Source organism: Paraburkholderia sp. UCT31, assembly GCF_014397655.1.
GTDB classification, from domain to species: Bacteria; Pseudomonadota; Gammaproteobacteria; order Burkholderiales; family Burkholderiaceae; genus Paraburkholderia; species Paraburkholderia tuberum.
In genome coordinates this window covers 113,714-171,384 of record NZ_VZQP01000006.1, presented here as the reverse complement: position 1 = coordinate 171,384, position 57,671 = coordinate 113,714, and the positions used below count along the sequence as shown (strand labels likewise).

The window sequence follows — 57,671 nt, the reverse complement described above, 5'->3', positions numbered from 1 at the left end:
TTCTGCATCGGTCTGCGTGGATAGCTCTCTTGCCCTTTGCACGGCTTCGGCCACCACTGGCGCCGCCAGCGACGAGAAGGTACTAGCGATGGAACTCGTTTTTGAAAGTGATGAACCGGCCGTCCGGCGGTTGACTTTGAAGAGAGTGTTTGGCCGTGGCAAGGACCAGTCACCATCCATATTCATTGCAGCCTCGAGTCGAATAGAAAATTCATTTGCCGAGACCTTACCATAGCGACCCTCGAGCGCTGAGATTGTGACGCGGTGATGACATGCTTTAAGCTGCCGCGCGTCCGCTGTCCTCGCTTCGAAACATTACCGGCTTCTGCTGTTCTGTATTAGGATGCTCAACTATGTCTGGCAACGCCCGATACGCCGCCGTGTGGTGCGCGTCTTGAGAGCATCTGGGGCATAAGTGGGAGTTCGGTTTGAAAAAACGCGCCACCGTGATCTGTCGCAGAGGTAAGCGAATCCTTCTGGTCGCACGTAGTCAAGCAAAGTGGGCTTTACCGGGCGGGATCCTCAAACGAGGAGAACATCGCACGGACGCCGCACTTCGGGAACTCAAGGAAGAAACTCAACTATCCGGCAAGTCGGCCAAGCATCTCTTCGACTTCCGTGGCAAGCAGAAGCACCATCACGTGTTTTCCTGCGAGATCCCGAATCGGGCCAAAGCTCGCCCGAGTAACGAAATAGCCAGGTGTCGCTGGGTTCACATGGACGAGATCCGTCGCCTCATGACCAGCGGGCCGACGACCGATATCGTGAAGCTCATGTATCAGCGGCGCAGGAAGTAGCCCAGACCTTCAACTGATACCCCGGCGTCCGATTGCACTGCCAGGAACTAGACAAGCGAGGCCGGCGCACCAGCCTCGCTCAGAATTTCGAAAGCCCGAAAAACTACACCGCGAACTTGAGCGCCTGTGCGAAATCCGCAATCAGGTCGTCGATATCCTCGATGCCCGCGGACAGCCGCAGCATGCCGTCGGAAATGCCCATCGCCTTGCGCGTTTCCGGCCCGGCTTCGAAAAAGATCGTCGGTGCGACGGGAATGATCAGCGTGCGCGTGTCGCCGAGACCGGTCGCCTTGACCGGCAGCTTGAGCGCGTTGACGACTTCGACCATGCGATCCACGTTGAGTAATTCGAACGACAACAGCCACGACGCGCCCTTGAACAGCGTCTGTGCGATCTCGTATTGCGGATGGCTCTTCAGGCCAGGATAGAACACGTTGCCGATCGCTTCGTGCCCTTCGAGAAACTTCGCGAGCGCGAGCGCATTGTCGCTGCTTTGCTTCACGCGCAAGGCGAGCGTTTCCGCGCCCATCGAGATCGAGTGCGCCTGCTCGGACGACAATGCCGCGCCCATGTCTCGCAGGCCTTTCTTGCGGATCTGCAGCAGCCCCTGATCCTTCGCCGCCGAACGCCGATAGTCGTCGGCGATGTTCGGATACGCGCTCCAGTCGAACAGACCGGTATCCGTCACCGCGCCGCCGAGGGCCGCGCCATGACCCGCGATAGTCTTCGTCAGCGAGTTGATGACGAGGCTCGCGCCGACCGCCTTTGGCTTGAACAATGCGGGCGAGGTAATCGTGTTATCGACGAAGTACACGATGCCGCGCTCACGGCACACGTCACCGATACCTTGCAGGTCGGGAATCTGCGTGCCCGGATTCGCGATGGTTTCGACGAACACCATGCGCGTATTCGGCCGGATTGCGTTCTTCACGTCGTCGACGTTGCACGCGTCGACGGTCGTGACTTCGATGCCGAGCCCCCGCAACGTGCCGAACAGACTGTTGGTGTTGCCGAACACGTAACGGCTCGACACGAGATGATCGCCCGCGCGCAGCAGCGTGAGGAACGTCGCGGTGATGCCGGCCATGCCTGTGCTGAAGCAGATGGTGCCGACGCCTTCTTCGAGGCTGGTGATCTTGCGCTCGAGCGCGGCCGTGGTGGGCGTGCCCTGCCGTGCGTAATTGAAGCCGCCTTTCTTCGTGCCCTGGAACACGCCGATCAGGTCCTCGACGCGCTCGAAACCATATTGCACGGACGTATGAACTGGCTGACGCAAGGCACCGTGCTCGGTGCCCGCAATTCTGTCGCCGTGAACGATGCCAGTGGTGAAACCTTGCTTGTCCATTCCTTCTCCGCTTTTTTAGATCGATTGCTGCCAACCGATTATCGCCTGTAACCGCTCGCCGGCGAAGTCCTTGGCGTCCCGTCCGGCGGCGCGGGACACCCCGAATGGGCAAAACCCGCTCCGCGATGTTGCGCTGCGGGGTTGACTAGCCTTGGTGGCACGAACAGGCTCTAAGTCTTCATCGACCAGCACGGGAGCGAACGTGGCCGACCCTGATCATCCTGCTAGCAAACCGAAGACGGCGCACATCATCGCCGCGCAGGCGAGCCCGTGCGACGAGCTCGTCATCCGCACGCAGCCCATCACGACCGGCCGCCCATGCCAGCGCAAGCGCCTCGCGCTGGGCGCGACGATCGGTGGTTCGAGCATGGCGTTCATCGATGGCTCCGTCGTCAACGTCGCGCTGCCGGCCATTCAGAGCGAACTCGGCGCGAGCGTCGCGGCGATGCAGTGGGTCGTCAACGCGTATCTGCTGTTTCTCGGCTCCCTCGTGCTGGTCGGCGGATCGATGGGCGACAAGCTCGGCCGGCGCACGGTGTTCATCGCGGGCGTCGCGCTTTTCACGCTGGCGTCGGTCGCTTGCGGGTTGGCACCGAATACGTTTGCGCTGGTCGCCGCGCGCGCGGTTCAAGGCATCGGCGCGTCACTGCTCGTACCCAGCAGTCTCGCGATCATCGGCGCGGTGTTCGACGACGCAGCGCGCGGACGGGCAATCGGCACCTGGGCGGGCGTTGGCGCGATCACGTCGGCCGTGGGGCCGGTGGCGGGCGGCTGGCTCGTCGACGCATGGTCGTGGCGCGCGATCTTCTTCCTGAACGTCCCGCTCGCGGCGCTGACGATCGCGCTCGCCATATCGGCGGTGCCCAACAGCCACGGGGCCGATGCGCCTGGACAGCTCGACTGGCCCGGCGCACTGAGCGCGGCCACGGGCCTCGCCGCGCTGACGTTCGGCCTGACCGAAGCATCGGCGCGTGGCTTCGCGCATCCGCTCGTATTCTGTGCGATTGGCGCCGGCGTGCTGATGCTCGCCGCATTCGTGACCATTGAGGCGCGCAGCCCCAACCCGATGATGCCGCTCGACCTGTTTCGCTCGCGCGACTTCGCCGGCGCCAACCTCGTCACACTGCTGCTTTACTTCGGCCTTGGCGGCACGTTCTTCTTCCTGCCGTTCACGTTGATCCGCGCGCATGGCTACACCGCGACCGAAGCGGGGGCGGCGCTGTTGCCGGTGCCTTTCATCATCGGTTTGCTATCGCGCTTCACTGGCGGTCTGACTAGCCGCTTCGGTTCGCGCACGCTGCTGACCGTTGGCCCGGGCGTCGCCGGAGTCGGGTTCACGTTGCTGGCGCTGCCGTTCGTGCGCGGCAGCTATTGGGCTGAATTCTTCCCTGCGCTCGTCGTGCTCGGGCTCGGCATGACGATCACCGTCGCGCCGCTTACCACGACCGTGATGGGTGCGGTGCCGAGCGACCGCACAGGCGTGGCGTCCGGCATCAATAACGCCGTTGCGCGCGTGGCGGGTCTGCTGGCGATTGCGGTGCTCGGCATCGTATTCGTGTGGTCGCACCACGCGGCGCTATCGGCGCGCCTCGACGAACTGCATGTGCCGCAAGATACGCGCCAGAGCGGGCAATTGCTGGCGCCGGTCGAGCAAGCGGGAGGGGCGGCGGGCGACTCGCATACGCCGCGCGAGACATCCGTGGCGCGCGCGCAAGCCGATGCGATGACCGACGCGCTGCGGGCCGTCGCGCTCGTCTGCGCCGCGTGTGCGTTCGCCGGAGCGGGGCTTGCGATGGCCACCATCCAGCCGCTGAAACGGCCGGCGTTGGCGCGCCCGGAGTGAGATACGAAACTCAGTGGTGAACAGGCCGCACCGGGGACCCCGTCGGCCGGATCACGGCGGCCGCTCGCGCCTCGATTCTTGCCGCCGACGAAGTCGGTTGATGTGGCGCGCTGTCGTACCCGTTCATTTGTTCATCGATGATGAAATCCGCGACTCTCATCGCGTCCATCGAGTTGCCGTCCACGTCGTTCCACTCGCGAATCGCGCGATTGACCTTGGTTAGCGCGGTGACAGCAAGCAGTATGGCGTCGGTCTCGGTGATCTTGCCTTCGAGATCATCTACGAGGTAGTCCGCAACACGTAGAGCCGCGCCGATCAGATTGCTGTCGTCGCTCAAGTCCGTCAGTACCGCATGAACCACTGCGAGGCAAGCATCTTTGCGTGCAAGTGCGATGTCTGTCATGAGGTTCTCCAGAGTCCAGGTGCAAACACAATTTATTCCGAGTGCTCCCTGCATGTCGAATGCGCCCACCGTGAAGCCGCCACCGCGTTGCCTTTACCAGCGCTGGTGGACGTGCGGCGCGATATGGCGCTGATAGACATCCCGGACCCGTTGCATGACCTCGTCGGACAGCGGCGCGAGGTTCGCGGCCGAGACGTTCGACGCCGCCTGGGCCGCGTTTTTGCTGCCCGGGATGATGACTGAGACGGCATCCTCCATCAGGATCCAGCGCAGAGCCAGCTGCGCCATCGAGGCGTTCACGGGTACCAGGCTGCGCAGTTCGTCGACCGCTTGCAACGCGACGTCGTAGGGCACGCCGGAGAACGTTTCGCCGACGTCGAACGCCTCGCCATGCCGATTGAATGCACGATGGTCGTCTGATGCAAAAGTCGAATCCGCGGACATCTTGCCCGTGAGCATGCCGCTGGCCAGAGGCACTCGCGCGATGACCGCAACGTCTTTCTTTTGCGCTTGCCTGAAGAACAGATCGGATGGACGCTGACGGAACATGTTGTAGATGATCTGCACCGAAACCACGTTCGGATATTCGATCGCCTTCAGCGCTTCTTCCACCTTTTCGACCGACACGCCGTAGTAGCGGATCTTGCCGGCGGCGACGAAGTCGTCCATTGCGTCGAACACCTCGGGACGGTAGTAAACCTCCGTCGGCGGGCAATGCAACTGGATCAGGTCGAGCGTGTCGACGCCGAGATTCGAGCGACTCCGGTCGATGAAAGCTTCGAGCTCGCGCTTGTTCAGATAGCCGCTGGTCACATGCGGGTCGAGTCGGCGCCCGAGCTTGGTGGCGACAATCGGACGTTCGCCGCCTCGTTGCCGCAGCACGTCGCGGATGATCCGTTCGGAGCGACCATCGCCGTAGACATCGGCCGTGTCGATGAACGTGACACCGTTGTCGAGCGCGGCATTTAGCGCGGCCTTGGCGTCATCTTCCGCAACACTGCCCCACGAGCCGCCGATCGCCCATGCCCCAAAACCGATTTCCGACACATTCCAGCCGGTACGACCAAATTTTCTCGTCGAAAGCGTCATTTCGATGCTCATCCTCTGTTTTTTTGCGAAGTTGCGTTGCAGGCGGTTCATGACCCTTGCGGGAGCGCCGGCGACCTTTGTACATAGTGTAGCAAGCGGGCAGGGCCGTTGAAGTAGGGTATGCGTCCGGGCGGAATCGATGACCGCCCGCGCGATGCGATGAAGTATGATTTCCACGGCATCGAAGCGGCCGCTCCGACAACAGGACGTGGAACCCGGAAGAAGGTGGCGTAATGACAACCAACGCAGGTTCTGACGGCATCGCGAACGACGGGCTCGGCGGCACTCGCACGAGTGCACGGATTCCGGCCATCGCACCACCGCGAACCGCGCTTGTCGTCATGCACTACCAGACCGACATTCTCGGACTCTTTCCGTCGGTCGCCCCCGCCTTGCTCGCCAATACGCGCAGCTTATGCGACGCGGCCCGGGTCAAAGGCGTCAGCGTCTATTTCGCCAACCTCAGGTTCAGTCCGGGCTATCCGGAAGTCAGCCCGTTGAACAGGAATGGGCAGGGAATCAAAAGTCTTGGCCTCTTCCTCGCAGATCGGACCGCGCCGGAGTTGGGCCAGCAGGCCAACGAACCGCTCGTCATCGCGCATCGTGCGAGCGTGTTCTTCGGCACCGATCTGGAGGCGAAGCTTTCCGGGCAAGGTATCGATTCGCTGATCATGGTCGGCATCGCGTCGACCGGAGTCGTGCTCTCCTCGGTCGCGTACGCCAGCGACGCGGACTTCCGCCTGTATACGGTGAAGGATTGCTGTTACGACCCGGACCAGGTGGTCCACGAGCATCTGTTTTCTACCGCATTCGATTCACGCACAACGGTGCTGTCACTGGCGGACGCGTTACTGCTGCTCGCGTAGACCAATATCGCCAGCTCGATTACGTCTTTCCGCGGCGTTCCGTTGGTTTCGCTACGAACAAACCCCGCTATCGCACCAGCGCTTTCGGGCCGCCCGGCGTGACCGAGTAACCGTCGTTCAACGTCTGCAGGAATGCGATGACGTCGCGAATCTCGGCCTCGTTCAGCGCGGGCTTGCCGCCGAGCTTCCGATCCATCGGCGCATCCGCGAAGTCGACGTTGTTGCGATAGCGGCGCGGCAGATCGTCGATTTTATCGACCTTGCCGTTGACCCCCTTCGGATACCACTTCGCCGGATTGGTATCGCGCTCGACATAGAAGCGCATCACGTCCTCGAGCTTATGAAAGCGGCCGTTGTGGAAAAACACCGAGCGCGTCGCAACGTTGCGCAGCGTCGGTGACTTGAACATGCCGCAGAAGCCGGTTTCCTTCGCCAGATCAGAGCGATAGGGGCCGCACAGCCCAAGGTCGAAATACGTCGGATCGCGATTGGCCGGAATGTCCGGGTTGCGCGGCACCCCGAGCGCAATGAACGAAAAGTCGGCGAATTGCGCCGGCCGTCCACCGGGCCCGGGCGCGTCCAGATGGCATTTTGCGCAATTGCCCTTGTCGGGGTTATTGAACAGCGCGTAGCCGCGCAGTTCCTGCGCCGTGAAGTCCGCATTGCCCGACATCGCCGCATCGAACTTGCTCGTGTACGGATGGAAGCTCATGTCTTCGGCCTGAAACGCTTCGAGTGCTTCGCCGATGTGCGCGAATGCCTTGTCCGTCTGCGAGAAGACCTGGGCGCCGAAGACCTTTCTGAAGGTGTCGGCATAAGCGCTGCGCTGCAGCTTCGCGACGACTTCGGCCGCGCTGCGGTTGGCCATCTCGTTGGGATTGAGCAGCGGCATCGACGCCTGATCGTGCAACGATGCGGCGGCGCCGTCGCGCATGAAGCCGCCCGTCGGTCCTTCGTCCTCGGTATCTTCCGAGGCGGGCGTATAGAAGTGCCGGCTGAACAACGGCGTGAAGCTCAGATAGCGCAGCGACGGCACCGAACGCGTACCCGGCTGGCGCATGTCGGCGCCGCCCAGTTGCACGGCAAGGCCGTTCGGTGGACCGTAGGCGTGCTCGGGACTATGGCAGCTCGCGCATGACATCTTTCCCGAGGCCGATAGCGACGCGTCGAAGAATATCTGTTTGCCAAGTTCGGCCCGCTGGCTCAACGCGGCAGGGCTCGCGGGGTAGCGAACCCATCTTTGCACCGAGACTTTGGCGGCCGCCTTGGGCGCCGCTTTCGATGCCGCGGCAAAGCCGCCCGCGGGGGCCGTCAGTCCATTGCTCGACGGTGCTTGTGCCGTGGCTGAAAAGCTCGCACCCAGCGTGAAGGCGGCGAAGGCGGCAATCGTTGCAGCGCCCAATCCACTCGCCACTTTGAAGCAATCTGGAATCATCTGCATGCGTGCGTCGTTTCAACGGAAGACGGTGGAGCGAAGGCCCCACCGTTTTTTCGATGCTCTCGTCGATCAGAAATTGAACATCGCCATCAGGTCGCCGATCGAAGTCGTGTTGATCGGCAGATACGGGCTTTGCGTCGAGGTGACCGGATTCGGCAGACGGTCGCGGCTACGCGTCGACAGCGGCTGCAGGCGCCAGTTGCGTTCGATGAATTTGAGCACCGACGCATGATCGTAGTACGTGTGGTCGACCAGCCCCTTGCGGGCATACGGCGACACCACGAGCATCGGAATGCGCGGACCGTCGCCGAAGAAATCGAGGTTCTGGATCGCGCCGGTGTCGAAGTGGCCGCCGCCTTCGTCGGTGGTGATCAGGATCGCCGTATGCGCCCACAGCGTCGGATTGGCCTGAACGTTGGCGATCACGGTCTTCAGGAACGCCTCATAGGTGGCCGGTGCCGAATAGCCGGGGTGACCGCTGTCGAGGTTCTTCGGCACGACGAACGACACCGCGGGCAGCGTGCTGTTCTTGACGTCGTTGGCGAACGTCGTCAGATCGGTCAGGTTCGCCTTCAGCGCGGGCGTGCCCATCACCTTGCTCGACGCGACCAGCGGGTCGCCGATGACGTTGTACTGCGCCGACTGTGCAAGCGCCGCCGCCTGCGCCGCCGGCAACCCGTCCGCGAGCTCCAGCAGCTGGGTTTCAGCTGCAAGGTCGCTGGTGGTGCGCCCGCCCGTATACCACTTCCACGACACGCCCTTGGCGGCCAGCGCCTCGGCGATGGTGGGCACGGTCTGCGGCGGGTAGTTGTAGTTGTTCGGACCGATCGGCTGGACGTTGCCGTTCAGGTCATAACCGGGGTTGTAGTTGTTGACGAGATAGTACTTGCCCGCGTCGCAATTGCTTGCGACCTTCTTCGCGGCGAGGAAATTGAGAATGGCTGAGACGCCGGCCTGGCTCGCATCGGAACAGTTCACGTAGGAGCCGCCTTCGTAGCCGTCTTGGGTGTAGAAGTTCGCCGTTTGCGGCATCGGGTCAGGATTTTCGATCTGGTTGGCCGGCGGCGTTGCGACGGTGCCGGCCGTGTTGAAGTACGGCTCGTCGGCCGTCGCGATCGAGAAGAAGTTCGCGCCGGTGCCGCCCATGATCGACTGGTGATAGTTGTCGCTGACCGCGTAGGTTTGCGCGAGTGACTGGAAATACGGCGCATCGCCGGTCGACATGTTCATGAAGCCCATCAGTTCGCCGCCCTGCGACGGATTCTGCGGCGTGATGCCGGTCGTATCGCCGCCCTGGCCGACCGTGGTGGCCACCCACGTGAACATGTCGTGCTTGCTGTTGTCGCCGCCGGTTTGCTGCCACATCTGGAAGAAGCGATGGACCGGGTCGCCGGTCATCGCGTAGAGCGTCAGCAAGGGCGCGACGGCCGTGACCTGCTGCGCGTACGGTACGTACCTGGTGATCTGGAACGGGCCGTTAGGCAGCGTGGCCGGGAAGCGCGTGTCGGCCGTGCCGCCGCCGGTCGTGAAGGTCTGGAGGTTTTCGATGCCGATCTGTTCCGGCTGCGGCAGAGTCGCATACGCCGCGCCGCGCGTCGGGTTGATCGTGTAGGCCGTTTGCGTCGTGCCCTGGTTCTGGGCAGCCTGCGCGAAGTTCGGACCCGGCGTGCCGTCCGCGTTGATGATGCCTTCCGACAGCAGGTTCTTGACCGTCTGGCCGTCCGGCGCGACGTAGCCGCCGAACAGGCCGTCGAAAGTCTGGTTCTCGCCGACCACGACGATGACGTGCTGAATCGGCGTCGTGGTCGCGCTGTTGCTCAACGCGAGCGCCGAGGTCACGGCGGCGGCCGGCATCGCGCCGGAGACCGCGCCCGTGGACGGGATCGAAACCTGCGCGCGGCTGGCGTCGACACCGGCGGCGACCGTGCCGGCGTGCACCGTGAAGCGCGCGATATCGAACAGGTTATCGAGCGGGTTACTCGCATTCGCCTGGTAGGGCGTGCCGATCGGGTCCGCGACGGTATTGACCGGCACGTTGAACGCGCTGAACAGTGGCTGCAACGCGCCCGCGACGGCCGCGTCGGCCTGGGCGATGCTGCTCGCGGAGATCTTCGCCGACGCGATCTGCGCGCTGGTCGGCGCGCCATTGGGCACGATCCCCAGCACGCGCTGCGTGAGCAGCGACGTCAGCGGATTCAGATTGGCGACCACGGACACGGCCGCACCCGACGACGCGGGCGCGGGATCGATGACCGCGGACAGGGTGGCCGGCGTGCCGTCCGCATCGTTGAATGGCGCGGTCAGAACGAACGGCGCCTTGCCCGTCATCGACACGGTGAACTTGCCGGTCGCGTCGGTGAGGCTCGACTGCGCGCTCTTCCCATCGCTGTCCGTCACCGTGACGGTGACGCCGACGATGGGCGCGCCGGCGGCGGCGATGCCCGTCGCGGTGACGCTGGTGCTGGTATTCGCGCTGGCACTCGAGCCGGTGGCGGGCGAGCTGACATTGTCGGGGCCGCAAGCGGCGAGCGAAAGCATGACTCCCAAACCGGCGAGTGTCGAGGCGCTTCTTTTCATGGTCGTTGGGTCGTGGGGGTTGTCGGTCGTCGTTTTTTTTCTGTGCCGCAAGACTCAAGACCGCTCGACGTCGCGGGCCTCACTGGCGCCGCGATCTTCCCAACGCCATATGACAAGGCCGTGATGACGTCCCGCGGCTCGATCGACGGTTCTCTCTAATTTGCTACGACGGCGCGGTCGATATGGCTCGACCGGCGACGCCCTGCTTGTGCAAGCGGGCCGACTTCCTGCATGCGAGCATGATTCACGCCTCGCGCATGCCGTACTCGGCGATCACGATGAGTTACTCGCCACATCGGCATGTGATTTGCTGGCTGATACTGGAAGAGAAACCAACCGGATGACAAAACGTGGCGTCGAAAACAACGGGCATCGCCCCGCTCCAGATGTTCGAAAGCGTCGTCATCCGGTTGTACGACGGCGGCGTCCTGTCGCCGGCCGTGCTCGAACGTGTGATCGGCGCCTTCGCGCAAGCGGATGTCGACTGGCATGACACGGTGGAGGGCCGCTCCGTCGACGGTCGTTCACTGCACGAAATCGTCGCGCTGACGATGCTGCCGGGACAACCTGTCCGATCGGCATCGGCATCGTTCATGACTGTGATCGAACACATCGCGGGCGTCGCGCCGGATACGGACGAGAAAGCAGCGCAGCCAAAAACCGCGCGACGCAAAGAAACCGCGCCGCCGGTGGATGAAACGGACGCGGAGTCGGAGTCCGAATCGCAAGAACTGCTTGCGCAATTGTCGGGCGACGGACGATCCAGCAAGCGCCGCCGCGCGACCGAACAGGATCGGCCGGCGGGTTCGCGCGGCTATAACCCGTTCGTCAACGCACGGCCGCCGCGTTCGAAAAAGCCGTGACGCCGGTTGCCTTCGTCGACAGGAACGGTCGTTGGCAACGTCGTTCTGGTCGGCGACGAGCGGGGTGAGTTGCACTGACATCGTGAGGACGTCTCGCCGACGGGGGCGTTGGCCCAACCCGGTTCCCCCGCTGCCGTACACTATCCGCTGGCCGCATTGGCCGCTGCCCGCCAGCTCCAACCCATGCCCACTTCACTCAGTCCCGCCAACTGGCTAATCGCCCGCCGCGATGCCGAAACCGGCATCGAGAGCCTGCGCGCGCATTTCGGCGGCCACGCCTACGATCCGCACGATCACGACGACATGTTGATCGGCTATACGGAGCAGGGCGTGCAACGCTTCCAGTGTCATCGGTCGTTGCACACGAGCGTGCCGGGCCGCGCGATCCTGATCGAGCCCGGCGCGCTGCACGACGGTCACGCGCCAGAGGCGGCCGGCTTCACCTACGCGATGCTGTATCTGCCGCAAGCCTGGGTCGAGCGCGCGGCGCGGCGGCTCGATCTGCCGGGACTGGCCGGCGTCGAGGCGGCGTTCGGCCATACGCTGGTCGACGATCGCGCGCTCGTCGATGCGATCGGCCAGGCCTTCTCCGCGATCTACGGCAACGAGGGCCGGCTCGCGCGCGACCAGACGCTCGATCGTCTGCTGCTGCAACTCGGCGCCCAGCTACGCGATGCGCCGCTGACCGGCGACCCCGCTGCGTCACCTGCGATCACGCGGGTGCGCGATCTGTTGCACGAACACATGGACGGCAATCTCGGACTCGACGAACTCGCCGAAGTTGCCGGCATCGACCGGTTCAGGTTGACGCGTCTGTTTCAGCGCGCGTTCGGCACCTCGCCGCATGCGTATCTGGTGCGCTTGCGCCTGCGCGCCGCGCGGCGCCTGCTCGCGACCGGCCGCACGCCAGCGCAGGTCGCCGCCGAAGTCGGCTTCGCGGATCAGAGCCATCTCGGCCGCTGGTTTCGTCGGGCGTACCGCATGACGCCGGCGGCGTACCGGCAGATGTGCACAAACGTTCCAGACCGATCGCGCGGCATCGTCGATCATGAGCGGCTCAACGAGGAGTCATCATGTTCGATACCAAAGTGGCGCTGATCGTGCGCAGCGATCTCGCGGTCTGGCAGAAGCTCAATGTGGTCGCGTTTCTCGCGACCGGTGTCGCGGCCGCGGCGCCCGATGCGCTGGGCGAGCCCTACGAGGATGCCGCCGGGCACCGCTACGGCCGCATGCTCGGCCAGCCGATGATGGTGTTCGCCGCCGACCGGTTCGGTCTGCAGGGCGCGCATCGGCAGGCGCTGTCGCGCGAACTCGGAATCGTGCCGTATGTGCACGCGATGTTTTCGACGGGGCATGACGCGGCGAATCGCGCAGTCTTTCGCGCCGAGGACGCGGCGAATCTCGATCTCGTCGGTCTCGCACTGCACGGACCGAAGAGAGCCGTCGATAAGGCCGTGAAAGGTTTGGCCTTGCACGAATGAGTCAACGAGTGCGCGAGTCGCTCGATTGTCGACGGTACTCGCGCCGAACCCTAAAAGAAAAACGTTTGCCGCGCCGGACGCGAATTGCGTTAAAACAAAAAAGGCTTATTCGGCGAATGCACGGGGCATATCCAAAGGGCATAGATCAGAAAGGCACAAGTCGCACCCCCTCAATAGCGGATCGTGCCGCCATCGTGGCAATGCGATTGCAAGTCGTTGTCGAGAAACGAATTGTCGGCGATTGCACCCGCGCGCTCGCCAACTCGTTTCAAATGGTTCTTTGCAAAAACGGCTTTCTACAGCACGGACATGCTCGCAAGAAATCCTTGCATATACGTTTCCTCCTGAATTTGACCTCAGTCAGAATTGAACGTGTTGATGTTACACTGCAAGCCGCTGGAGCCATTCTGGCAAAGGGCTTTGGTGTTTCCAGCTCAAAGTGGTTTGAAACGCGTCCACGACTTGTCGCCGGTGTCGTGCGTGCGGCAGCCATTCACTGGACTTCTCCAACACCCTGCTGCGTTCCCGGATTCCTCAGGTACTAATACCGTGTACTCTCAAACGCAAATCGACCCGGTGATCAGCTTCCGCAACTCGCAGCGCGAGCACGTGCGTGGGACGATCATTAACCTCCAGAGAAAGTCTTTGGTCATGGAGGTCTATAACCCCTATTCCATCGTGCAGGTCAGCGAGGTGTTAAGCGAGCTGAGCGTGCGCATGGGCACCAAGAATGCCTATCTCGGCAAGGCGGTGGTGGTGAGTCTGGTGAACACCGGTCTGACCGCGGTGGTTTCGCTGGCACTCATCGACGAATGGCGCGAGCTTAGCGTTCTGCCCAATGAAGCGAAGTCGGTCGGCCGGGAAGCAGAACTCTTTATCAGCGACTGGGACGCCCGCTTCAATATCCGGCGCGACTATCAGATCGTCGTGAACGAGATGCGCGCGTTCCTGTCGGAAGTGTCGCGCTGGGTCGAGCAGGTCGACCTGACCGAGAGCTTGCCGAAGACCGAAGAAGGCAGGCTGCGCGAGGACCTGTTCTACGAGCTCGCCACGCCGATCATGCTCAAGATCAAGTTCTTCCTCGACCGCCTGGAGGAAGAGGCCGAGCGCGTCGACGCCGAGACCGCACCCGTGCATCGCACGTATGCGCAAGCGGCACTGCATCCGTTGCTGCTGCGCGCGCCATTCGTCTACCGCACGTTCACCAAGCCGCTCGGCTATGCCGGCGACTACGAGATGGTCAACCAGATCCTCAGCGATCCGCAGCAGGGACCGACCACATACTTCCAGATCGTCAATACCGCGTTCCTGCACGCGGCGGTCGCGACTGCGCACCGCAACCGCATCACGCTGCTGATCGACTTTCTGACGCGTCAGGCCGAAGCGGCGCGCGCTGCCGGCAGGCCGTTCCGCATCCTCAACGTCGGTTGCGGGCCCGCTTTCGAGATCCAGCGCTTCGTGCGCGAATATCCGCATCCGGAGCTGCTGTCCTTCGAGCTTGTCGACTTCAGCGAGGAAACGCTGGCGTTTACGAAGGACGCGATCGAAAGCTCGGCGAATGCCGCGGGCCATAAAGCCTCGGTGCAAATGGTGCATCAGTCGGTGCACGATCTGCTCAAGCGTAAAATTTCAACGGACCCCTCCGCGCGCGAATTCGACGCGGTGTACTGCGCGGGTCTGTTCGACTATCTGTCGGACAAGGTCTGCGCGCGTCTCCTGAGTTACTTCGCCGCTCGCACGCGAGCTGGCGGTCAGTTGCTGGTCACCAACGTCCATTCGGCGAATCCGGAGAAGTACGGGATGGAGCATCTGCTCGAGTGGTATCTGATTTATCGGAACGAAAGCGGCATGAGCTCGCTGCTTCCCGCCAACTCCACTGACCAGAAGCTCTACGTCGACAAGACCGGGGTGAATGTGTTCGCGGAAGCCACGATCCTCTGAAACCGTGTCGACATCCCTGTTCATGACTACCAGTCCCCTGCAGAGCGGCTATCAAACCGAGCTGGCCGACTTTCGCGTCACGTTCAGCCGGGGCGGCGCGTGCACAGCGATTGCGCTCGTGCTGCTCGGCGTGGGGCTGGATTACGCGCAGTATCCGCAGTATCAGACGTCGTTCGCGCTCGCGCGCCTGCTCGTGTCGTTGATGATCGGCGGTATCATCGCCTTGCTCGACACCAGCATGGGGCGGCGGCTTACTCCATGGCTGACGCTGTCCTGGCTGCTGCTGCCGCAGGCGATGATTTCATGGATGATCTGGCGCACCGATGGTGTTCTGTCGCCCTACTACATGGGCCTGAATCTGGCCATCTTCGCGTCCGGCATTGCGTTGCCATTCGGTCTGTGGCAAAACCTCGTGTTCGGCGTGCTGTCCTGCTTTCTGTATCTGCTGGCCTGCCTGTTGCCTCCGCATGAGGGCGTGCCGCTCGGCACGATGACCGTCAATGTTCTGCTCCTTCTGTTCGCCGCTGCCGCAAGTGCCGTCTACACGTTTTTCAACGAACGCGTGCGCTTCATGCTGTTTCGCCTGAAGGCCGAGGTGTCCGAGAAAAACGCGGAGGTCTCCGCGAAGAACGCCGAACTCGAAGTGATCAATCGGCAGTTGCTCGACATCAAGGGCCAACTGCTGCAGCAGGAAAAAATGGCGGCGATCGGTACGCTCGCGGCCGGCCTGCTGCATGAAGTGAACAATCCGGTGAACTTCTGTCTGATGGCAATCGAGGTTGCGCTGGAAGAGCCGATCGCGAAGAAGGAGCCGACGCTGCAGGAATGTCTGGTCGATGCGCGGCAGGGCATGCAGCGCATCCAGCACATCGTATCGGACCTGAAGACGTTCGCGTATCGCAAGCCCGGCGCCGAGGCGGAGCTGGGTACGCCGTTCCTGTTCGAAAAGGCGCTCGATTCGGCGATCCGGCTCGTCGGCCATGAATTGCGGGGCGTCACCGTCACGCGCGAGCTGCCCGCGGATACGCTGGTGCAGGGCGACGAGGCGGCCATCATCGGCGTGCTGATCAACCTGCTGTCGAATGCGGTGCTGGCGATGCGCAAGGCGGCCACGCCCGCGCCGGCGATTCACGTCAACGTCGGATGGACCGAAGACCGCCTGCATGTGACGGTAAAAGACAACGGGCCGGGCATCGCGCCGGAGCATCTCGCGCGCGTGTTCGAGCCATTTTTTACCACCCGCGAAGTGGGACAGGGCCTGGGCCTCGGGCTGTCGATCAGCTATGCGGTGATCGAGCGTCATGGCGGCCTGCTGTTTGCTGAGAGCGAGCAGGGAAGTTGGGCGTCATTCAGTTTCGATCTGTCGCCCGCACCCTGAGAAACACCATGAATGACATCCGACAGACACAGCCCACTCTTCTCTACGTCGATGACGAAGAGTTGGCCTGCAAATATTTCGCGCGCACCGTAGGTGCCGATTACGAGGTCCTGCTCGCGACGAGCAGCGACGAGGCGATCGCTATCCTCGAGCAGGACAACGCCCGCATCGCGGTGCTGGTCACGGACTTCCGCATGCCGGGGCGTGACGGTGGCGACCTGCTGCGCCAGGTGGCGCTGGAATATCCGCACATCGTGCGGATTCTGGTCACGGCTTATGCAGACGTCGAGATGTTATTGCAGACGGTCAACACCGGCGAGGTGTTCCGCATCCTCGAAAAGCCGCTGAAGCCGGCGGCAGTGCGCGATACGCTGCAACTGGCGTTTGATCGTTACCACGAACGCGCGATGCAGAATCAGCGCCTGATCGCCATCGACGAAACCCTGGCGTTCATCGCGCACGAACTGAACACGCCGCTCGCGGCGATCGCGTTGAACGCGCACAGCATCGAAGATCGCATCGACGCGGAGCGCGATGCGGAAGGCGAAATTCTCGGCGCCGCGAAATCGATGCGCGAGAGCGCGCAGTACTGCATGGCGGTGGTGTCGTCCTTCTGGCGCTCGGTCCACAACGGGCGGCGCCGGCAACTGGAGGGCGACGAGGCGCGCATCGAGAGTACCGCGCATGGGCTGATCTCGGCATTGCTCGATACGTATCCGTTTACGACCGCGCAGCGCGCGTGGGTGCAGGTCGACGTCGACAGCGACTTTGCCGTGCTCACGCAGCCGAATTGCGTGGCGCTCGTGCTGTCGTCGCTGTTGTCCAACGCGTTGCGCGCGCTCGCGGATGTGCCGTCGCCGTCGGTGCGCTTTACCGTGACAACGGAACCCCACCCGAGCATCGGCATCTGCGACAACGGGCCGGGAATTCCGCCCGAAATCAAAGACCGCCTGTTGACGGACCCAATTACAACGCACGCGAAATCCGGGGGGAACGGCTTGGGCCTGATTCTATGCAACCGTGTCATGCAGTCCTGTGGCGGCGGACTCAGGATCGAGTCCACGTCGGAGGGAGGCACCACCGTAGTGCTGGATTTCCCCCATATCAAAGGTCAAACGCACAGGAGCTGTTGATGAACGAAGCAAAAGCCACAGAGGAGTTGGCGCCGGCGATCATCTTCGTCGATGACGAAGCTACCGCCGTAAAGTACTTCCAGCGTGCCATCGGAAGCCTGGCGCCGGTCCTGACTGGCGGCTCGGTGGAAGAGGGCAAGGCGCTGCTCGACGAGCACGGCGACAGGGTGGGGGTGCTGGTCTCCGACCAGCGTATGCCGGGCGAGTTCGGCAACGAGCTGCTGCGCTATGCGAGCGAGCGCTTTCCGCATGTCGTGCGGATTCTGACCACCGCGTATTCGGAAATCGATCAGACCGTCGCGGCCGTCAACCTCGGTCATATCCATCGCTACATCAAGAAGCCTTGGGACATCACGGCGCTGCGCATGGAACTGAAGCAGGCGCTCGAGCTGGCCGAGCTGCGCAAGGAGCGCGACACGCTGGTGCGCGAGAAGCTGGGCGTGCTGCAAAAGCAGGTGGTCGCCACTCGCATCGGTCTGGTGCGTTCGCTGTCGGCCACGCTGATCGGGCCCGAGCGCTTTCAGCCGGTCGAGACGTATCTCGCCGCAGCGGTACTCGCCGACGTGCCGAACTCCGAGCCGGACTGGCTGCTGCAGGACTACTCCGATCTGATCGCGGCCGAGAGTGCCCGCAGCGGCGCGTTCGGTCATACGGTGGCCGCGCACCTCGCCACGCTGCGTAACCGTCACGGCAGCGCGAGCGTGACTGCGAGCGACGCACTGACGACGCTGGCCGGGGTATTTTCCGAGGCTGGCATCAATGTGCGCCGCGAAGGCGATGGTCTCGTGTGCGACCAGCCGGCCACACTCGCGGAGTTTCTCGCGGAGCCGGGCAACAACGCGGTGTCGAGCGGGCACGCGGTATGGCTGGCGAGCCTTCTGTGGCTCGACGGCAATGACGTTGCACTGCAGCCGGCACGAGAAGGCGATGCGATCGCGTTCCGGCCGGCGCAGCGCGGTAGCGAGTTCGCCGCCGATCGCCTCGCCACGTGGATCGAGCAGTTCTGATTACCTTGCTTCGAGGGCGCGGCGTCTGACGCGCCACTACTCGCACTGGCTTCGCGCTGCAACCCGCCTCGGCTAGCAGCGCGAAGCTGACAACGGCTCGCGCGAGTCGTTCGAATGTTTTTCCACGCGCGCGGACAGACAGCACGCTCTTTTCACCTCGACAAGCGTTGCCTGTCAGGCCTGACTTCTCAAGCCTGAACGCGCGGCGCGAAGCGCCGCGTCCGAATCCACTTGGTAGCCACCCACTTGTCTCCCGAACGCAGCGGCGTGCTCGCATGCAGCGAACTCGGATCGCACAGCCCAAAGCGGTTCCCATATTCGAAGTAGAGCGCGTGCCCGCGCTGCGGTGCGACCGACCAGCCAAGCTGCGGAAACACCGTCTCACCGCCGCTGTCCACATCTTTCAGATACATCAGCAGCGTGCCCATGCGCTGGCCGCTGCGCGCGATCGACTCGCGATTCGCTTCGTTGCTCGTCATCAGATAGTCGACGTGCGGCGTTGACTCCGCGCCTTCCTCATAGTGCAGCATTTGCATGCCTTCGCCGTTCTCGACCGGGGTTGCCGTGAGTTCCGCGATGCGCGCCTCGATGCGCGAGATCAACGGCGTCTCGCCCAAACGGAAAAACATCCCGTGACTGCTGCGATGACCGGCGATCACATCGCGGCCGGTCACTGGATCGACGACGGCCGACCGGTCGAGCCGCGGCTGTGCGAGCGCGATCAGCTGCTCGCATTCATCGGCACTCAGGAAATTGGCGATGTGCACGGCGGCCGGTCGTTGCAGCCGCGACAGCACGCGCACCTTGCGCTCGCCGAGTTGGATCAGCGGAGCGTCGGGCACGCGCAGCGGCTCGGGCTGGTAGCTGAGCGGCGCGCTGCCGACTTCGAGCTTGTCGCCGGGCAGCGCCATACCGTACAGGAACGCCGATGCGACCGCATCGACCATCGCCGACGCGAGCTCAGCCGCGTTGTCGCGGCTCACCAGTTCGTTGACGATCGCTTGGGGCGCGACGCCGCGCGAAAGGTTGGCGGCGATCCAGTCGCGGACTTCGGCTGGGAAATTGACGGTGATGGACATCGGGGCGAGGTTGTGGGGTGTCGTGACAGTCGCGGCGCGCGCGACGCTGGCTCGCGATCGTAGCGGACGATTGTGACGATTCTGGACGCACGGCCCGGTTGTCAGTTGGCTGTCGTCTGTTACCGCATGTTGCGATGTCCCGCCGGGCCCATAACTCTGCCCATGCGGGTGTCCGCCCCCACGTGCCGCCCGATCGATGCCCCGGACTCTTCCACCGGCCAACATGTTGCACCCCTGTAACTCAAGGCCGGCGCAAGCCGGTTACATTCACGCATGCCCGTATTCAAGCCCTCGCCCCACTTCCTTACGTTTTCATAACAACACGTCCGAAGGCGTTCGACTGATGACAACGCGCGTGAACCATGGCACTTTTGCGCAGTCCCGTCAGCGGACGAGCTTCCAACCGAGTATCAACACCAATATCCGTTCCCGGAGATCAACATGAGCGAAACCGTGTCCCCGCCGCCAAAGCGCTCCCGACGCGGGCTCATCATCTTCGCGGTTGTCGTGCTCGTGCTGGTCGCGCTCGTCGTGGTTCATCTGCTGACGCGCAAGAAGCCGGTGCGCGAGAACGCGGCGATCGTCGTCACCGTCGCGCAGGCGACGCTCGGTTCGATGCCGGTCACACTGAGCGAGCTCGGCACCGTCACGCCGATCGCAACCGTGACCGTGCTGCCGCAGCTGAGCGGCTATCTGACCGAAGTCGGCTATCACGAAGGCCAGGAGGTGCAAAAAGGCCAGTTCCTCGCGCAGATCGATCCGCGCCAGTATCAGATCAGCAAGCAGCAGGCGGAAGCGACGCTCGCGAAAGACCGCGCGTCGCTCGCGCAGGCGCGCGCCGATCTCGAGCGCTATACGCAGTTGAACGAACGCAAGTCGATCGCGCAGCAAACCTTCGCGGATCAGCAATTCCTCGTGCAGCAGGACGAAGCGGCGGTGAAGGTCGACCTCGCCAACATCGCCCAATTCGATCTCGACCTCGCCTATTGCCGCATCACCGCGCCGATCGCGGGCAAGGTCGGCTTGCGGCTCGTCGATCCGGGCAACTACGTGACCGCGTCGTCGTCGACGGGCATCGTCGTCATCACGACCGAGAAGCCGACCACGGTGCAGTTCACGGTGCCGCAGGATTCGCTCGCGTCGATCCTGCAGCGTCTGGCCACCGGCGCGAAGCTGCCGGTCATCGCGTATTCGAGCGATAACTCGCGCGAGATCGCGACCGGCACGCTGTACGCGGTCAGCAACCAGATGGCCACCGCGACCGGCACCGTCACCTTGCGCGCGACCTTCGCGAACGACGACGAAACGCTGTTCCCGAACGAGTTCGTCAACGTGAAGCTGCTCGTCGACACGATGCAGAACGCGGTGCTCGTGCCGACCGCCGCGGTACAGTCCGGCGCGCCGGGCGACTTCGTCTATCTGGTCAATCCAGACAGCACGGTGTCCGTGCACAAGGTCAAGCTCGGACCGGGCGACGGCAAGAACACGGTGATCGTGTCGGGACTCGCGGCCGGCAACCAGGTCGTGACGGACGGCATGGATCGTCTGAACGACGGCGCGAAGATCCAGCCGGCGCATCCGAAGTCCGCCGCCGCGGCGAGCGGCGCGTCCGCCAGCGGCACGTCCGCCACCGGCACGTCCGCAACCGGCCCGAAAGCGGCCGCCGCCGCGTCCAAAGCCGCGCCGGCGTCGAGCGCGGCGGCATCGCCTGCGCCGGCCGCGTCCGAAGCCGCCTCGTCGTAACGGACCCCCGCGCCGATGAACATTTCCCGCCTGTTCATTCTTCGCCCGGTCGCGACGCTGCTGCTGATGATCGCGCTCGTGCTCGTCGGTCTGATCGCGATGCGCGTGCTGCCGGTGTCGTCGCTGCCGAACGTCGACTATCCGACGATTCAGGTGCAGACCTTTTATCCGGGCGCGAGCCCGACGGTGATGGCGACCACCGTGACCGCGCCGCTCGAGGTGCAGCTCGGCGAGATTCCGGGCCTGCAGCAGATGACCTCATACAGTTCGGACGGGGCGTCGGTGATCACGCTGCAGTTCGATCTGTCGCTGAACCTCGACATCGCCGAGCAGAACGTGCAGCAGGCGATCAACGCGGCGAACAGCTATCTGCCGTCTGGCTTGCCGGCGCCGCCGACCTACGCAAAGGTCAATCCCGCCGACCAGCCCATTCTGACGCTCGCGGTCACCTCGAAGTCGATGTCGCTGACGCAACTGGAGGACGTCGCGAACAACCGCCTCGGCACGAAGATCTCGGAAGTGGCGGGCGTCGGCGTCGTGACGACGAGCGGCGGCAACGTGCCCGCGATCCGCGTCGAAGCCGACCCGCACAAGCTCGCCGCCTACGGTCTGAACATCGACGATCTGCGCACGCTGCTGAGCTATGTGAACGTGAGCCAGCCGAAGGGCAATTTCGACGGCCCCGATCTCGACTACACGATCAACGGCAATGATCAGATCACCGATCCGAAGGACTACCTCGACACCGTAATCGCCTACCAGAACGGCTCGCCCGTATTCATGCGCGATGTCGCGCGCGTGAGCCAGGCCGCCCAGGACGTCGAGCGCGGCGCCTGGTACAACGGCTCGCCCGCGATCGTGCTGAACGTGCAGCGCCAGCCGGGCGCGAACGTGATCCAGACGGTCAACCAGATCATGAAGGAGCTGCCGCAGCTCGAATCGACGCTGCCGGCCGGCATGAAAGTGACCGTGGTGTCGGACAGCACCGGCGTGATCCGCGCGTCGGTCGCGGACGCGGCGTTCGAACTGATTCTCGCGATCGTGCTGGTGGTCGCGGTGATCTTCGTGTTCCTGCGCAACGTGCCCGCCACGCTGATTCCGAGCATCTCGGTGCCGGTCTCGCTGATCGGCACGCTCGCGGTGTTGTACCAGCTCAACTACTCGATCGACAACCTGTCGCTGATGGCGTTGATCATCGCAACCGGCTTCGTGGTCGACGACTCGATCGTGATGATCGAGAACATCGTGCGCTATCTGGAAGAGGGCATGTCGCCGCTCGAAGCCGCCCTCGAAGGCGCGGGGCAGATCGGCTTCACGATTCTGTCGCTGACTATTTCGCTGATCGCGGTGCTGATTCCGCTGCTGTTCATGGGCGGCGTGATCGGGCGGCTGTTCAGCGAGTTCGCGGTGACGCTCGCGGTCACGATCGTGATTTCGGCGGTCGTGTCGCTGACGGTGGTGCCGATGCTGTGCGCGCGGATGCTGCGCGCGCAGGCCGAGCGCCATCCGAGCCGCTTCGAGCGCATCAGCGAGGGCCTGTTCGACAAGACGCTCGCCGCCTACGAGCGCGGCCTGCGCTGGGTGCTCGATCATCAGACGCTGACGCTGATGGTCGCGATCGCCACCGTGGTGCTGACCGGCATCCTGTATGTGGTGATTCCGAAGGGACTGTTTCCGGTGCAGGACGTCGGCGTGATCCAGGGCATCAGCGTCGCCGACAACTCGGTGTCGTACGCGGCGATGGTGCAGCGCCAGAGCGCGCTCGCCGACGCGGTCCTGAAGGATCCGGACGTGGTCTCGCTGACGTCGTACGTGGGCATCGACGGCACCAACGCGACGCTGAACAACGGACGCTTCCTGATCAATCTGCGCGAGCGCGACAAGCGTTCGGACACCGCCCAGGAAATCGCGCGCCGGCTCGCGCAGGAAGTCGCGCACGTGCCCGGCGTGAAGCTGTTCATGCAGCCCGAGCAGGACCTGACGCTCGACACGACCGTGTCGCCGAACCAGTACAGCTTCGTGTTGCGCGGACCGAGCCAGCAGGCGTTCCAGAAGTACGTGCCGGAACTCGTCGCGCGCCTGAAGCAGATTCCGTCGCTGTCGGACGTGCAGAGCGATCTCAATAGCGACGGCCTCAGCGTGAACGTCGAAGTGAACCGGCAACTGGCCGCGCGCTTCGGCATCACGCCCGCGACGATCGACAACGCGTTGTACGACGCGCTCGGCCAGCGCATCGTGTCGACGATCTTCGAGCAGTCGGCCCAGTACCGCGTAATTATGGTCGCGAAGCCGGAAACGATGCCGACCGTGCAGTCGATCGGCAATCTGTATCTGCCGAGCCAGACCAGCAGCACGGGTCAGGTGCCGCTTTCCGGCATTGCGAAGATCCAGATCGGGAAGGCGCCGCTCGTGATCAGCCATCTCGCGCAGTTTCCGTCGGTGACGGTGTCGTTCAATCTCGCGAAGGGCGCATCGTTGAGCACCGCGGTCAAGGAGATTCACCGGGCCGAGCAGTCGATCGACCTGCCGCCGTCGATCACGTCGTCGCTGCAAGGCGCGACCGCGGCGTTCGAGGATTCGCTCTCCAGCGAGGTCTATCTGCTGATCGCGGCGCTCGTTGCCGTGTATATCGTGCTCGGCGTGCTGTACGAGAGCTTCATCCATCCGGTCACGATCCTGTCGACACTGCCGTCGGCCGGTATCGGCGCGCTGCTCTCGCTGATGCTCGCGGGTATGGATCTCGACGTGATCGGCATCATCGGCATCGTGCTTTTGATCGGCATCGTCAAGAAGAACGCGATCATGATGGTCGACTTCGCGCTCGATGCCGAACGCAATCATGGCAAGGCGCCGCGCGATGCGATCTTCGAGGCGTCGCTGCTGCGTTTCCGGCCGATCCTGATGACGACGTTCGCCGCGATGCTCGGCGCACTGCCGATGCTGCTCGGCACCGGCACCGGTTCGGAACTGCGCCGGCCGCTCGGTCTCGCGATCATCGGCGGCCTGACGCTGAGCCAGGTGCTGACGCTGTTCACGACGCCGGTGATCTATCTGTTCTTCGACCGTATGGCCACGCGCGTGAACCGCTGGCGCGCCGAGCGCGCCAGGCGCAACGGCGGCGACGAGCCGGGCGGGCGCCCGCCGGAAGGCGGCGCGGAGGGCACGCGGTGAACATCCCGGCGATCTTCATCCGGCGGCCGGTCGCGACGACGCTGCTCGCGATCGCGATCCTGATCTCCGGCACGCTCGCGTATTTCCGCATGCCGGTCGCGCCGCTGCCGAACATCGCGTTTCCGGTGATCGTCGTGCAGGCCAACATGGCCGGCGCGAGCCCGAACATCATGGCGTCGACGGTGGCCGAGCCGCTCGAGCGGCGGCTCGCGACGATCGCCGACGTCGCGGAGCTGACCTCGATCAGCTATGTCGGCTCGTCGTTGATCATCGTCGAGTTCGGCCTGAAGCGCGACATCAACGGCGCCGCGCGTGACGTCGAGGCGGCGATCCAGGCCGCGCGCGCCGATCTGCCCACCACCTTGCGCAGCAATCCGAGCTACCGCCAGTACAACCCGGCCGACGCGCCGATCATGGTGCTGTCGCTGACCTCGGACACGCTGACCAAAGCGCAGCTCTACGACTCCGCCGATTCGGTGATCCAGCAGCAACTGTCGCAGGTGCAGGGCGTCGGCCAGATCACGCTCGGCGGCGGCGCGTTGCCGAGCGTGCGCGTCGAGTTGCAGCCGGGCAAGCTCAATAGCTACGGGATCGGCATGGAAGACGTGCGCGCGGCGATCAGTGCGGCCAATGCCGACAGCGCGAAGGGGCATATCGACGTCGGCGATCAGCGCTACGTGGTCACGTCGAACGATCAGATCACGCACGCGGCGCCGTATCGCGATCTGGTGGTCGCGTATCGCGACGGCGCGCCGGTGCTGTTGCGCGACGTCGCCCAGGTGCGCGACTCGAACGAAAACATCCGCAACGCGGGGCTCTTCAACGGCAAGTCGGCGATTCTCGTGATCGTCTATCCGATGCCGGGCAGCAATGTGGTCAGCACGGTGCAGCAGATACGCAACGTGCTGCCGGCGATCGAAGCGACGTTGCCGAGCAGCGTGCATGTCGATGTCGCCATCGATCGCTCGCAGTCGGTCACCTCGTCGGTCAGCGATACCGAGCGCACGCTGTTCATCGCGATGCTGCTGGTGGTCGGCGTCGTGTTCATCTTTCTGCAGTCGCCGCGCGCGACGCTCATACCGGCGGTCGCGTTGCCGCTGTCGATCGTCGGCACCTTCGGGCCGATGTATCTGCTCGGCTATAGCATCGACAATCTGTCGCTGATGGCGCTGACCATCGGCACCGGCTTCGTCGTCGACGACGCGGTCGTCGTGCTCGAAAACGTCGTGCGGTACATGGAGCAGGGGTTGGGTCCGAAAGAGGCCGCGCTGAAGGGCGCGGGCGAAGTCGGCTTCACGGTGATTTCGATGAGCCTGTCGCTGATCGCGGTGTTTCTGCCGATCATCCTGTTTCCGGGCATCGTCGGACTGATGTTCCATGAGTTCGCGATCACGCTGTCGATCGCGATCCTGATTTCGCTGGTGATCTCGCTGACGGTCACGCCCGCGATGTGCGCGTACGTGCTGAGCCGCGACAACGCAGGTCATTCGAAAGCGCGCTGGGCACAGTGGATCGAGCGGCAGTTCGATCGCTTCAAGGACGTCTACGCACGCACGCTGACGGCCGTGCTCGATCATTCGCTGCTGGTGATCCTGCTGCTGTTCGCGCTGCTGGTCGGCAACGTGTTCTTGCTGAAGCTGGTGCCGGCCACCTTCTTCCCCGAGCAGGACACCGGCATCGTGATCGGGCAGATCATCGCCGACCAGAGCATTTCGTTCACGGCGATGCAGAAGAAGCTCGCGCAGTTGCAGTCGATCGTGCAAAGGGATCCGGCGGTGCAGTCCGTCGCGGGCTTTACCGGCGGGCGCGCGCTCAATACCGCCAATGTGTTCATCGAGCTGAAGCCGCTGTCGCAGCGGCACGCAACGGCCACCCAGGTCGTCAACCGGCTGCGGCCGAAGCTCGACGAAGTGTCGGGCGCGCGGCTCTTTCTGCAGGCGCAGCAGGATTTGCGCATCGGCGGGCGGCAATCGGCGGCCGAGTACCAGTACACGCTGACGAGCGACGATTCCGCCGCGCTGTTTGCGTGGACGCCGAAGCTCGTCGCCGCGTTGTCGAAGGAGCGCGGGCGGCTGCTCGACGTGAACTCCGACTTGCAGCAGAACGGCCTGCAGACCTACCTGACGATCAATCGCGCGACCGCCGCGCGCTACGGCTTTGCGCCGAATCAGATCGACAACGTGCTGTACGACGCGTTCGGCCAGCGCACCGTGTCGACGATCTACAACCCGCTGAACCAGTACTTCGTCGTGATGGAGGTCGCGCCAGAGTACTGGCAGTATCCAGAGACGCTGAACCGGATCTATCTGAGCACGTCCGCCGGCAATCCGACCGGCACGGCCGCGACACGGATGCCGCGCGGCACGGTGTCGGCGACGACGACTACCGCGACCACGACCGGCACGTCGTCGAACACGAACTCGCGCAACTCGGACGCGCAGTCGAACGCGACCAACAACAGCATCGCCAACAGCAAGGGCGGCAGTTCGACCGGTAGCGCGGACAGCACGGCTGCCGAAACGATGGTGCCGCTGTCGGTGCTGACCTCGTATAGGAACAGCCATACGTCGACGCAGGTGAACCACCAGAGCGGGCTCGTCGCCGCGACGATCTCGTTCAACCTGCCGGCCGGCGGGTCGCTGAGCCAGGCGGGCGAGGCGATCAACGAAACGATCCGCGAGATCGGCATGCCCGCGAGCATCCACGGCTCGTTCGCGGGCGCGGCGGCGGCCTATTCGCAGTCGATGGGCGTGGTGCCGCTGCTGATTCTCGCGGCGCTCGGCGTCGTCTACATCGTGCTCGGCGTGCTGTACGAGAGCTCGATCCACCCGCTGACGATTCTGTCGACGCTGCCATCCGCGGGCATCGGCGCGACGCTCGCGCTGCTGATCTTCGGCACGCCGTTCTCGGTGATCGCGATGATCGGCATCATCCTGCTGATCGGTATCGTCAAGAAGAACGGCATCATGATGGTCGACGTCGCGATCCAGTTGCAGCGCCAGCAACAGATGCCCGCGCGCGACGCAATCCACGCGGCCGCGCTGATCCGTCTGCGGCCGATCATGATGACGACGTTCGCGGCCGTGCTCGGCGCGGTGCCGCTCGCGGTCGGCATGGGCCAGGGCGGCTCGCTGCGCCAGCCGCTCGGTATCACGGTGATGGGCGGGCTGATCCTGAGCCAGATGTTTACGCTCTATACGACGCCGGTGATTTATCTGTATCTCGACCGTCTGCGTGCACGGCTGGTCAGATGGTCCGCGGGGCTGCGCTGGAACCGCGACGCGAAGCCGGGACAAGCGGATACGAAGGCATGACGATGAAGATTTCGACTGAACGAATGACAGGGTCTCGCGCCGGGTTGCCGAGCATCGCGACGCTCGCCGTCGCGATGCTGGCGCTGTTCAACGCCGGCTGCGTGGTCGGCCCGGACTATCACCGGCCGCAGGTCAGCGTGCCCGCCACGTACTCGGAACTGCCGGGCTGGACCCAGGCCGAGCCGAACGCGACCGGCCCGAAGGGCACATGGTGGAGCGCGTTCAACGATCCGTTGATCGACGAACTCGAACCGCTCGTCGCGGTGTCGAACCAGACCGTGCGCGTGGACTACGCGAACTACCAGCAAGCGCTCGCCGAAGTGCGCGCCGCGCACGCGGCCCTGTTTCCGACCATCGGCGCTACCGGTTCGGCGACGCGCGAACGCGCGAGCAGCGGTTCGGTCAGTGCCTCGGGAAGCTTCGTCAATGGTACGGCGACGCGCATCGTCAATTCGGGCTCGCTGGAAGGCAACGTGAGCTGGGCGCCGGACCTGTGGGGCCAGGTGCGCCGCACCGTCGAGGAAAACGCCGCGAGTGCGCAGTCGAGCGAAGCGACGCTCGCGAATGCGACGCTCTCCGAGCAGGTCGCGCTCGCGACCGCGATCATCGAGCTGCGCACCAGCGACGCGAACATCGACCTGCTGCAGCAAACGGTCGTCGCGTATCAGCACTATCTCGACGTCGTCACCGAGCAGGATCGCGCGGGCACGATTCCGCCGAGCGACGTGATCACCGCGCGCAGCCAGTTGAATACCGCGAAGTCCGATCTGATCGCGCTCGGCGTCGCGCGCGCGCAGAACGCGCATGCGATCGCGGTGCTGGTCGGCAAGAACCCGGAAGAGCTGTCGATCACGCATAGCACCGCGATGCCGGCGCTGCCGTCGGCGCCGGTCGGCGTGCCGTCGACGCTGCTCGAACGCCGCCCCGACATCGCCGCCGCCGAGCGCAAGATGGCCGCGCAGAATGCGGCGATCGGCGTCGAGGTGGCCGCGTATTACCCGGACATCTCGCTGTCGGCCGTGGCCGGATTCACGCAGTCGCCGCTGTCCGGTCTGCTGAAGGCCGCGAACTACGTGTGGTCGCTCGGCGGCAGCGCGACCGAGACGCTGTTCGACGGCGGCCTGCGCAGCGCGGATGTCGACGCGGCGAAGGCGGCCTACGACGCGGCCGTTGCCAACTATCGCGGCACGGTGCTGGGCGCGTTCCAGAACGTCGAGGACGATCTGTCCGGCCTGCGCATTCTCGCCGAGCAGGCGCTCGTGCTCGAAACGGCGGTGCGCGACGCGGACCGTGGCGCGGAGATCGCGTTCAACGAATACCAGGCGGGCACCGTCGATTACACGACGGTCGCGATTGCGCAAGCGACGCAATTGACGACGCGGCAGACCGCGCTGAACGTGCAGGAATCGCGCTTGCTGCACGCGGCGTCGTTGTTTGGCGATCTGGGCGGCGGGTGGTCGACCGATGAGCTGCATGATCCGCGGCATCCGGCGGCGGCTCCCTCGCCTTCGGCTGCGTCTGCTTCATCGGCTACGTCTGCGGCTATCATGCCGGGCGCGCGGCAAGTGCGGCACGATCAAATCGACTAAGGACGAGCATTGGCCAAAGGCATCCACGGGCAAGACGTCAGCGACCCGGTATCGACACCCGAAGACGACGCGTCACACCACGCACCACCGCCGCGCGAATTGACCTCGCTCGGCCTCTTTCTGATCTTCGCCCGCATCGGTCTGACGAGTTTCGGCGGCGGACTGAGCGGCTGGTTCATGCGCGAGTTCGTGCACGACCGCCACTGGATGAGCGAAGACGAATTTCTCAACGGCCTCGCGTTGTCGCAGGCGCTGCCCGGTGTCAATGTGAAGAATCTGGCGATCTGGATCGGCTACCGGCTGCTCGGCTGGCGCGGTGCTGTTGCGGGATTCTGCGGCATCATCTTTCCGGCGGCCGTCGTGATCATTCTGCTCGGCGCGTTCTTCTCGGCGATCGCATCGTTTCCGCTCACGCATATCGCGCTCGCTGGCGCCGCGGCCGGCGCGATCGGACTGTCGCTGTCGATGGCGATCACCGCCGCACGCCGGCTGCCGCGTCGCGTGTTTCCGTATCTGGTGCTGCTCGCGACGTTCGCGGCTGCGGCGGTGTTTCGCGTATCGCTGGTGTGGACCGTGCTGATCGCCGGCGCGTTGAGCGTCGGCTATGAATACGTGCGCGAGGCGCGCCAGCCCTGATCGGCTTTTATCGCCGCTAGTCAAACTCCACAAAAGCTTCTGCCGTGTTCAGAACTCTTATCGCCCTGTTTTCGGTGTTCGCGCCGCTGTCGATCGTCACCGTCGGTGGCGGGCAGGGGATCATTCCCGAAGTGCAGCGCCAGGTCGTCGACGTGCATCACTGGATGACCCATGCGCAATTTCTCAGCGACTTCGCGATCGCGCGGCTCGCGCCCGGTCCTGGCTCGCTGCTCGCGACGCTGATTGGCTATCAGGTCGGCGGACTCGGTGGCGCGCTCGTCGCGACCGTCGCGCTATTTGGGCCGACTGCGTTTCTGATGTATGGCGTCGTGCACGTATGGAACCGGCACGAAGGCGCGCGCTGGCTGAATGCGTTGCAGGCCGGGTTGCGGCCGGTGGCTGCCGGGTTGATTCTCGCGGCCGTCTATGTGCTGATCAAGGAGCTCGAAGGCGGGTGGATTGCGTGGCTCACCGCGGCCATCGCGACCGTGCTCGTGATGACGACGCGTATCAATGCATTGGTGCTGATCGCGGGCGGCGCGGTTGTGTTTGTGGTGGCGCATGTTGCGGGGTTGCTGTAGCGCGCCACCGATACTTCTTCCTAGTTGTGTGTAATTCGCCTGATCGTACTGGTCACGAGATCCACGTAGAACAGGTCGCCATTCTGGCCCGCCTTCAGATCCACCGGTCCTCCCTGCAGACCCCTTGCGAAAGTCTGGGGCACATTGTTCGGAGGTTGCATGGTCCAGATGCATTGCCGCAGAAGATCACCAAAGTACAGTGCGTTTTTGAATTGAGCAGGGTAGGTTGTGCTCGTATCGTCGGTAAACCCGATCGCAGAGATGACACTGCCGTTCTGGTCCGGCCCTCCGCCGTTCCGCTTGCCGCCGCAGGTTCTTCCACGACTGTCATCGGCTGAAATGTAGCTCGTGTGAGCGTACGCATAAAACGGCGCCGTGGCACCCACGAACTTTCCGCAGTAGCCCGTATTTTGATAGTCGGGCTCGGGAGCCGCAGCGAAGTTGGCGCCAGGGCTCCATCCTTCGTAGCACGGCCAGCCGAAGTCTTGGCCGTCGACAGTGACATGATCGATTGCCTCCCAACTGTTCCAGCCCACATTGCCGATATACAGCTCGTCCGTACTACCAGGCAGGCGGGCGAACCGGAACGGATTGCGTAAGCCTTGCGCAACCAGGGCAACGCTTTGAGTTGTCGAACCCGGGTTCGTGATCCGGAGAACAGCGCCGTCGCTATATGGAGACACGCCTTGACTGCGAAATGCGCCCTGCGGCAGATTCGTGCCATCGCCGCACGCAGTATCCAACTGTCCGTAGTCCACCTGATCGAAGCTCGCGCCGTCGCCAGCGCTAACGTACAGCGTTCTGTTGTCAACTCCGAAGACTAGTCCGCCAATACTGTGAGACGTGTAGAAAAAACACCACGTTTGATTGCCTGACCCTGCGGGAGGGAGGATCTTCGTTTCGGTCGTGCCCGCTCCCGCCGTTGTCAGCAGCGAAAGCTGGCCGTGAGTCAGAACGTTTCCGCTACAGGCGCCTGTAGCTGGAGGCGTCGTGTAAAGCACGTAAATTTTGCCGTCGTTCCGAGGATCGACCGCAATCCCGAGAAGTCCCCGGTCGACATCGTTGCAGACTTCATTGCTGAGGTCGGCAATCAACGTACAGGTAGGCGTCGCCAGGTCGCAATTCCAAACCCTGCCGCCTTTTTCGGCGATGAAGACCCTGGTCTGGCTTGCGTTGAAACTGATTGCCGTCGGCTGATTGAGACAACCGCTGTATAAAATCCGCTCTGTAAATCCCTTTGGAAGCACCGGCTGCGGCCGGGTCGTGGAGACGGGCTGACATGTGACCGATTGCCCAATGGCGACGGAGGTCGGTACACCAGGGTTCCTGGGAGGATCGGCGTGCGCCGGATCGGCGAAACATGCCAACCCCAGCAGCGCTGCCAGTATGACGATCACGCGGGTCTGAGTTGCCCGCCAGAAAACACGGGGCGACACCTTATCCTCCTGTTCGCGAGTTGAATACAAAAACACCAGCAGACGTAAGACCGGAGCATTGACCGCTGTATGTGCATCGCGATTCGCGAATTGTGAATGGTTGAATGATAGGACTCACACCCGCGAATGGTGGCCAATTCTCTGCCGCCGCACGCCACCTCGCGCAAGCCGCATAACGTCCACTCACGCGTTTTCCATGTTGAACTGGCGACGCTGGAATAGGTGGCCTCGTTCAATCGTCATCCTTGGATGGCGCCGCTTGGCGAGATCCTGCCCCACATTTCTTCGCGTTAAATGCCCTAGGACATTAATTTCCTCCCCCGTTTCTGCCGCACTATGGGAGATCAAGCGAGACGACGCCGACTCCTCACGGAGCCAGCATCCACCACAACATAGGAGCAGCGGTGATCGAGCAGTGGCGCGAGGCCGTGCGCGCGGTGCACGGCGTGGAATCGAAATACAAGCGACTGGTCAAGGCGATTGCCGGCGACATCGAGAGCACGTCGCTGCCGCCGGGCGCGCGCCTGCCGCCGCAGCGCGACGTCGCCGCCGAACTCGCGATCAGCGTGCAGACCGTGACCAACGCGTACAAGGAACTGGAGCGGCAAGGCCTGATCCGCTGCGAGGTCGGGCGCGGCAGCTTCGTCGCGGCTCGCGTCACCGAAACGATGTCGAGCTACATGCTCGATACGGCCGAGCGTTCGGTGGTCGACTTTTCGATCGCGCGCATCATTCACACGTCCGAGCATGACGCGATGTGGCGCAAGGTCTGCGCGACGCTGTCGACGCTCGACGATCAGCCGTGGATTCGCGCGTTCCGGCCGATCGCGGGCTTCGAGCATCATCGCCAGGCGGGTATTGCATGGCTCGCGTCGCTCGGCATGCCGGCTTCGGCCGATACGCTGCTCGTCACGAACGGCGCCGCCCACGGCATTTTTCTCGCGCTCGCTTCGCTGGTGGGGCCGGGCGACACCGTGCTGTGCGAAAGCCTGACGGATCACGGCGTGATAGGTTCGGCCAACGTGCTCGGCTTCACGCTGAAGGGCCTCGAGATCGACGAGTACGGTATTCACCCCGAGCATTTCGAGGAGATGTGCGACAGCGAGCGCATCTCGGCGCTCGTCTGCACACCGACGCTGAACAATCCGACCGTCGCGTTGATGCCCGATTCGCGGCGTCGCGCGATTGCGAAAATCGCCGAACGCTATGGCGTATACGTGATCGAGGACGACGTGTACGGGCCGTTGCCGGCCAAACATTGCACGCCCATTTCTAGCCTGATTCCGGATCTTTCGTTCTACTGCACGAGTTTCACGAAGTCGGTGATGGCCGGCTTGCGCATCGGTTATATGACGACGCCGCGCCGGCTCGCGCTGCGCGCCGAGAGCGTGCTGCGCGTGAGCAGTTGGATGGCGACGCCGCCAATGGCCGAGATCGCCACGCGCTGGATCGTCGACGGCACGGCCGCGCGGCTCGTCGAAATTCAGCGCGAGCGGCTCGGGCGGCGTCAGTCGCAATTGCAGCAGACGCTCGGTAAATATGTCCTGGGCGCGCATCCGCAGGCGCTATCGGCGTGGCTGCGGGTGCCCGATCACTGGCGCACCGATCGGCTGGTGCGCGAACTGCGCAACCGCGACATCGCAGTCACGTCGCCCGATCCGTTTCTCGTGCGCGACGCCGACCGGCCCAACGCGGTGCGGGTTTGCGTCGGCGCCGAGGTCAGCGAAGACGCCTATAAAGCCGCGCTCGAAACGATGCGCGACGTGTTCGAACAGTACCCGCAGGTGCACGATTTCACCTGATCGCGCCGGTGCGCGAATTGCGTAACGCTGACCGAAATGAACTAGGACAATAAAAATCCTTTTCTAGAACACTAGACTAGGCTGCATGGAAAGCGATGCGGCCGCGAGTCACTGCGTTTATCTGTGATAGCCGTGCCCGCATCGAATAGCGAATCGACCTCTTTGATGCAGGGCCTGGTGCATGTCCGTTCCATCGTTAGCCAATCTTTCGTTAGCCGACATTTATCGCGCGCGCAGCCGTATCGACGCTCGCGTATGCCGTACGCCGCTCGTCGAATCGCCGAGTCTGTCGGCGCACGCGGGCACACCGGTTTATCTGAAGCTCGAAACCGTGCAGCCGACCGGCAGCTTCAAGCTGCGCGGCGCGACCAATGCGCTCGCGCAGTTGGCCGAGCAGGGCTGCACTCGCGTGGTGACCGCATCGACCGGTAATCATGGCCGCGCGCTCGCGCATGCGGCGCGCGCGCTCGGTATGGACGCGACCGTGTGTCTGTCGCGCCTCGTGCCCGCCAACAAGGTCGACGCGGTACGGGCGCTCGGCGCGCACGTGCGCATTACCGGCCAAAGTCAGGACGAGGCCGAGCACGAAGCATTGCGGCTCGCGCGCGAAGAAGGCTATGCATACGTGCCGCCATTCGACGATCCGCGCGTGATCGCCGGACAGGGCACGATCGGACTCGAAATCGTCGAGGCCTTGCCCGATGTCGCGAACATCGTCGTGCCGTTGTCGGGCGGCGGGCTGTTTGCCGGCATCGCGCTCGCGGCGAAAAGCACCAATCCCACGATTGGCTTGACAGGCGTCACGATGGCGCGCGGCGCCGCGATGCATGCGAGTCTCGCGGTCGGACGGCCGGTGCTGGTCGAGGAAGTCGACACGCTCGCCGATTCGCTCGGCGGCGGCATCGGACTCGAAAACCGCTATACGTATGCGCTGACGCGCGATCTGATCGACGAGACCGTGCTGCTCGACGAGGCGTCGATCGCGCGCGGCATCGCGCATGCGTATCGGCAGGAACGGCTCGTCGTCGAAGGCGCGGCGGCGGTGGGGATTGCCGCGGTGCTCGATCACGCGCTGCCCGCTGAACGCATCGCGCGCGGGCCGCTCGTGCTCGTCGTGACGGGCGCGAACATCGATATGAATCTGCACCGGCGGATCATCGGCAACGAAACCTCGCAAGCCGCGCCGTCACCGAACTCACACACCCCATCATGACCTCGATCACGCTCCTTGGCGAAGCCGAGCTTCGCAAACTCGTGCCGCTCGATCTCGCGGCCATCGATCAGATCGAAGCCGCCTTTGTCGCGCTCGCGACCGAGGCGGTCGCGATGCCGCCGATCCTGCGGCTCGATCTGCCCGCGCATAACGGCGAAGTCGACGTGAAGACCGCGTGGCTGCCGCGCCTCGACAGCTTCGCGATCAAGGTCAGTCCAGGCTTCTTCGACAACCCGTCGCTCGGTCTGCCGAGCCTGAATGGTCTGATGCTGGTGTTGTCGGCGAAGACCGGGCTGACCGAAGCGGTGCTGCTCGACAACGGCTATCTGACCGCGATACGCACGGCGGCCGCCGGCGCGGTCGCGGCGCGCTGGCTCGCGAAAGCGCACACGCCGCAGGTCGCGGTGATCGGCGCGGGCGAGCAGGCGCGTCTGCAACTGCGGGCCTTGATGCTGGTGCGCCGCGTCGAACACGTACGCGTCTGGGCGCGCGACGCGGCGAGCGCGCTGCGTTTCTCCGCGCAAGTGAACGACACGCCCGGCGTGCGATGCGATGTCGCGGCCAGCGTTCATGACGCGCTCGCCGAAGCGGACGTCGCGATTACCACCACGCCGAGCCGCACGCCGCTGATCGAAGCCGCCGATCTGCATCCGGGCCTGCACATCACCGCGATGGGTTCGGACGCCGAGCACAAGAACGAAATCGCGCCGGCCGTGCTGGCGGCGGCGCGCTACGTGTGCGACCGCGCGCAGCAAACGCGCGTGCTCGGCGAACTGCATCACGCGCTCGCCGCGGGCACGATGCGTGACGATGCGGCGATCGTCGAATTGGGCCAGGTGATCGCGAAACAGGCCGCGGGCCGCACGAGCGACGCCGACGTGACGATCTGCGATCTGACCGGAACCGGCGCGCAGGACACCGCTATCGCCGCGCTCGCATTGCAGCGCGCGCGTGCCGCGAAGGCGGGAACGACATTTGGCAACGACGCGCCGCCTAAATGACGCGCGATGAACGGCAATACGCCGCGCCAGCGGCTCACGAAGGAGTAGTACAGATGCGGGCATCCCCGATTCAACCGACGGTCGATTTCAATGCCGACGGCGAACAGCATGGTTTCCTGAAGCTGCCTCATTCGCACGACGTCTCCGCATGGGGCGCGGAGATGATCCCCATCACCGTGATCCGCAACGGCGAGGGACCGACCGCGCTGCTAACGGGCGGCAATCACGGTGACGAATACGAAGGGCCGATTGCGCTGTCGAAGCTCGCCGCCACGTTGAAGGCGAGTGACGTACGCGGGCGCGTGATCATCGTGCCGTTCATGAATTTTCCGGCGTTTCGCGCGGGCACGCGCACGTCGCCGATCGATCACGGCAATCTGAATCGCAGCTTTCCGGGCAAGCCGGACGGCACCGTGACCGAGAAGATCGCCGATTATTTTCAGCGCTATCTGCTGCCGCTCGCCGACTATGTGCTCGATCTGCACGCGGGTGGCCGCACGCTCGACTTCGTGCCGTTCGCCGCGATTCACGTGCTGCCCGACGCGACGCAGCAGGCGCGCTGCGAGGCAGCGATGCGCGCATTCGGCGCGCCGTACTCGATGCGAATGCTCGAACTCGACAGCGTCGGCCTTTACGACACGGCCGTCGAGGAAGCGGGCAAGGTGTTCGTGTCGACCGAACTCGGGGGCGGCGGCACGGCGACCGTGCAGAGCGTGGCGATTACGGAGCGTGGTGTGCGCGGCTTTCTACAGCATGCGGGAATCGTCAGGCAAGACGAAGCAATGGGTCACTCGAGGGCGAGCGCGCCGCGCACGACGACGCTGCTCGATATGCCCGACGGCACCTGCTACACCACGAGCGAGCACGACGGCCTGCTCGAACTGTGCAAGGACCTCGGCGACATGGTCGAGGGGGGCGAGGTGATCGCGCGGATTTACGACGCGAAGCGCACCGGCGCCGCGCCGATCGAATATCGCGCGCGACGCGGCGGCATGCTGGCCGCGCGGCATTTTCCGGGGCTCGTGCAGAGCGGCGACACGGTCGCGGTGGTCGCCGACGTGCTCGAACGAGGCATACCGGTAACGGTCTGAACGCGCGATGAAATTCGACCGCTACGATCTCGCGATTTTGCGCATTCTCGCGAGCGATGGACGCATCACGAAGTCGCGCCTCGCCGAAGAAATCAATCTGTCGATTTCGCCGGCATGGGAGCGCGTGAAGCGCCTCGAAGAAGAGGGCGTGATTCGCGGGTATCGCGCGGATATCGATTGGGTGCGCGCGTTCAAGGGCAGCCGCGTGGTGGTCGAGGTCACGCTCGCGCGTCATACGGCGCCGGACATGAGGCGTTTCGAGGAGCGCATCGCGGCCGCGCCCGAAGTCGTGCAATGCCTCGCGACGGGTGGCGGTGTCGACTATGTGATGCAGGTGCTGTCGCGCGATATCGACCACTATCAGCGCTTCATCGATACGTTGCTCACCGACGAATTGGGCATCGAAAAGTACTTCACCTATATCGTCACGAAGGTGGTGAAAAGCGGGGCCGAAGGCTTGCCCGAATGGGCGGAACAATCGATTGGCGAGAACGGCTGAGTGGCGCGCTACTTGCGATCGACTTACGACGAAAAGCCCCACCCGAAAAAACGATAACCATGTGGCGAATTGCAGAAAAAACGTAGCCTTCGAGAAGCGACAACAAAAAAAACCGCAGTGCCGCCGGACCTACAGTGATAGCAGACATCGCACACAGGAGGTCGTCATGTTGCTGGGTCATCCGGTCTTATTCAAATCGCTGTGCTACGTGGATGGATGCTGGGTTCATAGCGCGAGCGCCGCGAGCGTCGCGGTGCAGAATCCCGCGAATCAGGAGGTGCTCGGCCATGTGCCGATGTTCGAGGCGGCGCAGATCACCGCCGCGGTCGATGCCGCGCAGCGCGCGTTCGACACGTGGCGCTGGGTGCCGGTCGCCAAACGTTCGGCGCTGCTGTTGCGCTGGCATGAACTGATTCTGCGTCATCAGCAGGATCTCGCCGCGATTCTGTCGCTCGAACAGGGCAAGCCGCTTGCTGAAGCGCGCGGCGAAATTGCGTATGGCGCGAGCTTCGTCGAATGGTTCGCGCATGAGGTGCGCCGCCTGAATGGGCGCACGATTCCGACGCATATCGATGGCGCTCATCTGGGCACGATCATCGAGCCGGTCGGCGTGGCCGCGCTGATCACGCCGTGGAATTTCCCGTGCGCGATGCTCACCCGCAAGGCCGCCGCCGCGCTCGCCGCCGGTTGCACGGTGGTCGCGAAGCCCGCGCACGAGACGCCGTTCTCCGCGCTCGCGCTCGCGCAACTCGCCGAAGAAGCGGGCTTTCCGGCCGGCGTGTTCAACGTCGTGCTCGGCGAGCCGCAAATGGCGTTGGAAACGCTGGTTTCAGATAGCCGCGTGCGCTCGGTCAGCTTCACCGGCTCGACGCGTGTCGGCGCGCTAGTGATGCAAACGGCCGCACGGGCAGGCATCAAGAAGACCGCGCTCGAACTGGGCGGCAACGCGCCTTTCATCGTGACCGAAGATGCGGACCTCGAACACGCCGTGCGCGTCGCGGTCGCGGCGAAGTTCCAGACCTCGGGCCAGGACTGCTGCGCGGCGAACCGGATCTTCGTCGCGCGTTCGTTGTATGAAGCGTTCGTCGCGCGATATAGCGATGCCGTGAAGGCGTTGAAAGTGGGCGGCGCCTTCGACCCGAACGTGGACGTCGGCCCGCTGATGCACCAGGCCGCATTCGACACGACCGTGCAGCGCGTCGCCGACGCGCGTGAGAAGGGTGGGCGCGTCACGGTAGGCGGCGCGGCGCACGAGCGCGGCGGCTGGTTTTTCGAGCCGACCGTGGTCGCCGATGCGGCGCCCGGCATGCGCATTTACGACGAAGAAAATTTCGCGCCGATCTCGGCGGTCACGTCGTTCGATTCGCTCGACGAAGTGGTCGAACGCGCGAACGACACCGAGTATGGACTCGCCGCCTACGTGTGCGCGAAAGATCTGAACACCGTGTTTCAACTGATCCACCGACTCGACTTCGCGATGGTGTCCATCAACGGCGCGAAATTCACCGGCGCACCGATTCCGTTCGGCGGCATCAAGTCGTCGGGGCTTGGACGCGAAGGCGGCGTCGAAGGCTTCGAGCCGTTCGTCGAGACACGTTATTTCTGCCTTGGCCAGCTTGGCTTGCCGGTCAGCGACAGCGCCCCCGCTCGGGCCGCTGCACATGCGATGGCGACGGACGCAACGGCTTGAACCTACCGATTCATTCATCCAGACATCACACGAAGGAGCGACCCATGACTCAATTCGATCAACTGCTGAGCGCCGATCGCGCGCATTTCATGCATCCGTCGACGCACGCGCACGATCACGCGAGCGGCGCGCTACCGGGCCGGATCGTGACCGGCGCGAAAGGTATCCGCATCGAGGACCATCAAGGCAAGACTTTTATCGATGCATTTGCCGGCCTTTATTGCGTGAACATCGGCTACGGCCGCACCGAAGTGGCCGAGGCGATTTACGAGCAGGCGAAGAAGCTCGCGTATTACCACACATATGTCGGCCACTCGACCGATACGATCATCGAGCTGTCGTCGCGCATCATCGACTGGTCGCCGCAGGGCATGAAGAAGGTGTACTACGGCATGTCCGGTTCGGACGCGAACGAAACGCAGATCAAGCTCGTCTGGTACTACAACAATGTGAAGGGCCGCCCGAACAAGAAGAAGATCATTTCGCGCGAGCGCGGCTATCACGGCTCGGGCATCGTCACCGGCAGTCTCACGGGATTGCCGAGCTTCCACCAGTTCTTCGATCTGCCGATCGAGCGCGTCAAGCATACCGTGTGTCCGCACTGGTATCGTCGCGCGCCGGTCGGTATGAATGAAACGCAGTTCGTCGCGTACTGCGTCGACGAACTCGAAAAACTGATCGCGCGCGAAGGCGCCGATACGATCGCGGCCTTCATCGGCGAACCGGTGATGGGCACGGGCGGCATCGTACCGCCGCCGGCCGGTTACTGGCCCGCGATCCAGCAGGTGCTGAAGAAGCACGACATCCTGTTGATCTGCGACGAAGTGGTGTGCGGTTTCGGTCGGCTCGGCTCGAAGATGGGTGCGCAGCACTACGGCATTCAACCGGATCTGATCACTGTCGCGAAGGGTTTGACGAGTGCTTACGCGCCGCTGTCCGGCGTGATCGTCAGCGAAGGCGTATGGGACGTGATCGATAAGGCATCGCAGGAATCGGGTGCGTTGGGGCATGGCTGGACCTATTCGGGCCATCCGATCTGCGCGGCGGCGGCGCTCGCCAACCTTGATATTCTCGAACGCGAGAACCTCACGCAGAATGCGGCGCAAACCGGCGCTTATCTGCTGGAGCAATTGCATGCGGCGTTCGACTCGCATCCGCTCGTCGGCGAAGTGCGCGGCGTGGGCATGCTGGCCGCGCTGGAGTTCATGGCCGACAAGGATGTCCGCACGCCGTTCGATGCGGCGCTGAAGGTCGGGCCGCGTGTGTCGGCTGCCGCGATGCAGCGCGGACTGATCGCGCGGGCGATGCCGCACGGCGACATTCTCGGCTTTGCGCCGCCGCTGGTGACGTCGCGCGGCGACGTGGACGAGATCGTGAAGCTGACGCGCGAGGCGGTGGATGAGGTGGCGTCGCAGGTGTTTGCGCCGGCTGCTTCGCTTTGATGGAATGAGGTGAACGAGAGCCCCGGCTGCTGTCATGGCATGCGGTCGGGGTTTTTAATTACTTCGTGCGGTAGTGCCGCCATAGTTTCATGATCGTCACATAGGCAAGTGCTGCCACGATCAGTTCGATAGTCACCCACACCATGAAAAACAAATCGTCGGGATCGCGGATGCCGAGCCAACGCGAAGCACGCCACCATGCGAGCGCTTCACTTTCCGTCAACGGATAGGGGTATGGATGGACATAACGAATCGATAGAAGGAACAGGCCGAAAAACAGCGCGACTTTGAAGAGTCTACGCGCAAGTGTTGCCATCAGTAGTGACCTCGATGACTCTCATTCGTTGTTTCTCCCTGTGCGTCTTGTTCGTCGATAGTGCCGCCATAGCTTCATGATCGCCACGTACGCTAGAGTCGCCGCGATAAGATTCATCGCGACCGTCACCGCGAAAAATAGGTCATCGGGATCGCGGATACCAAGCCGGTTTGCGACATGTAGCCATGCAAGCTCCTGGCTTCTGGGCATCGGTATGGGGTACGTGTGAACGTAAGGCAGGAAAAGACGGAACAGGCCGCAAAACAGCACGACCTTGAAAAGTCTACGGACAAGTGTTGCCATACGTGATGACCTCAATAGTTCCGTATGCCCGCAGGCCCGAACTGCGCGCGGGGATGGTGACAGTATGCAGAAGCGCGTTGCGGATTCTCATGAAATCGCTATAGCTCGGCAGTGTGATGCAGCCAAGTGAAATACCGCGCCCGCCTGCCGGATGCAACCGGAACTGCCCGCGCTTAACTCCATTAACCCAGGTTATGTCGTCAACGCTGCCATCATCCCGGTACAACGCGAACCACTCTTCGTAATGGGACGGACGGCCGACGATTGTATTCAGGGTGTCTTTCGCCTGCGCGTAAAGCCGAGAGCCGATACCGCCCGTGGGCCGGTCTACGATCCAGTATTTTCCGGCAGGTATCGGGCCGCTATTCGGCACCGCCGTGCATCCGCCCCGATTCAGGTATTGGTCATTACCAGAAAACGCGTTGAATGTTCCAATCCCAAAAATGGTCAGCGGTGACAGAGGCTCGTTATTCACTAAAAACTTTCCCATATAAGCCATTTTTCACGCCCCTTATTCGCGCTCATTCCACGAGTCTGTGTATTTGATGTTGCCATCAAGGTAATGCCACGTGATGCGGTCATACATCATGGAGACCGATTCAACGTGATTGAGTGCGGACGCCTGCGCCAGCTTGGTATTGGCCATGCCGGGGTTGATGCCGCACACTTTCAAGCCTTCGAGCGTCATCACAAAATAGACTTCTTCTTTTCCTGCATCGTTGATGCGATACCACTTGATCTCCGCAGACGTCAGCGTTTGCCCCTTCGCCACGGCCTTGTAAAGATAGGGCGTTGCTGCATCAAACTCTTTTTCAAACGAAACCGGCGAGTGCGTGCGCCGGTAATTCTCCCGTTGGCGTTATCAACCGGCAGGTTGACGCCGTGACCGAAGCTGATGAGCTCAATACTTCCTTCCCGATCCTGAACGGTTGACGAACCCTTGATATCTGCACCGCCGTCATCCTTAAGCCACATATGTGCGGGAATGCCCATGCTGAGTAAATCCTCCTTTGATTGAGAGCAGCGTTAATTTTCGGGAAAGGCGCACCTTGTCTGAGCGACGCCTTCGCTACGGTGCCCCAATGATGGAGGACGGGAAGTGATTCAAGGCAAAGAAAAATGTAAATTGACAACAATTAACGATTGCTACGCGCGATAAAAAGCCCGCCTTGAAGGGCGGGCTCGCAGTGTGCTTGGTTCGTCGTCGAGGATTGATCGCAGCGGCCGGCGGTTTTATTGCATCGAGCGTTAGCGTGCGACCAAGTCGCCATAATGCCGATCCGGAATCACAACGATATTCCCCACAAAGCGCTTCTCCATAAACCGCGTCTGCGCGTCGTGAAACTTCGACAACGGATAAGTCGCCGCGAGAACCGGCCGGATCGTCCCGTTCTGAATATAGTCGAGCACGCGTTTGAACGCACCGCGCGTGCCCTGCGACGATCCATTCAACTGCAACTGCTTCAGATACATCGTGCGCAGATCGAGCTGCACGACCGGCCCCGCGATCGCGCCCGCGGTCGTATATCGTCCCTCAGGCCGCAACACGTTCAACAGCTTGCCGAACAGCGCCCCGCCGACAAGATCGGCGACTACATCGACGGCCCGCCCCTCGGTCATCCGTTCGACGTCCCCGACGAAATCGCCGCTGTCGCGCAGCATCACCTTGCGCGCCGAGCGCTAGCACGGCCTCTTCCTTGCCCTTGCTGACCACCGCATACGGAATCGCGCCGCGCGCGCGGCACAGCTGGATGATGGCCGAGCCGACACCGCCGGACGCGCCGGTAATCAGCACCGTTTCGCCGTGCTTGACGGCCGCGCGTTCGATCATCTGCTCGCCGGTGTGATAAGCGCACCACAACGTGGCGAGTTCGGCGTCGGAATAGGTGCAGTCGACCCGATGCGCGTTTTCCGCGGGCACGGCCGTGTATTCGGCGTAGCCGCCGTCGCGGCCGTGGCCGATGTAGTCGATGTCGGCGAGGCTGTCGTCGTCGCGGTTGTAGATCGACGCGTCGACGATCACGCGCTCGCCGATACGCGCGTCGCTGACGCCGCGACCCACCGCGACCACGCGTCCGACGATATCCGCGCCCTGAATGCGCGGAAACGTCAGCGTCGAGCGGCCGCGTCGCCACGTCGACACCGCTTGCGGATCGTCGTCGGTGCCGTAGGCGCCCTGGCGGACCCACACGTCGGTATTGTTGAGACCGCATGCGGTGACGTCGATCAGTACCTCGCCAGCCGCGCACGAGGGCACCGGCACGTCGTCGCGATAGACCAGTTTGTCGAGGCCGCCGTGCGCGGTCAGCACGACGGCCTTCATCGTTTTCGGAAGCATGTTTCCCCTTTCGTTGAAACGGGCGTCGTGCTTCGCGAGTTCACGCGGGCACGACGCCCGCGCAATCACGGTTTGACGAACAGCTTGCGTGGCGTCCTGCAAAAGGTCTCGACGCCGGTCCGCGTAATCAGAATGCTCTCGGTGATTTCGAGGCCCCAGTCGTCGAGCCACAGGCCCGGCATGAAGTGAAACGTCATGCCGGGTTCGAGGACGGTCTTGTCCCCAAGGCGCAGGCTCATCGTGCGCTCGCCCCAGTCCGGCGGATAGCTCGCGCCGATCGGATAGCCGCAGCGGCTGTTCTTCTCGATGCCGTATTTATGCAGCACCGCGAAAAACGCATTGGCGATGTCCTCGCAGGTATTGCCGGGTTTCGCCGCGGCGAGCCCTGCCTCGATCCCTTCGACCACCGCACGCTCGCCTTCGATGAAATGCTTCGGCGGCTTGCCGAGGTAGACGGTGCGCGACTGCGGGCAGTGATAACGCTTGAAGCAGCCGGCAATTTCGAAGAACGTGCCGGCGTCCTTCGCGAACGGCGTGTCGTCCCAGGTCAAATGCGGCGCGGCCGCGTCGGCGCCGGTCGGCAGCAGCGGCACAATCGCCGGATAGTCGCCGCCATAACCGTCGATGCCGGTAATGCCCGCCGAGTAGATCTCCGCGACGAGGTCATTCTTGCGCATGCCCGGCTCGATTCGCTCGACGATGTGCGCGTGCATCTTCTCGACGATGCGCGCGGCCACGCGCATGTACTCGATCTCGCGCGCGGATTTGACCGCGCGTTGCCAATTGACGAGGCCGGTTGCGTCCTGCCATTTCGCGTCCGGCAAATGCGCGACGAGCGAGCGATAAGCGGCGGCGCTGAAATAGTAGTTGTCCATTTCGACGCCGATCTTCGCGTTGGCCCAGCCGCGTGCGGCGATCACGTCGCGCGCGAGGTAGTCCATCGGATGACGCGCGGTGGATTGCACGTAGTGATCCGGATAGCCGACGATCTGATCGTGCTGCATGAAGACGGTGCGCTTGGCACCGTTCGCGTCCTGACCGCGACCGAACCAGACCGGCTCGCCATCGAGCGCGAGCAGCACGCACTGATGCACGTAAAACGACCAGCCGTCATAGCCGGTGAGCCAGGCCATATTGGTCGGGTCCGACACGATCAATAGTTCGATGCCGGCCGCCTGCATGGCCTTGCGCGTCTTGGCAAGACGCGCGGCGTACTCGTCGCGTTCGAACGGCAGGCGCACGACGGGCGCCGCGATTCGCGATTCGTGTTGCGTCGTATCTGACATCTTCCCCTCTCTCTGAGCGTGACGTCGTTGCGGAAAGTGGCGCCCGGTGCAAGTGAACGGGGCGTCCACGGGTATCTCTCGCCGCAGTCTAATGCCGCGAAAAAACGCCGCTGAATGTGCTAGTTCAATGTTCGCGACGTTATCGACGGACGCTGCGTGTTTGTTGCAGTGCACGCTGCGCCGCCCTTCTCCGCATGTAGAAAAGAATTGTTCTAGAGCAATCTGGATCGCAAATATGGCTGCGTATTCTGGTTCGCACCACACGTACGACGAACGGGACCGAATCGATATGAACACTGCGCGAGTTACCGATCTGTTGAGCGCTTCAGGCATCGCCCCGGCAAGTCTTTCCTCCGAGGAGCGCGCGGTCGCCCCCGCAAGCACACCGGCGCGCCGAGACGGAAGCCCGGCGAGCAAGCCATTGATCCGGCTCGACCGGATCACGAAACGATATGGCGCGCTGACCGTGCTCGACGAACTGTCGCTCGACGTGATGCCCGGCGAGAAGCTCGCGCTGATCGGTCCGTCGGGATCAGGCAAGACGACGATCCTGCGCATCCTGATGACGCTGGAGACGATCGACGGCGGCCATATCGAAGTGGACGGCGAACAGTTGTTCCATATGCCGCGGCGGCCAGATGGTGCCTGCGAACGAACGGCATCTGCAGAAGATGCGCGAGAAGATCGGCATGGTGTTTCAGCACTTCAATCTGTTTCCGCACAAGAGCGTGCTCGACAACGTGACGCTCGCGCCGATGCTGACGAAGGGCGAGAGCCGTGAATCGGCGGAGAGGCGCGCGCTCGACCTTTGCGGCGAGAACGAGGCGAGGCCACAGCAGGGTCGTTTGATGACGCTGCCGTCGCTGATGCGCTGAGAGCGCTGCGCGACGCCAATCATGTTGTTTTTCCCGAACGCGCGCGACGCGTCGCCGACGCACGCGTACGGATTACCGCATCCGTTGCAGGCTTTATGGAAAACCCCGATGCCTGCATCGTCCTAGAACATCGTTGCAGGCGCGGGTCGCCGGTATCGTGGATTCGGGCGACGTTGCCTGTGTCGCATAGAGACACCCCAGGAGAAGACATGCACTACGTACATTCATGGACCGCGCAGAGCCCGCAACCGCAGGCGCGCAGCTTGCTGCGACGCGCAATCGCGGCGTCGGCACTCGGAAACGCGACCGAGTGGTTCGACTACGGTATTTACGCCTACGGCTTGAGCTATATTTCGGCCGCGTTGTTTCCCGGCAGCACCGCGCAGGCCACGTTGTTCGCGCTCGCGACGTTCGCCATTTCGTTTCTCGTGCGTCCGCTGGGAGGATTGTTCTGGGGCCCGCTCGGCGATCGCCTCGGCCGCAAGCACGTACTCGCGTTGACGATCATCCTGATGTCGGTCGCAACGCTGCTGGTCGGACTCGTGCCGACTTACGCGAGCATCGGCTGGTGGGCACCGGTTATCCTCGTCGTTCTGCGGATGATCCAGGGCTTTTCGACGGGCGGCGAATATGGCGGCGCGGCGACTTTCATGGCCGAATACGCGCCGGACAATAAGCGCGGCTTTTGTGGCAGCTTCCTCGAATTCGCGACGCTGTCGGGCTTCTCGCTCGGTGCGTTTCTGATGCTCGGTTGCTCCGTCGTGCTCGGCAACACGGCAATGCATGCGTGGGGATGGCGTCTGCCGTTTCTGATTGCTGCGCCGCTCGGCCTGATCGGTTTCTATCTGCGCTCCAGGCTCGAAGACACGCCGGTCTTTCGCGAGCTCGAACAAACGATGCACAAGGAGCAGCATAGCTGCGTCACGCTGAAGGCATTGCTGCGCGACTATTGGAAACCGCTGATCCAACTCGGTGGACTCGTGGTTGCTTTGAATGTCGTCAACTACGTGCTGCTCGCCTATATGCCGACGTTCATGCAGAAGCAGCTCGGCATGAGCGACAACATGTCCCTGCTCGTGCCGCTGATCGGCATGCTCGCGATGATGGTGTTTCTGCCGTTCGCGGGCACGTTCTCGGATCGCGTGGGACGCAAGAACGTCTGGTGGTTTTCGCTGATTGGCCTGTTCGTCGCGGCGATTCCGATGTTCCTGCTGATGAAGCTCGGTGTGGCGGGCGCGTTCATCGGCTTTGCGGTGCTCGGGCTGTTGTACGTGCCGCAACTGGCCAGCATCTCGGCGATGTTCCCCGCGATGTTTCCGACCCAGGTGCGTTACGCGGGGATGGCGATTGCGTACAACGTGTCGACGTCGATTTTCGGCGGCACGGCGCCGATGGCGAACGAATGGCTGGTCGCGCATACGGGCAATGCGCTGGTGCCCGCTTATTACATGATGGCCGCGTGCGTCGTGGGGGCGATTGCGTTGATCTACGTGCCTGAAACGCGCGGGTGTTCGTTGCGCGGGCAAGGCATTCCGGGGAAGCAGGAAGTGATTGGTTGAAGTGACATGGCGTGGCCAACCGCGTATCGACGCAGTTCGGCCACGCGTGTTTGATTGAGCGTTTATTTCAGCTGGCTTTGCGCGAGCCTCGACTTCAGCAGTTCGTATTTCTCCCGCGACGTATCAGCGAACGCCGCCTCACGACTCGAACGCGTATCGTCGAATGGAATCGGCTCGGCAAACTGGCTGACCGTCAGATCCCATCTGCTGCCGTCGATCAGGTTGTAGAAGTGCGTGCCCCCCGACGTACGCGTCGTCAGAATCTCGCCACCGAAATAGTCCTGCATGATCAGAGACGTCACGCTGCAATGATTCTGCGCGGGATTCGTCGACGACCACGCGTGCGCGGGGCTCGACGTATCGCCGGCCCATACGCGTGCAAGCACGCGGTATAGATCGATGGGCGTCGCAAAGGGCTTCGATACGGCAGGCGTCTGTGCTTCCTGTGTCATGGCGGCAATCCTTCGTTCGATGAGCGGATAAGGTCGTGGAAAACAAAAAGCCCCGTCGTTGCCGGCGGGGCTTTCTGGCGCATGTCGCTGCGAATGATGTCTAGCGGCGTATGCGTATGCGAGTCCCCACAGGCAGTCCCACGCGGGCATGCGCATGATGATGCTTTGCAGTCGGGCGGTACGTGAGGGCTTGCATGGTGAGCGAGTGTGCCTTCGATTGCGCGACGCGTCAACGAATCATCGATGACTGCGTCGCGCTGACCGTGCTTACGACTTCGCGCCGCTCAGGATCGCGAGGCTCGGGCAGTAGTGCGTCGCGCTCAGATACGCGGCCTGCTGCGAGCGCACGCCTGCGCTGCTCGACGTCGGCGGATCGATGAATACCTGCGCGTTGTTCGATCCCGCCGGTGCCGTCAGCGTCATCGTCACTTTCCACCAGTTGCCGGATTTCACCGCGCTTAGCGCCGTCGCTTGCCCCGCGCCCCACGTGCCGCGCACGATCGCGCCGGTGTTGGTGTTCAGCACCCAGCCGAACTCGGTGCCGCTCGGGTCGTCGGTCTGGATCGAGCCGCCGGGGAACACCGTTGCGTTGGTGGTGGCGAGCACGTAGTCGGTGAACGTGTACGACTGTCCGCCCTGCACACGGATCACTTCGTGAATGTTCGACACGGCCGAACCGTTCGTGCTCGTGACCGTCGCGGCGCCGCGATCGACGCCGGAGATGTCGGTGGCGGGCACGGCGGTGCCGCCGCTCGACTGGAACCACGCATCCGGCGTCGCCAGACTGAGCGGCGAGTTGATCAGGTTGTTCGCGTAACAGGCCGACGCGGCCGCGTTGGTCGGCGGCCCGTAGAAGCTCGCGATGCTCGCCTGGATCGCGTTGTCGGTCGTATCTGACGTCGCCTTCGTGATGATCGCGCCTTCGAAAAACTGGATCGGCGCGGCGCTGCCGTCGCCGCCTTCGCCGAGCGACAGACCGCCTTGCCATTGACCATTGAATGCGTGACCGGCGTCGTTGCCGAAGTTTAGCGCTTCAGGCGGCGTCTGATCGTATAGCGACGTCAACACGCTTTGGGAAGCGGAGCCGCCTTTGACCGCGAACAGATTCGACGCGGTGACCGGCGAGTACTTCGACAGCACCGTCACGAACTTCTCCTTCGCCGGCTGCTGCGGACCATACAGATAGACGCCGGCTTCGGCATCGACGCCCGGCCAGTTGGTATCGAGCGCATTGCACACCGGGTCCTTCACGTTGGACGGTTGGATCGAGTCGCCGTCGCAATAGCCGAACACGGCCGCGTTGCCGTTCGAGAACGCGAGTGCGAACATTTCGCCTTCCACTTCGCCGTGAGAATAGGTGCTCGGATTCGCGCTGTTCTCCATGTTGCCGTAGGTGCCGCAGCAGGTCGACGACTGGCTGTAGTGCGCGCCGGCCACCATGTACTCGGCGATTTCGCTATCGCCGATCGACTGGTTCACCGTGCCGAAACGTTTGCGATAGGCCTGGCCGGCCAAGGTGCCGAGAGCAGGAATCTGCACGCCGTTCGTCGTAACGAGAGCGAGTTTGGCCGGCGTGCCGGTAAGCGCGGGCAAGTCGTTGCCGATCGTCAGTTGCTGCGTCGGCGCCTGCGCGGTCAAGGCGGTCGGCGGTTGCGCCAACTGAACGGTCAAGGCGCCGGAGGTGCCGGGCAGCGTGATGGTCGCGAAGCCGTTGAGGACCGGCACGGTGGTCGTTGTGCTGCCGTTCTGTACGGTGAGCGATTCCGTGCCGTCCTGGTTCAGCGTCAGCGTCGCGGGGACATTACCGAACGCGCCGTTTTTCAGCGGCGCGACCAGATCGATCTGATCGTAGATGTAGGTGACCGAGCAGGTGGTGTTGTTACAGAAGGATTGCGTGCTCTGCACATTCGCCGAGCCGACCAGCGAACGGTCACCGCCTTTCAGCGTGCTGTTGGTGTACGGATAGACGTCGAGCGTCGTGTTGTCGGACGCGCGTTGAATCTGGAACAGCGGGCCCGTGTAGTTCTTCGTCAGCAGTCGGGTCACGCTGTGCGCGGCGGAGCAGGGCGTGTTGGCCGTGGCGGCGGCGTCGCAGGGCAGTGGAATAGCCGTCGTCGCGTTGTTGTCCGCCGATGCATTCGAATTCGATTGCGATGCATTGCTGATCGGCGCCGCGTTCGAGGTGGCCGCGTTCGCCACCGGCGATGTCGACGCGCCGCTATTGTCGCCATTGCATGCGGCGAGTCCGACGGCCATCGCCAGCCAGACCGCCACTAATCCCATTCTTCTGGACATCATGACCCCTCCTGTTGAACCGCTGATCGGTTGAAAACACTTAGTTGATCTAGATAAAGAATCGAGACAGCCCGTAGGCTGACGCCGAACGTCCGGCAGGTAATAATATTAGTCAATAATATTGATTTGACGGCATGGGGTAATCCCCCATGCGAGCTGAATGAAAATGAAAGAATCCGAACTGCATGCGGCATGCGTATTCCGCATAGGCTAGAGTCTTTATTGGATTATTACTAATATTTGTCCAACACGGCATGCTGCATGCCGGTCTGCGCGAGGGTGTGAAGCGAGGGGGGATAGAAATGATCGTGGCGCGCGTCGAATCAGGCGTTCGGCTGCGGATGGCTTGCGCCGATGTGCTTCAACGCAATTCAATCGCCGGACAGAACCGTGTCCTCGACTTCGTAGCGCTCATTGCCAACTGAAATCAGATTGATGCCGGCATGCTTGCGCGTCAGCGTGTCGCCGGGCATCGGCCGATCGCTCGCGGACGCGGCCGTGCCGACTACCCGGCCGTCGACGCCGAAGAAAATCGCCCGTGTGGCGCCGTCGGGCCAGTAGACCACGACCGTAGTCGATCGATCGCCGTGATGCACGACGCCGAACTTGCACATCGTTTTGGTCTGTCCGTTGCGGCGCTCGCACGGCAACGTGCCGCTCGCGCTGATAGGCGATTCCTTCACGGGCCCGTGGCCGTTCTGCGAGCCGGCCTGTGCGCTTTCAGTCGAAATCGAAATCAGCGTCACGCCATCCGCTTCGCCGACCACGCGCGCGTGCCGCTGATGCCTGGCGATCGCGCGCACGGCGGCGCTGTCGCGCGAGCCCGGACAGCCGACCAGCATCGCCATATGGTCGAGATAGTTCACGGTCGCGGCCGACTCGCCGAGCCGCCGGCATGCATCGCCCGAGTGCGGATAGCCATCGCCGAGCACGACGAACGACGCGGGCCATTCGAACGGTTTCTCGATGCCAGCGGCCTGCGCGGAAGTCGAAGCGCCGGCGGCACCGAAAGCCATCGCCGCAATCGCCGCGTACGGCGCCGAAGCAAAAGACCGGGTCGTGCGTCGCATCGAAGTTCTCCTCGGCTTGCTCACGTTCGAGCCGCGCCGGCCGCCAACGCCGCCTGCGCCCGTTGCAGCCACTCGCGATTATGCTCGCGCGCGTGGCGCGGCCAATGTTTGGCGTCCTGCACGATTTCCGCATAGAGCGCGCCGGCGCGGCGGCGGTCCGCATCTTCCGGTTGCGCGGCGAGCCAGTCGGCGAACAGGCAGCGCGGCGCGACGTCGGTCGCGCAGGTCAGCGCCTGTTCGAATGCCGCGCGTGCGCCCAGCGCATTCCGCGCGGCCAGCGTGCGCGCGTTCAGCAGCGCCGGCTCGCCCTGGTTGCGTGCCCGCGGATTGACCGAGAACAGATCCGCCAACGTCGCATCCGCGGCCGTGTAGTCGCCGAGCGCGAACTGCGAGCGCGCGAGACCGAGCAGCAGCGCAGGATCGTTTGCAAATGGGCCGTTCGCCGCGGTCTGGAAATGTTCGAGCGCTTCGCGCGGATTGCCGGCCGCGAGCAAGGCCTCGCCGAGCCGCATCCGATGCTGCACGGTCGGCGCGCGGTCGAAATCGGCGCGCGCTTCACGCAGCGCGCGATTCGGATCGACGAATTGCGTGATCGCCTGCGTGGCCACCCGCGCGCCACGCGAGTGGCGCAGATCCGGCAGATAGATCGCGAAGAAGTACACGACACTGCCGAGCAGCGGAAAAGCAAACAGAATGAATAGCCAGTAGATGCCCTGGTTATTGCGCATCGCGTGGACGGCGAAAAAGATCGCGATGAAAACGTGAAGACCAATTCCAAAAAAGTAGGGCATATCGATTCAACCTTCGAGCATGAGGAAAAGCGCGCCGCGAGCCCGTCATTGGCGTAACCGGGCCCTAATGCAGCGAACCGACCCGCAGATACGCGAATAGAAGCGACAACGCCACGACGATCACGCCGGTGGCAATGACGAGACGGTTGGCCAACAGTCGGCGCATCGCAAGTCTCCTAGACGAAACTGTAGCGTTCGGAATGGTAGCGGATGCGCGGCACTTTCATTTCGCCGAGCGCCGTTTCGATCGCATCCATCATGGAGTCCGGGCCGCAGATGAAATACTCGTGATCGGCGAACTCGGGCGGTAGATGTCGCCGGAACATCGCGGCGTCGATGCGCCCGACTTCCCCGCTCCAGCCTTCGGGCGGGTCCGACAGCACATAGACGATGCGCAGATCGAGCCGCGCTTTCAGCGCATCGAGCTCCTCGCGGAATGTCAGCGAGTCCCAAGTCTTGCCGCTGTACAGTAGCACGAGCGGACGTTGGTCGCCGCGATCGGCGAGCGTGCGGATCATGCTCATCATCGGCGTGATGCCGATACCGCCCGCGATCAGCACGTGCATGTCGGTCGGATGCCCGATCGTGAACGCGCCATACGGTCCGTCCAGATACACACGCCGACCTGTTTCGATCGTCTTCACCTGGCTCGTGAAATCGCCGAGATTGCGGATCGTCATTTCAACGCGGCCGTTCGCGGCCTCGGCGCTCGACGAGAACGAAAAAGGATGTCCGGTGATCCTGAACGGGCTGCCCCACACGTTGAGCCAGCCGAACTGGCCGGGCTTGAAGCGAAAGCCAGCGTGGCCGTCGGGCTGCATCACGAGCGTCGTCGTGTCGCCGCGTTCGGCGCGCACTTCCGCGATCCGGTACGGACGCCTGATCATGAAGAGCGGCTTGAACAGACGCACGTACAGCAGCAGCGCTACCCAGAATGCTGTCATGCAGATCCACAGCGTGCGCTTGAACGGATCGGTCAGATAGAAGCCCCAGCCGATCATATGCAGCACGCCGCCGAAGATCGCGACGAGCGCGAGCCCGATATGCGACAGATGCCACAGCTCGTAACGAATCTTCAATTGCTTGCGCCATAGCGCGGTGATCACCAGCAGGATCACCGAGCCGATCGACAGGAACGCGAACCACGCACCCCACGGTACCTCGAGCAGCGAGTCGGGCATCGCGACCTTGTCCGAGCGGATCGCGAACAGGATCAGCGGATGCACGACGACCAGGCTGACCGCGAGCAGCGACACGCGTCGATGGAAATGATAGATAACGTCCTCGCCCCACGGCTCGGTCACGTGACGAAAGCGCGCGGTGAGGCCGAATTGCAGGCCCATCATCGCGAGTCCGGAATAGCCGAGCGCCACCGAGAATTCGGTGCCGAAGTTGCGCGCGGGCGGGAGCGTGCCGGTCAGCAGCGCAAACAGCGGCGCGAGAATGAACAGTAGATAGATGACCGACCAGACGGCCTTGCGCACGAGATCTCGAGACTGCATCGGTGCTTCTCCATGCCGGGTGCGGCGGTCCCGCTCGCGCTCAGTCCGAGTTCAGACGCAGGTGGTGAGCAGCAGCGCGGGCCCGAACGTGATCACGGTCGCGACCAGCGCCGCGATCAGGGTCCAGACGACGACGGTATGCATGAACGAGCTGATGCGTTCGGGACCAGGGTCGCGGGTCGCGGCGCGATAGCGCCATAGCCAGCCGATCGCGATCAGATGCAGCAGCAGAATGATCGCGAGACTCGCGCGCAGCGGGCCGGTGGGCCACGCGAACGCGCAGCCGATCGCGTGCAGCGCATACAGGATCACGAACGCGAGACACCAGATCGTGAAGCCGACGGCGAGCCACCACAGCCGCCGCGGCGAAAGCGGACGCGCATTCATGGTCTGGCTCCCAGCACGGCGACGAGGCTCGGCAGCGCGAGCACGAGTCCAAGCGCGATGATGCCCGTCGCCAGCGTGTAATCGACCCACAGGCGGGTGAGGCGCAGATCGGTCAGGCGTCGCGCGGAAACGAAGCCCGCGCCGACGCGCAGCACGTTGCTGACGAGGAACAACAACCCGACGCCCGCGTGAACTGCGATGTACGTGAGCAGCGCCGCGGCCGTCGCGCCGAGCGCGTGCTCGCGCGGATTCGGTGTCACGCCGTTGATCAGCATCACGCAGGCGATGAGCGCGACGATCAGCGCGATCGCGCTCAGCCCGATCGTGCCGTGCGGTTTGCGCTCGGCGGCGGCCGCGCGCAACGAGCCACGCGTGGCGGCCGCGGCCACCGCGAGCGCGACGGCCGCGACGAGCGCGAGCACGCGGTTCGGATGCGGCGTCACGGCTGCCGGCCAGTTCGGCGCGGCAATCCACAGATAGAACGTGCCGAAGATCAGCGAGGTGAACAGCGTGCCGTTCGCGACCAGCGCGCAGATCATCGAAAGCCATGACGGCGCACCGGCGACCTCGGTATGCGGCGGCACGCTGACGCCTCGGCCGACCGGCAGCGCGCCATAGTCGCGCGCGTGCCCCGCGCTCTGGCCCGCGTAGATGAAGAGGCCAAACGTCACGAATGCGAATGCGACCGACAGCAGATAGAACTTGAACAGCATCGCGAGCACCGCGGCGGCGGTCATGAGCGCGGTGACGAGCGGCAGATACGTCGAGTTCGGCAGCACGATCAGCTGTTCGGGCTCGCCCGATGTCATATGCACGCCTAGCGTCTCCTGCCAGCCGTTGCGCGTGAAACCGAGGTAACCCTCGCCGCGCGCTAGAGAGGTCGCTAGCTGGCCCGGGGGCACCTTTTCGGTTTCGGCGTCCATGTGCGGGATCGACGCGAATGCGTACGGCGCGGGCGGAATCGGCATCGCCCATTCGAGCGTGGTCGAGTCCCACGGATTGCGTCGCACGCGCTGGCCGAAACGCAGCTGCGCGATGATGTCGATCACGACGAGCGCGAAGCCGATCGTCATCACGAAGCTGCCCACCGACGACAGCAGATTGAGCCAGTTCCAGCCTTCGTCGCCGCTATAGGTGAAGACGCGCCGCGGCATGCCTAGCAGGCCGGTCAGGTGCATCAGGAAGAACGTCATGTTGAAGCCGACGAACACGAGCCAGAACGCCGGCACGGAAAGGTTATGCACGGCGGTGCGCCCGGTCAGCAGCGGCAACCAGTAATAGAACGCCGCGAGCATCGGAAACGCGAGCGCGCCGGCCACCACGTAGTGCAGGTGCGCGACGACGAAGTAGGTGTCGTGCGCCTGCCAGTCGAACGGCACGATCGCGAGCATCACGCCGGTCAGCCCGCCGCACGTGAACACGAAGAAGAAGCCGAAGATGTACAGCATCGGCACGTCCCAGCGCGGGCGGCCGTGCGACAGCGTGGCGAGCCACGCGAAGAACTGGATCGCGGTGGGCACCGCGACGATCGCCGAGCCCGCCGAGAAGAACGCGAGCGCCAGATGCGGAATGCCCACCGTAAACATGTGATGCACCCAGATGCCGAAGCTCAGGAACGCGAGCGCGATGATCGCGACGACGATCGTGCGATAGCCGACGAGCTTGCGGCGCGCGAACACGGGGATCATCGTCGACAGCACGCCGGCCATCGGCAGGAAGATGATGTACACGTCCGGGTGGCCGAACAGCCAGAACAGATGCTGCCACAGCAGCGGATCGCCGCCGCGCGTCGGATCGAAGAACGGCAGGTTGAACGCGCGCTCCACCTCGAGCAGGATCGAGCCGAGAATCAGCGGCGGAAACGCGACGATCATCATCATCGCGGTGACGAGGATGTACCACGCGAAGATCGGCATGCGATCGATCGACATGCCCGGCGCGCGTATCTTGAGGATCGAGACGGTGAGTTCCACCGCGAGCGAAAGCGCTGAAATCTCCACGAACGTGATGCCAAGCAGCCACACGTCGGCGTTCAGTCCGGGCGTGTACACGTTCGAGCTGAGCGGCGTGTACATGAACCAGCCGCCGTCCGGCGCGGAGTGCAGGATCAGCGACACGGTCAGGATCGTGCCGCCGAACAGATAGCACCAGTACCCGTACGCGGTCAGCCGTGGAAACGCGAGGTCGCGCGCGCCGATCAACTTCGGCACCAGGTAGACCGCGAAGCTTTCCACCATCGGGATCGCAAACAGGAACAACATCATCGACCCATGCATCGTGAAGACCTGGTTGTAGGTTTCCACGTCCATGAAGGCCGCATGCGGCGTCGCAAGCTGCACGCGCGTCAACATGCCGAGGATGCCCGCGATCGCGAAGAACACGAACGAAGTGATCATGATGCGCAAGCCGAGGACGGTATGGTTGACCGAGGTAAGTCTCTGCACGCCTGGCCCGGTGGCCCAGATCGCGGCAAGCTGGCGATGCAGCCGCAGCGCGGTGATGCCCTGTGATGGCGGCTCGACGGGCACACTCATTTCTTCACCTCCCCGTTGGCGGCGGCGTTTTTGACAGCAGCCGGAAAATCTTCCGGACGATCGACGATCACGGTGAAGTGCATCCCCGCATGACCGATGCCGCAAAACTGGTTGCATTGTCCGGCGTACTCGCCGGGCTGATCGGCCTGGATACGCAGCAGGTTGTGGTGGCCAGGGACCGCGTCGATCTTGCCCGCGAAGCGCGGAATCCAGAATGCGTGCACGACGTCCATGCTGGTCACGACGATGTCGACCGGCGTGCCCGCGGGCAGGTGCAGCACGTTCCCGGTTTCGACGTTGCCGAGTTCCGGATAGCGGAAGGTCCAGCGCCATTGCTGCGCGATCGCCTCGATGCGCGCGGGCGCATGCGCGCGCAGCGGCAGCAGCAACTCGCCCGCGTACAGCGCGTAGCAGATCAACGGGATCAGGATCACTGCCGGCAGCACGAGACCGCCGAGCACAATCCAGCGCGCGGGCGACCCGTGCGAGCCCCAGCCGGGCCGGAAGACCGTCATCAGAAACAGTACGAGCACCATCGCGAACAGGATCGCGGCGCCCGCCAGCATCACCCACCACAGCCCGGCGATCGATGCGGCGGCCGGACCCGATGGCTCGAGCGTCGAGAGCGGCCCGGTGCAGCCGGACAACGCGGCGAGCGATCCGGCTTGGACGGCCAGGCGCAAGCAGCTATGATGGTTTGCACCACCAGGCATCCGATGCGAGGACACACCATCATGGCAAACAAAGGCAATGCTGGAAACGAGACGCGAAGCGAAGTGATGCTCGAGCTGTTGCGGCTCGACAAGGGGTCGGTGGTGGCGCTCGTCGGTCATCCGATTCACGTGATGATGGTGCATTTCCCGATCGCGTTCGTCGTCGCGACGTTGGGCGTCGACGTAATCTACTGGTGGACGGGCGACCCGTTCTGGATTCGCGCCGGCTTGTGGGCCGCCGGCTTCGCGTTCTGGAGCGGCGTGGCTGCGAGCGTGGTCGGTACCGCCGAGCTGCTGCTGGTGCGCGGTATCCGCCTGAAGGAAGCGAGCTGGTCGCATGCGGTCGCCGCGATGACGCTCGTCGCGCTCGCGGGTGCGAACTGGGGCGTGCGCCTTTATTACCCCGATGAGATCCTGCCGCATGGGCTCGTGCTGTCGGTGCTCAGCTCGGTGATGACGGGCTTCGCCGGCTGGCATGGGGGCAAGCTCGTGTTCGATCATGGCGTCGGAATTCTCGTTTCGCCGAAGGAGTGATGCAGCCAGCGGCCAAGTCCACCGGGCTCGAACAGATGCGGTGCCAGCAGGTTCGAGTCGATGTGAGGCTTGGCCAGCACGATCCAGATGATCGCGACGATCACGATCAGATAAGCGATGGTCAGCGCGATCGCCGAGGCACGGCTGAAGCTGCCGTCGGGCAGATACAGATCGTGCAGTACGAGGCCGGCCAGCACATGCAGCATCGCCATGATGCCGACGAACACCATCTTCGCGGTGAACCATTCGACGAAGGTGGCCTGCAGAA

49 protein-coding genes and 2 pseudogenes (2 of these 51 running past the window's edge) are annotated in these 57,671 nt (G+C 63.5%); 28 read left to right on the top strand and 23 right to left on the bottom strand.

The window, feature by feature from the left end; genetic code table 11:
• On the bottom strand, positions 1-186 hold the 5' portion of the coding sequence (locus F6X40_RS06670; RefSeq protein WP_187627219.1) for a CHAD domain-containing protein. The gene continues 726 nt to the left of window position 1, outside the view; only the first 186 of its 912 coding nucleotides appear in the window; its start codon is at positions 184-186; its stop codon lies off the left edge, out of view.
• Between the two features lie 242 nt (positions 187-428).
• Between F6X40_RS06670 and F6X40_RS06665 the strand changes: the two genes are divergently transcribed.
• Entirely contained in the window at positions 429-797 is a 369-nt protein-coding gene (locus F6X40_RS06665; RefSeq protein ID WP_184070277.1) for an NUDIX hydrolase, read from the top strand.
• A gap of 103 nt (positions 798-900) precedes the next feature.
• Here F6X40_RS06665 and F6X40_RS06660 read toward each other — a convergent pair whose 3' ends face one another.
• The gene (locus F6X40_RS06660) at positions 901-2,142 is read right to left on the bottom strand and encodes a cystathionine gamma-synthase family protein (RefSeq protein ID WP_187627218.1); all 1,242 of its coding nucleotides are present in this window, start codon (positions 2,140-2,142) and stop codon (positions 901-903) included.
• Between the two features lie 202 nt (positions 2,143-2,344).
• On the opposite strand from F6X40_RS06660, the gene F6X40_RS06655 reads away from it, so the two are divergent.
• A complete protein-coding gene (locus F6X40_RS06655) occupies positions 2,345-3,985 on the top strand; it encodes an MFS transporter (RefSeq protein WP_187627217.1) in 1,641 nt (546 codons plus the stop codon).
• Between the two features lie 10 nt (positions 3,986-3,995).
• On the opposite strand, the gene F6X40_RS06650 is transcribed toward F6X40_RS06655, so the two are convergent.
• Together F6X40_RS06650 and F6X40_RS06645 are read right to left on the bottom strand one after the other, a co-directional pair.
• Positions 3,996-4,388 carry a hypothetical protein gene (locus F6X40_RS06650; protein WP_187627216.1) on the bottom strand — a complete coding sequence of 131 codons (393 nt, stop codon included), beginning with the start codon at positions 4,386-4,388 and terminating at the stop codon, positions 3,996-3,998.
• Between the two features lie 93 nt (positions 4,389-4,481).
• Positions 4,482-5,477: an aldo/keto reductase gene (locus F6X40_RS06645; protein ID WP_187627215.1), complete on the bottom strand. Its 996-nt coding sequence runs from the start codon at positions 5,475-5,477 to the stop codon at positions 4,482-4,484.
• Between the two features lie 233 nt (positions 5,478-5,710).
• On the opposite strand from F6X40_RS06645, the gene F6X40_RS06640 reads away from it, so the two are divergent.
• Entirely contained in the window at positions 5,711-6,343 is a 633-nt protein-coding gene (locus F6X40_RS06640; RefSeq protein ID WP_187627214.1) for an isochorismatase family cysteine hydrolase, read from the top strand.
• Between the two features lie 67 nt (positions 6,344-6,410).
• On the opposite strand, the gene F6X40_RS06635 is transcribed toward F6X40_RS06640, so the two are convergent.
• The gene (locus tag F6X40_RS06635) at positions 6,411-7,784 is read right to left on the bottom strand and encodes a cytochrome-c peroxidase (protein WP_262421387.1); all 1,374 of its coding nucleotides are present in this window, start codon (positions 7,782-7,784) and stop codon (positions 6,411-6,413) included.
• A 66-nt stretch (positions 7,785-7,850) separates the two neighbouring features.
• Positions 7,851-10,358: an alkaline phosphatase family protein gene (locus tag F6X40_RS06630; RefSeq protein WP_262421386.1), complete on the bottom strand. Its 2,508-nt coding sequence runs from the start codon at positions 10,356-10,358 to the stop codon at positions 7,851-7,853.
• Between the two features lie 350 nt (positions 10,359-10,708).
• Between F6X40_RS06630 and F6X40_RS06625 the strand changes: the two genes are divergently transcribed.
• The 8 genes and pseudogenes from F6X40_RS06625 (at position 10,709) to F6X40_RS06590 (ending at position 18,161) form a co-directional block, all read left to right on the top strand.
• On the top strand, positions 10,709-11,221 hold the full coding sequence (locus F6X40_RS06625) for a hypothetical protein (protein ID WP_410452387.1): 513 nt from the start codon (positions 10,709-10,711) through the stop codon (positions 11,219-11,221).
• Positions 11,222-11,404: 183 nt separating this feature from the next.
• A pseudogene (locus F6X40_RS06620) lies at positions 11,405-12,247 on the top strand (helix-turn-helix domain-containing protein); the annotation flags it as partial.
• 47 nt (positions 12,248-12,294) lie between these two features.
• Entirely contained in the window at positions 12,295-12,702 is a 408-nt protein-coding gene (locus F6X40_RS06615; RefSeq protein WP_184070267.1) for a DUF2000 domain-containing protein, read from the top strand.
• Between the two features lie 8 nt (positions 12,703-12,710).
• Positions 12,711-13,247 (top strand): hypothetical protein, encoded by a 537-nt coding sequence (locus tag F6X40_RS06610; protein ID WP_187627213.1) that lies wholly within the window; start codon positions 12,711-12,713, stop codon positions 13,245-13,247.
• A gap of 4 nt (positions 13,248-13,251) precedes the next feature.
• On the top strand, positions 13,252-14,643 hold the full coding sequence (locus F6X40_RS06605) for a class I SAM-dependent methyltransferase (protein WP_184070266.1): 1,392 nt from the start codon (positions 13,252-13,254) through the stop codon (positions 14,641-14,643).
• Between the two features lie 22 nt (positions 14,644-14,665).
• The gene (locus F6X40_RS06600) at positions 14,666-16,021 is read left to right on the top strand and encodes a sensor histidine kinase (RefSeq protein ID WP_187627212.1); all 1,356 of its coding nucleotides are present in this window, start codon (positions 14,666-14,668) and stop codon (positions 16,019-16,021) included.
• An 8-nt stretch (positions 16,022-16,029) separates the two neighbouring features.
• Positions 16,030-17,154, top strand: a complete 1,125-nt coding sequence (locus F6X40_RS06595) for a hybrid sensor histidine kinase/response regulator (protein ID WP_187627211.1) — start codon at positions 16,030-16,032, stop codon at positions 17,152-17,154.
• Entirely contained in the window at positions 17,154-18,161 is a 1,008-nt protein-coding gene (locus F6X40_RS06590; protein ID WP_187627210.1) for a response regulator, read from the top strand. The genes F6X40_RS06595 and F6X40_RS06590 overlap by 1 nt, the downstream gene beginning before the upstream one ends.
• A 188-nt stretch (positions 18,162-18,349) precedes the next feature.
• Here the strand turns inward: F6X40_RS06590 and F6X40_RS06585 are convergent, their stop codons facing one another.
• The gene (locus F6X40_RS06585) at positions 18,350-19,240 is read right to left on the bottom strand and encodes a 2OG-Fe(II) oxygenase (RefSeq protein WP_187627209.1); all 891 of its coding nucleotides are present in this window, start codon (positions 19,238-19,240) and stop codon (positions 18,350-18,352) included.
• A gap of 441 nt (positions 19,241-19,681) precedes the next feature.
• On the opposite strand from F6X40_RS06585, the gene F6X40_RS06580 reads away from it, so the two are divergent.
• From F6X40_RS06580 to F6X40_RS06555, 6 genes are read left to right on the top strand one after another with little or no spacing between them, the layout of a single operon-like run.
• Positions 19,682-20,983, top strand: coding sequence for an efflux RND transporter periplasmic adaptor subunit (locus F6X40_RS06580; RefSeq protein WP_187627208.1), 1,302 nt, complete (start codon positions 19,682-19,684; stop codon positions 20,981-20,983).
• Positions 20,984-20,998: 15 nt separating this feature from the next.
• Positions 20,999-24,154: an efflux RND transporter permease subunit gene (locus F6X40_RS06575; RefSeq protein WP_187627207.1), complete on the top strand. Its 3,156-nt coding sequence runs from the start codon at positions 20,999-21,001 to the stop codon at positions 24,152-24,154.
• Positions 24,151-27,468, top strand: a complete 3,318-nt coding sequence (locus F6X40_RS06570) for an efflux RND transporter permease subunit (protein WP_187627206.1) — start codon at positions 24,151-24,153, stop codon at positions 27,466-27,468. Before F6X40_RS06575 ends, F6X40_RS06570 begins: the two co-directional genes overlap by 4 nt.
• A complete protein-coding gene (locus F6X40_RS06565; RefSeq protein WP_187627205.1) occupies positions 27,465-29,057 on the top strand; it encodes an efflux transporter outer membrane subunit in 1,593 nt (530 codons plus the stop codon). The genes F6X40_RS06570 and F6X40_RS06565 overlap by 4 nt, the downstream gene beginning before the upstream one ends.
• Before the next feature lie 9 nt (positions 29,058-29,066).
• Positions 29,067-29,693, top strand: a complete 627-nt coding sequence (locus tag F6X40_RS06560; RefSeq protein ID WP_187627204.1) for a chromate transporter — start codon at positions 29,067-29,069, stop codon at positions 29,691-29,693.
• Positions 29,694-29,737: 44 nt separating this feature from the next.
• Positions 29,738-30,274 (top strand): chromate transporter, encoded by a 537-nt coding sequence (locus F6X40_RS06555; protein WP_187627203.1) that lies wholly within the window; start codon positions 29,738-29,740, stop codon positions 30,272-30,274.
• Between the two features lie 20 nt (positions 30,275-30,294).
• On the opposite strand, the gene F6X40_RS06550 is transcribed toward F6X40_RS06555, so the two are convergent.
• On the bottom strand, positions 30,295-31,710 hold the full coding sequence (locus F6X40_RS06550) for a PQQ-dependent sugar dehydrogenase (RefSeq protein WP_184070246.1): 1,416 nt from the start codon (positions 31,708-31,710) through the stop codon (positions 30,295-30,297).
• A 404-nt stretch (positions 31,711-32,114) separates the two neighbouring features.
• On the opposite strand from F6X40_RS06550, the gene F6X40_RS06545 reads away from it, so the two are divergent.
• The 7 genes from F6X40_RS06545 to F6X40_RS06515 all read left to right on the top strand — a co-directional run bounded on the left by F6X40_RS06545 (position 32,115) and on the right by F6X40_RS06515 (position 40,448).
• Positions 32,115-33,512 (top strand): PLP-dependent aminotransferase family protein, encoded by a 1,398-nt coding sequence (locus F6X40_RS06545; protein WP_187627202.1) that lies wholly within the window; start codon positions 32,115-32,117, stop codon positions 33,510-33,512.
• A gap of 181 nt (positions 33,513-33,693) precedes the next feature.
• The gene (eutB, locus tag F6X40_RS06540; protein WP_187627201.1) at positions 33,694-34,725 is read left to right on the top strand and encodes a hydroxyectoine utilization dehydratase EutB; all 1,032 of its coding nucleotides are present in this window, start codon (positions 33,694-33,696) and stop codon (positions 34,723-34,725) included.
• Entirely contained in the window at positions 34,722-35,726 is a 1,005-nt protein-coding gene (locus F6X40_RS06535; RefSeq protein ID WP_187627200.1) for a cyclodeaminase, read from the top strand. The genes eutB and F6X40_RS06535 overlap by 4 nt, the downstream gene beginning before the upstream one ends.
• Before the next feature lie 53 nt (positions 35,727-35,779).
• Positions 35,780-36,817: a N(2)-acetyl-L-2,4-diaminobutanoate deacetylase DoeB gene (doeB, locus tag F6X40_RS06530; RefSeq protein WP_187627199.1), complete on the top strand. Its 1,038-nt coding sequence runs from the start codon at positions 35,780-35,782 to the stop codon at positions 36,815-36,817.
• A 7-nt stretch (positions 36,818-36,824) separates the two neighbouring features.
• Positions 36,825-37,316 (top strand): Lrp/AsnC family transcriptional regulator, encoded by a 492-nt coding sequence (locus F6X40_RS06525; RefSeq protein WP_187610663.1) that lies wholly within the window; start codon positions 36,825-36,827, stop codon positions 37,314-37,316.
• Positions 37,317-37,482: 166 nt separating this feature from the next.
• Positions 37,483-39,006, top strand: coding sequence for an NAD-dependent succinate-semialdehyde dehydrogenase (locus F6X40_RS06520; RefSeq protein WP_187627198.1), 1,524 nt, complete (start codon positions 37,483-37,485; stop codon positions 39,004-39,006).
• A gap of 44 nt (positions 39,007-39,050) precedes the next feature.
• Positions 39,051-40,448 (top strand): aspartate aminotransferase family protein, encoded by a 1,398-nt coding sequence (locus F6X40_RS06515; RefSeq protein ID WP_187627197.1) that lies wholly within the window; start codon positions 39,051-39,053, stop codon positions 40,446-40,448.
• Between the two features lie 58 nt (positions 40,449-40,506).
• On the opposite strand, the gene F6X40_RS06510 is transcribed toward F6X40_RS06515, so the two are convergent.
• The 6 genes and pseudogenes from F6X40_RS06510 to doeA all read right to left on the bottom strand — a co-directional run bounded on the left by F6X40_RS06510 (position 40,507) and on the right by doeA (position 44,691).
• Positions 40,507-40,764, bottom strand: coding sequence for a hypothetical protein (locus F6X40_RS06510; RefSeq protein WP_187627196.1), 258 nt, complete (start codon positions 40,762-40,764; stop codon positions 40,507-40,509).
• 283 nt (positions 40,765-41,047) lie between these two features.
• The gene (locus F6X40_RS06505) at positions 41,048-41,566 is read right to left on the bottom strand and encodes a DUF2778 domain-containing protein (protein WP_187627195.1); all 519 of its coding nucleotides are present in this window, start codon (positions 41,564-41,566) and stop codon (positions 41,048-41,050) included.
• Between the two features lie 12 nt (positions 41,567-41,578).
• Positions 41,579-42,060: pseudogene (locus F6X40_RS06500) on the bottom strand (Hcp family type VI secretion system effector).
• Between the two features lie 255 nt (positions 42,061-42,315).
• Positions 42,316-42,687, bottom strand: coding sequence for a zinc-binding dehydrogenase (locus F6X40_RS42155; RefSeq protein WP_262421384.1), 372 nt, complete (start codon positions 42,685-42,687; stop codon positions 42,316-42,318).
• A complete protein-coding gene (locus F6X40_RS06495) occupies positions 42,602-43,405 on the bottom strand; it encodes an alcohol dehydrogenase catalytic domain-containing protein (protein ID WP_262421383.1) in 804 nt (267 codons plus the stop codon). The genes F6X40_RS42155 and F6X40_RS06495 overlap by 86 nt, the downstream gene beginning before the upstream one ends.
• Before the next feature lie 65 nt (positions 43,406-43,470).
• Entirely contained in the window at positions 43,471-44,691 is a 1,221-nt protein-coding gene (doeA, locus tag F6X40_RS06490) for an ectoine hydrolase DoeA (protein WP_187627194.1), read from the bottom strand.
• A gap of 127 nt (positions 44,692-44,818) precedes the next feature.
• On the opposite strand from doeA, the gene F6X40_RS06485 reads away from it, so the two are divergent.
• Positions 44,819-45,472: an ATP-binding cassette domain-containing protein gene (locus F6X40_RS06485; RefSeq protein ID WP_262421382.1), complete on the top strand. Its 654-nt coding sequence runs from the start codon at positions 44,819-44,821 to the stop codon at positions 45,470-45,472.
• Between the two features lie 303 nt (positions 45,473-45,775).
• Entirely contained in the window at positions 45,776-47,125 is a 1,350-nt protein-coding gene (locus F6X40_RS06480; RefSeq protein ID WP_187627193.1) for an MFS transporter, read from the top strand.
• A 62-nt stretch (positions 47,126-47,187) separates the two neighbouring features.
• Here the strand turns inward: F6X40_RS06480 and F6X40_RS06475 are convergent, their stop codons facing one another.
• Together F6X40_RS06475 and F6X40_RS06470 are read right to left on the bottom strand one after the other, a co-directional pair.
• Complete coding sequence (locus F6X40_RS06475) at positions 47,188-47,577, bottom strand: hypothetical protein (RefSeq protein WP_187627192.1); 390 nt, start codon at positions 47,575-47,577, stop codon at positions 47,188-47,190.
• A 267-nt stretch (positions 47,578-47,844) separates the two neighbouring features.
• Entirely contained in the window at positions 47,845-49,623 is a 1,779-nt protein-coding gene (locus tag F6X40_RS06470) for an arabinofuranosidase catalytic domain-containing protein (protein ID WP_316251790.1), read from the bottom strand.
• Positions 49,624-49,648: 25 nt separating this feature from the next.
• Here F6X40_RS06470 and F6X40_RS42150 point away from each other — a divergent pair, with 25 nt between their 5' ends.
• Positions 49,649-49,906, top strand: coding sequence for a hypothetical protein (locus tag F6X40_RS42150; protein WP_262421381.1), 258 nt, complete (start codon positions 49,649-49,651; stop codon positions 49,904-49,906).
• Between the two features lie 337 nt (positions 49,907-50,243).
• Here the strand turns inward: F6X40_RS42150 and F6X40_RS06465 are convergent, their stop codons facing one another.
• The 6 genes from F6X40_RS06465 to coxB form a co-directional block, all read right to left on the bottom strand.
• Positions 50,244-50,942 (bottom strand): hypothetical protein, encoded by a 699-nt coding sequence (locus F6X40_RS06465; RefSeq protein WP_187627190.1) that lies wholly within the window; start codon positions 50,940-50,942, stop codon positions 50,244-50,246.
• Between the two features lie 20 nt (positions 50,943-50,962).
• Positions 50,963-51,733: a tetratricopeptide repeat protein gene (locus F6X40_RS06460; RefSeq protein WP_187627189.1), complete on the bottom strand. Its 771-nt coding sequence runs from the start codon at positions 51,731-51,733 to the stop codon at positions 50,963-50,965.
• A 176-nt stretch (positions 51,734-51,909) separates the two neighbouring features.
• Positions 51,910-53,235: a ferric reductase-like transmembrane domain-containing protein gene (locus tag F6X40_RS06455; protein WP_187627188.1), complete on the bottom strand. Its 1,326-nt coding sequence runs from the start codon at positions 53,233-53,235 to the stop codon at positions 51,910-51,912.
• A gap of 51 nt (positions 53,236-53,286) precedes the next feature.
• Positions 53,287-53,622, bottom strand: a complete 336-nt coding sequence (locus tag F6X40_RS06450; protein WP_018423781.1) for a hypothetical protein — start codon at positions 53,620-53,622, stop codon at positions 53,287-53,289.
• Positions 53,619-56,156 carry a cytochrome c oxidase subunit I gene (gene ctaD / locus F6X40_RS06445; protein ID WP_187627187.1) on the bottom strand — a complete coding sequence of 846 codons (2,538 nt, stop codon included), beginning with the start codon at positions 56,154-56,156 and terminating at the stop codon, positions 53,619-53,621. Before ctaD ends, F6X40_RS06450 begins: the two co-directional genes overlap by 4 nt.
• On the bottom strand, positions 56,153-56,839 hold the full coding sequence (coxB, locus tag F6X40_RS06440; protein WP_187627186.1) for a cytochrome c oxidase subunit II: 687 nt from the start codon (positions 56,837-56,839) through the stop codon (positions 56,153-56,155). The genes ctaD and coxB overlap by 4 nt, the downstream gene beginning before the upstream one ends.
• 51 nt (positions 56,840-56,890) lie before the next feature.
• Here coxB and F6X40_RS06435 point away from each other — a divergent pair, with 51 nt between their 5' ends.
• The gene (locus F6X40_RS06435) at positions 56,891-57,403 is read left to right on the top strand and encodes a DUF2231 domain-containing protein (RefSeq protein ID WP_184040085.1); all 513 of its coding nucleotides are present in this window, start codon (positions 56,891-56,893) and stop codon (positions 57,401-57,403) included.
• Here F6X40_RS06435 and F6X40_RS06430 read toward each other — a convergent pair.
• Positions 57,367-57,671: the 3' portion of a CopD family protein gene (locus tag F6X40_RS06430; RefSeq protein WP_187627185.1), read on the bottom strand. It continues 208 nt past the right edge of the window; only the last 305 of its 513 coding nucleotides appear in the window; its start codon lies beyond the right edge, outside the window; its stop codon occupies positions 57,367-57,369. The two genes, F6X40_RS06435 and F6X40_RS06430, sit on opposite strands and share 37 nt — an antisense overlap.

Coding starts and splice junctions, on each gene's coding strand:
- F6X40_RS06660 (WP_187627218.1), bottom strand. CDS start 2,142: ATGGACAAGCAAGGTTTCACCACTGGCATCGTTCACGGCGACAGAATT.
- F6X40_RS06650 (WP_187627216.1), bottom strand. CDS start 4,388: ATGACAGACATCGCACTTGCACGCAAAGATGCTTGCCTCGCAGTGGTT.
- F6X40_RS06645 (WP_187627215.1), bottom strand. CDS start 5,477: ATGACGCTTTCGACGAGAAAATTTGGTCGTACCGGCTGGAATGTGTCG.
- F6X40_RS06640 (WP_187627214.1), top strand. CDS start 5,711: ATGACAACCAACGCAGGTTCTGACGGCATCGCGAACGACGGGCTCGGC.
- F6X40_RS06635 (WP_262421387.1), bottom strand. CDS start 7,784: ATGCAGATGATTCCAGATTGCTTCAAAGTGGCGAGTGGATTGGGCGCT.
- F6X40_RS06630 (WP_262421386.1), bottom strand. CDS start 10,358: ATGAAAAGAAGCGCCTCGACACTCGCCGGTTTGGGAGTCATGCTTTCG.
- F6X40_RS06615 (WP_184070267.1), top strand. CDS start 12,295: ATGTTCGATACCAAAGTGGCGCTGATCGTGCGCAGCGATCTCGCGGTC.
- F6X40_RS06600 (WP_187627212.1), top strand. CDS start 14,666: ATGACTACCAGTCCCCTGCAGAGCGGCTATCAAACCGAGCTGGCCGAC.
- F6X40_RS06595 (WP_187627211.1), top strand. CDS start 16,030: ATGAATGACATCCGACAGACACAGCCCACTCTTCTCTACGTCGATGAC.
- F6X40_RS06590 (WP_187627210.1), top strand. CDS start 17,154: ATGAACGAAGCAAAAGCCACAGAGGAGTTGGCGCCGGCGATCATCTTC.
- F6X40_RS06585 (WP_187627209.1), bottom strand. CDS start 19,240: ATGTCCATCACCGTCAATTTCCCAGCCGAAGTCCGCGACTGGATCGCC.
- F6X40_RS06580 (WP_187627208.1), top strand. CDS start 19,682: ATGAGCGAAACCGTGTCCCCGCCGCCAAAGCGCTCCCGACGCGGGCTC.
- F6X40_RS06575 (WP_187627207.1), top strand. CDS start 20,999: ATGAACATTTCCCGCCTGTTCATTCTTCGCCCGGTCGCGACGCTGCTG.
- F6X40_RS06565 (WP_187627205.1), top strand. CDS start 27,465: ATGACGATGAAGATTTCGACTGAACGAATGACAGGGTCTCGCGCCGGG.
- eutB (WP_187627201.1), top strand. CDS start 33,694: ATGTCCGTTCCATCGTTAGCCAATCTTTCGTTAGCCGACATTTATCGC.
- F6X40_RS06535 (WP_187627200.1), top strand. CDS start 34,722: ATGACCTCGATCACGCTCCTTGGCGAAGCCGAGCTTCGCAAACTCGTG.
- doeB (WP_187627199.1), top strand. CDS start 35,780: ATGCGGGCATCCCCGATTCAACCGACGGTCGATTTCAATGCCGACGGC.
- F6X40_RS06525 (WP_187610663.1), top strand. CDS start 36,825: ATGAAATTCGACCGCTACGATCTCGCGATTTTGCGCATTCTCGCGAGC.
- F6X40_RS06520 (WP_187627198.1), top strand. CDS start 37,483: ATGTTGCTGGGTCATCCGGTCTTATTCAAATCGCTGTGCTACGTGGAT.
- F6X40_RS06515 (WP_187627197.1), top strand. CDS start 39,051: ATGACTCAATTCGATCAACTGCTGAGCGCCGATCGCGCGCATTTCATG.
- F6X40_RS06510 (WP_187627196.1), bottom strand. CDS start 40,764: ATGGCAACACTTGCGCGTAGACTCTTCAAAGTCGCGCTGTTTTTCGGC.
- F6X40_RS06505 (WP_187627195.1), bottom strand. CDS start 41,566: ATGGCTTATATGGGAAAGTTTTTAGTGAATAACGAGCCTCTGTCACCG.
- F6X40_RS42155 (WP_262421384.1), bottom strand. CDS start 42,687: ATGACCGAGGGGCGGGCCGTCGATGTAGTCGCCGATCTTGTCGGCGGG.
- F6X40_RS06495 (WP_262421383.1), bottom strand. CDS start 43,405: ATGCTTCCGAAAACGATGAAGGCCGTCGTGCTGACCGCGCACGGCGGC.
- doeA (WP_187627194.1), bottom strand. CDS start 44,691: ATGTCAGATACGACGCAACACGAATCGCGAATCGCGGCGCCCGTCGTG.
- F6X40_RS06485 (WP_262421382.1), top strand. CDS start 44,819: ATGTTCGCGACGTTATCGACGGACGCTGCGTGTTTGTTGCAGTGCACG.
- F6X40_RS06480 (WP_187627193.1), top strand. CDS start 45,776: ATGCACTACGTACATTCATGGACCGCGCAGAGCCCGCAACCGCAGGCG.
- F6X40_RS06475 (WP_187627192.1), bottom strand. CDS start 47,577: ATGACACAGGAAGCACAGACGCCTGCCGTATCGAAGCCCTTTGCGACG.
- F6X40_RS06465 (WP_187627190.1), bottom strand. CDS start 50,942: ATGCGACGCACGACCCGGTCTTTTGCTTCGGCGCCGTACGCGGCGATT.
- F6X40_RS06460 (WP_187627189.1), bottom strand. CDS start 51,733: ATGCCCTACTTTTTTGGAATTGGTCTTCACGTTTTCATCGCGATCTTT.
- F6X40_RS06455 (WP_187627188.1), bottom strand. CDS start 53,235: ATGCAGTCTCGAGATCTCGTGCGCAAGGCCGTCTGGTCGGTCATCTAT.
- F6X40_RS06450 (WP_018423781.1), bottom strand. CDS start 53,622: ATGAATGCGCGTCCGCTTTCGCCGCGGCGGCTGTGGTGGCTCGCCGTC.
- ctaD (WP_187627187.1), bottom strand. CDS start 56,156: ATGAGTGTGCCCGTCGAGCCGCCATCACAGGGCATCACCGCGCTGCGG.
- F6X40_RS06435 (WP_184040085.1), top strand. CDS start 56,891: ATGGCAAACAAAGGCAATGCTGGAAACGAGACGCGAAGCGAAGTGATG.